This window comes from Chryseobacterium balustinum (assembly GCF_900168205.1).
Classification (GTDB): Bacteria; Bacteroidota; Bacteroidia; order Flavobacteriales; family Weeksellaceae; genus Chryseobacterium; species Chryseobacterium balustinum.
This window is the reverse complement of sequence record NZ_FUZE01000024.1, coordinates 1-57,671: the sequence shown is the minus strand read 5'-3', so window position 1 is coordinate 57,671 and position 57,671 is coordinate 1. Positions and strand designations below refer to the sequence as shown.

General features: G+C 33.2%; 55 protein-coding genes and 1 riboswitch. Of the genes, 34 read left to right on the top strand and 21 right to left on the bottom strand.

What is annotated here, in order from left to right; genetic code table 11:
- Positions 1 to 97 precede the first annotated feature (97 nt).
- Positions 98 to 2,551: a DUF5686 family protein gene (locus tag B5X64_RS19200; protein WP_079466781.1), complete on the top strand. Its 2,454-nt coding sequence runs from the start codon at positions 98 to 100 to the stop codon at positions 2,549 to 2,551.
- A 76-nt stretch (positions 2,552 to 2,627) separates the two neighbouring features.
- Here the strand turns inward: B5X64_RS19200 and folP are convergent, their stop codons facing one another.
- Complete coding sequence (folP, locus tag B5X64_RS19195; protein WP_079466780.1) at positions 2,628 to 3,476, bottom strand: dihydropteroate synthase; 849 nt, start codon at positions 3,474 to 3,476, stop codon at positions 2,628 to 2,630.
- Positions 3,477 to 3,588: 112 nt separating this feature from the next.
- On the opposite strand from folP, the gene B5X64_RS19190 reads away from it, so the two are divergent.
- The 9 genes from B5X64_RS19190 to B5X64_RS19150 all read left to right on the top strand — a co-directional run bounded on the left by B5X64_RS19190 (position 3,589) and on the right by B5X64_RS19150 (position 13,199).
- The gene (locus B5X64_RS19190; RefSeq protein WP_079466779.1) at positions 3,589 to 4,155 is read left to right on the top strand and encodes a DUF1599 domain-containing protein; all 567 of its coding nucleotides are present in this window, start codon (positions 3,589 to 3,591) and stop codon (positions 4,153 to 4,155) included.
- Position 4,156: 1 nt separating this feature from the next.
- Positions 4,157 to 5,266: a BT_3928 family protein gene (locus B5X64_RS19185; protein WP_079466778.1), complete on the top strand. Its 1,110-nt coding sequence runs from the start codon at positions 4,157 to 4,159 to the stop codon at positions 5,264 to 5,266.
- Between the two features lie 107 nt (positions 5,267 to 5,373).
- Positions 5,374 to 5,724 carry a hypothetical protein gene (locus B5X64_RS19180; RefSeq protein WP_079466777.1) on the top strand — a complete coding sequence of 117 codons (351 nt, stop codon included), beginning with the start codon at positions 5,374 to 5,376 and terminating at the stop codon, positions 5,722 to 5,724.
- A 25-nt stretch (positions 5,725 to 5,749) separates the two neighbouring features.
- Positions 5,750 to 7,882 carry a S9 family peptidase gene (locus B5X64_RS19175; RefSeq protein ID WP_079466776.1) on the top strand — a complete coding sequence of 711 codons (2,133 nt, stop codon included), beginning with the start codon at positions 5,750 to 5,752 and terminating at the stop codon, positions 7,880 to 7,882.
- A 254-nt stretch (positions 7,883 to 8,136) separates the two neighbouring features.
- Positions 8,137 to 8,895: a triose-phosphate isomerase gene (gene tpiA / locus B5X64_RS19170; protein ID WP_079466775.1), complete on the top strand. Its 759-nt coding sequence runs from the start codon at positions 8,137 to 8,139 to the stop codon at positions 8,893 to 8,895.
- Positions 8,896 to 8,927: 32 nt separating this feature from the next.
- The gene (locus B5X64_RS19165; protein ID WP_079466774.1) at positions 8,928 to 9,221 is read left to right on the top strand and encodes a hypothetical protein; all 294 of its coding nucleotides are present in this window, start codon (positions 8,928 to 8,930) and stop codon (positions 9,219 to 9,221) included.
- A gap of 111 nt (positions 9,222 to 9,332) precedes the next feature.
- A riboswitch (cobalamin riboswitch) is annotated at positions 9,333 to 9,520 on the top strand.
- A 105-nt stretch (positions 9,521 to 9,625) separates the two neighbouring features.
- Entirely contained in the window at positions 9,626 to 10,897 is a 1,272-nt protein-coding gene (locus tag B5X64_RS19160; protein WP_079466773.1) for a YncE family protein, read from the top strand.
- 8 nt (positions 10,898 to 10,905) lie between these two features.
- Positions 10,906 to 12,027: a T9SS type A sorting domain-containing protein gene (locus tag B5X64_RS19155; protein ID WP_079466772.1), complete on the top strand. Its 1,122-nt coding sequence runs from the start codon at positions 10,906 to 10,908 to the stop codon at positions 12,025 to 12,027.
- Between the two features lie 53 nt (positions 12,028 to 12,080).
- A complete protein-coding gene (locus tag B5X64_RS19150; RefSeq protein WP_079466771.1) occupies positions 12,081 to 13,199 on the top strand; it encodes a T9SS type A sorting domain-containing protein in 1,119 nt (372 codons plus the stop codon).
- Between the two features lie 73 nt (positions 13,200 to 13,272).
- On the opposite strand, the gene clpP is transcribed toward B5X64_RS19150, so the two are convergent.
- Positions 13,273 to 13,959, bottom strand: coding sequence for an ATP-dependent Clp endopeptidase proteolytic subunit ClpP (gene clpP, locus B5X64_RS19145; protein ID WP_079466770.1), 687 nt, complete (start codon positions 13,957 to 13,959; stop codon positions 13,273 to 13,275).
- Positions 13,960 to 14,198: 239 nt separating this feature from the next.
- Entirely contained in the window at positions 14,199 to 16,184 is a 1,986-nt protein-coding gene (gene dnaG, locus B5X64_RS19140) for a DNA primase (RefSeq protein ID WP_079466769.1), read from the bottom strand.
- 316 nt (positions 16,185 to 16,500) lie between these two features.
- Here dnaG and B5X64_RS23075 point away from each other — a divergent pair, with 316 nt between their 5' ends.
- From B5X64_RS23075 to B5X64_RS19085, 11 genes are all read left to right on the top strand, one after another.
- Positions 16,501 to 19,989, top strand: a complete 3,489-nt coding sequence (locus B5X64_RS23075) for a GEVED domain-containing protein (RefSeq protein ID WP_228419026.1) — start codon at positions 16,501 to 16,503, stop codon at positions 19,987 to 19,989.
- Positions 19,990 to 20,090: 101 nt separating this feature from the next.
- Positions 20,091 to 20,498 carry a tRNA (adenosine(37)-N6)-threonylcarbamoyltransferase complex ATPase subunit type 1 TsaE gene (gene tsaE, locus B5X64_RS19130; RefSeq protein ID WP_079466768.1) on the top strand — a complete coding sequence of 136 codons (408 nt, stop codon included), beginning with the start codon at positions 20,091 to 20,093 and terminating at the stop codon, positions 20,496 to 20,498.
- Between the two features lie 67 nt (positions 20,499 to 20,565).
- The gene (locus B5X64_RS19125; protein ID WP_079466767.1) at positions 20,566 to 21,759 is read left to right on the top strand and encodes an alanine dehydrogenase; all 1,194 of its coding nucleotides are present in this window, start codon (positions 20,566 to 20,568) and stop codon (positions 21,757 to 21,759) included.
- A 75-nt stretch (positions 21,760 to 21,834) separates the two neighbouring features.
- On the top strand, positions 21,835 to 22,206 hold the full coding sequence (locus tag B5X64_RS19120) for a hypothetical protein (protein ID WP_079466766.1): 372 nt from the start codon (positions 21,835 to 21,837) through the stop codon (positions 22,204 to 22,206).
- An 86-nt stretch (positions 22,207 to 22,292) separates the two neighbouring features.
- Positions 22,293 to 23,063 carry a histidine kinase gene (locus tag B5X64_RS19115; RefSeq protein WP_079466765.1) on the top strand — a complete coding sequence of 257 codons (771 nt, stop codon included), beginning with the start codon at positions 22,293 to 22,295 and terminating at the stop codon, positions 23,061 to 23,063.
- Positions 23,041 to 23,751, top strand: a complete 711-nt coding sequence (locus B5X64_RS19110; protein ID WP_079466764.1) for a LytR/AlgR family response regulator transcription factor — start codon at positions 23,041 to 23,043, stop codon at positions 23,749 to 23,751. The genes B5X64_RS19115 and B5X64_RS19110 overlap by 23 nt, the downstream gene beginning before the upstream one ends.
- A gap of 110 nt (positions 23,752 to 23,861) precedes the next feature.
- Positions 23,862 to 24,251 carry a hypothetical protein gene (locus tag B5X64_RS19105; RefSeq protein ID WP_079466763.1) on the top strand — a complete coding sequence of 130 codons (390 nt, stop codon included), beginning with the start codon at positions 23,862 to 23,864 and terminating at the stop codon, positions 24,249 to 24,251.
- Positions 24,252 to 24,341: 90 nt separating this feature from the next.
- Complete coding sequence (gene bla-A, locus B5X64_RS19100) at positions 24,342 to 25,214, top strand: CGA/CIA family class A beta-lactamase (RefSeq protein ID WP_079466762.1); 873 nt, start codon at positions 24,342 to 24,344, stop codon at positions 25,212 to 25,214.
- 30 nt (positions 25,215 to 25,244) lie between these two features.
- The gene (locus B5X64_RS19095; protein WP_079466761.1) at positions 25,245 to 25,661 is read left to right on the top strand and encodes a hypothetical protein; all 417 of its coding nucleotides are present in this window, start codon (positions 25,245 to 25,247) and stop codon (positions 25,659 to 25,661) included.
- On the top strand, positions 25,661 to 26,551 hold the full coding sequence (locus B5X64_RS19090) for a 3-hydroxybutyryl-CoA dehydrogenase (protein ID WP_185120021.1): 891 nt from the start codon (positions 25,661 to 25,663) through the stop codon (positions 26,549 to 26,551). Before B5X64_RS19095 ends, B5X64_RS19090 begins: the two co-directional genes overlap by 1 nt.
- 157 nt (positions 26,552 to 26,708) lie before the next feature.
- Positions 26,709 to 26,948, top strand: coding sequence for a hypothetical protein (locus B5X64_RS19085; RefSeq protein ID WP_002977986.1), 240 nt, complete (start codon positions 26,709 to 26,711; stop codon positions 26,946 to 26,948).
- A gap of 51 nt (positions 26,949 to 26,999) precedes the next feature.
- Here the strand turns inward: B5X64_RS19085 and B5X64_RS19080 are convergent, their stop codons facing one another.
- The 3 genes from B5X64_RS19080 to pheT form a co-directional block, all read right to left on the bottom strand.
- On the bottom strand, positions 27,000 to 27,410 hold the full coding sequence (locus B5X64_RS19080; protein ID WP_074231693.1) for an META domain-containing protein: 411 nt from the start codon (positions 27,408 to 27,410) through the stop codon (positions 27,000 to 27,002).
- An 85-nt stretch (positions 27,411 to 27,495) separates the two neighbouring features.
- Complete coding sequence (locus B5X64_RS19075; RefSeq protein ID WP_079466759.1) at positions 27,496 to 28,575, bottom strand: hypothetical protein; 1,080 nt, start codon at positions 28,573 to 28,575, stop codon at positions 27,496 to 27,498.
- 70 nt (positions 28,576 to 28,645) lie between these two features.
- A complete protein-coding gene (gene pheT / locus B5X64_RS19070) occupies positions 28,646 to 31,048 on the bottom strand; it encodes a phenylalanine--tRNA ligase subunit beta (protein ID WP_079466758.1) in 2,403 nt (800 codons plus the stop codon).
- A 281-nt stretch (positions 31,049 to 31,329) separates the two neighbouring features.
- Here pheT and B5X64_RS19065 point away from each other — a divergent pair, with 281 nt between their 5' ends.
- The 5 genes from B5X64_RS19065 (at position 31,330) to B5X64_RS19045 (ending at position 34,842) form a co-directional block, all read left to right on the top strand.
- Complete coding sequence (locus tag B5X64_RS19065; RefSeq protein ID WP_079466757.1) at positions 31,330 to 31,962, top strand: NAD(P)H-dependent oxidoreductase; 633 nt, start codon at positions 31,330 to 31,332, stop codon at positions 31,960 to 31,962.
- Between the two features lie 27 nt (positions 31,963 to 31,989).
- A complete protein-coding gene (locus B5X64_RS19060) occupies positions 31,990 to 32,427 on the top strand; it encodes a MarR family winged helix-turn-helix transcriptional regulator (RefSeq protein WP_079466756.1) in 438 nt (145 codons plus the stop codon).
- The gene (locus B5X64_RS19055; protein WP_079466755.1) at positions 32,424 to 32,846 is read left to right on the top strand and encodes an organic hydroperoxide resistance protein; all 423 of its coding nucleotides are present in this window, start codon (positions 32,424 to 32,426) and stop codon (positions 32,844 to 32,846) included. Before B5X64_RS19060 ends, B5X64_RS19055 begins: the two co-directional genes overlap by 4 nt.
- A gap of 183 nt (positions 32,847 to 33,029) precedes the next feature.
- Complete coding sequence (locus B5X64_RS19050; protein WP_079466754.1) at positions 33,030 to 34,151, top strand: lactonase family protein; 1,122 nt, start codon at positions 33,030 to 33,032, stop codon at positions 34,149 to 34,151.
- A 64-nt stretch (positions 34,152 to 34,215) separates the two neighbouring features.
- Complete coding sequence (locus B5X64_RS19045) at positions 34,216 to 34,842, top strand: hypothetical protein (RefSeq protein WP_079466753.1); 627 nt, start codon at positions 34,216 to 34,218, stop codon at positions 34,840 to 34,842.
- Positions 34,843 to 34,849: 7 nt separating this feature from the next.
- Here the strand turns inward: B5X64_RS19045 and B5X64_RS19040 are convergent, their stop codons facing one another.
- The 9 genes from B5X64_RS19040 to B5X64_RS19000 form a co-directional block, all read right to left on the bottom strand.
- Entirely contained in the window at positions 34,850 to 35,479 is a 630-nt protein-coding gene (locus B5X64_RS19040; protein WP_079466752.1) for a peptide deformylase, read from the bottom strand.
- Between the two features lie 316 nt (positions 35,480 to 35,795).
- Positions 35,796 to 36,668 (bottom strand): ChaN family lipoprotein, encoded by an 873-nt coding sequence (locus B5X64_RS19035; RefSeq protein WP_079466751.1) that lies wholly within the window; start codon positions 36,666 to 36,668, stop codon positions 35,796 to 35,798.
- A 370-nt stretch (positions 36,669 to 37,038) separates the two neighbouring features.
- Positions 37,039 to 38,067 (bottom strand): hemin-degrading factor, encoded by a 1,029-nt coding sequence (locus B5X64_RS19030; protein WP_079466750.1) that lies wholly within the window; start codon positions 38,065 to 38,067, stop codon positions 37,039 to 37,041.
- 5 nt (positions 38,068 to 38,072) lie between these two features.
- Positions 38,073 to 38,723 carry a class I SAM-dependent methyltransferase gene (locus B5X64_RS19025; protein WP_079466749.1) on the bottom strand — a complete coding sequence of 217 codons (651 nt, stop codon included), beginning with the start codon at positions 38,721 to 38,723 and terminating at the stop codon, positions 38,073 to 38,075.
- A complete protein-coding gene (locus B5X64_RS19020; protein WP_079466748.1) occupies positions 38,724 to 39,494 on the bottom strand; it encodes a heme ABC transporter ATP-binding protein in 771 nt (256 codons plus the stop codon).
- Positions 39,494 to 40,534 (bottom strand): FecCD family ABC transporter permease, encoded by a 1,041-nt coding sequence (locus B5X64_RS19015; protein WP_079466747.1) that lies wholly within the window; start codon positions 40,532 to 40,534, stop codon positions 39,494 to 39,496. The genes B5X64_RS19020 and B5X64_RS19015 overlap by 1 nt, the downstream gene beginning before the upstream one ends.
- A complete protein-coding gene (locus tag B5X64_RS19010) occupies positions 40,518 to 41,396 on the bottom strand; it encodes a heme/hemin ABC transporter substrate-binding protein (RefSeq protein ID WP_079466746.1) in 879 nt (292 codons plus the stop codon). Before B5X64_RS19010 ends, B5X64_RS19015 begins: the two co-directional genes overlap by 17 nt.
- 24 nt (positions 41,397 to 41,420) lie before the next feature.
- Positions 41,421 to 42,506 carry an HmuY family protein gene (locus B5X64_RS19005; protein ID WP_123920914.1) on the bottom strand — a complete coding sequence of 362 codons (1,086 nt, stop codon included), beginning with the start codon at positions 42,504 to 42,506 and terminating at the stop codon, positions 41,421 to 41,423.
- Between the two features lie 10 nt (positions 42,507 to 42,516).
- Positions 42,517 to 44,634 carry a TonB-dependent receptor plug domain-containing protein gene (locus tag B5X64_RS19000; protein ID WP_079466744.1) on the bottom strand — a complete coding sequence of 706 codons (2,118 nt, stop codon included), beginning with the start codon at positions 44,632 to 44,634 and terminating at the stop codon, positions 42,517 to 42,519.
- Between the two features lie 255 nt (positions 44,635 to 44,889).
- Here B5X64_RS19000 and B5X64_RS18995 point away from each other — a divergent pair, with 255 nt between their 5' ends.
- Positions 44,890 to 46,185: a T9SS type A sorting domain-containing protein gene (locus tag B5X64_RS18995; RefSeq protein ID WP_079466743.1), complete on the top strand. Its 1,296-nt coding sequence runs from the start codon at positions 44,890 to 44,892 to the stop codon at positions 46,183 to 46,185.
- A gap of 199 nt (positions 46,186 to 46,384) precedes the next feature.
- Positions 46,385 to 47,659, top strand: a complete 1,275-nt coding sequence (locus B5X64_RS18990) for a T9SS type A sorting domain-containing protein (RefSeq protein ID WP_079466742.1) — start codon at positions 46,385 to 46,387, stop codon at positions 47,657 to 47,659.
- A 201-nt stretch (positions 47,660 to 47,860) separates the two neighbouring features.
- Here B5X64_RS18990 and B5X64_RS18985 read toward each other — a convergent pair whose 3' ends face one another.
- The 6 genes from B5X64_RS18985 to B5X64_RS18960 all read right to left on the bottom strand — a co-directional run bounded on the left by B5X64_RS18985 (position 47,861) and on the right by B5X64_RS18960 (position 52,595).
- Positions 47,861 to 48,151 carry a putative quinol monooxygenase gene (locus tag B5X64_RS18985; RefSeq protein ID WP_079466741.1) on the bottom strand — a complete coding sequence of 97 codons (291 nt, stop codon included), beginning with the start codon at positions 48,149 to 48,151 and terminating at the stop codon, positions 47,861 to 47,863.
- Positions 48,152 to 48,232: 81 nt separating this feature from the next.
- Positions 48,233 to 49,117 carry a sulfite exporter TauE/SafE family protein gene (locus B5X64_RS18980; protein WP_079466740.1) on the bottom strand — a complete coding sequence of 295 codons (885 nt, stop codon included), beginning with the start codon at positions 49,115 to 49,117 and terminating at the stop codon, positions 48,233 to 48,235.
- Between the two features lie 26 nt (positions 49,118 to 49,143).
- Positions 49,144 to 50,385, bottom strand: a complete 1,242-nt coding sequence (locus B5X64_RS18975) for a sulfate adenylyltransferase subunit 1 (protein WP_079466739.1) — start codon at positions 50,383 to 50,385, stop codon at positions 49,144 to 49,146.
- Between the two features lie 89 nt (positions 50,386 to 50,474).
- A complete protein-coding gene (gene cysD, locus B5X64_RS18970; protein WP_079466738.1) occupies positions 50,475 to 51,383 on the bottom strand; it encodes a sulfate adenylyltransferase subunit CysD in 909 nt (302 codons plus the stop codon).
- A gap of 25 nt (positions 51,384 to 51,408) precedes the next feature.
- Positions 51,409 to 52,101 (bottom strand): phosphoadenylyl-sulfate reductase, encoded by a 693-nt coding sequence (locus tag B5X64_RS18965; protein WP_079466737.1) that lies wholly within the window; start codon positions 52,099 to 52,101, stop codon positions 51,409 to 51,411.
- Positions 52,102 to 52,187: 86 nt separating this feature from the next.
- The gene (locus tag B5X64_RS18960) at positions 52,188 to 52,595 is read right to left on the bottom strand and encodes an RrF2 family transcriptional regulator (protein WP_066678035.1); all 408 of its coding nucleotides are present in this window, start codon (positions 52,593 to 52,595) and stop codon (positions 52,188 to 52,190) included.
- Positions 52,596 to 52,736: 141 nt separating this feature from the next.
- On the opposite strand from B5X64_RS18960, the gene B5X64_RS18955 reads away from it, so the two are divergent.
- The 6 genes from B5X64_RS18955 (at position 52,737) to B5X64_RS18925 (ending at position 57,486) form a co-directional block, all read left to right on the top strand.
- Complete coding sequence (locus B5X64_RS18955; RefSeq protein WP_079466736.1) at positions 52,737 to 53,165, top strand: DUF4268 domain-containing protein; 429 nt, start codon at positions 52,737 to 52,739, stop codon at positions 53,163 to 53,165.
- Positions 53,166 to 53,648: 483 nt separating this feature from the next.
- Positions 53,649 to 54,467, top strand: coding sequence for a DUF2314 domain-containing protein (locus B5X64_RS18945; protein ID WP_079466734.1), 819 nt, complete (start codon positions 53,649 to 53,651; stop codon positions 54,465 to 54,467).
- A gap of 23 nt (positions 54,468 to 54,490) precedes the next feature.
- Entirely contained in the window at positions 54,491 to 55,243 is a 753-nt protein-coding gene (locus tag B5X64_RS18940) for a YwqG family protein (protein WP_079466733.1), read from the top strand.
- Between the two features lie 338 nt (positions 55,244 to 55,581).
- Entirely contained in the window at positions 55,582 to 56,328 is a 747-nt protein-coding gene (locus B5X64_RS18935; protein WP_228419024.1) for a hypothetical protein, read from the top strand.
- Positions 56,315 to 56,953, top strand: coding sequence for an ABC transporter ATP-binding protein (locus B5X64_RS18930; protein ID WP_079466731.1), 639 nt, complete (start codon positions 56,315 to 56,317; stop codon positions 56,951 to 56,953). Before B5X64_RS18935 ends, B5X64_RS18930 begins: the two co-directional genes overlap by 14 nt.
- A 20-nt stretch (positions 56,954 to 56,973) precedes the next feature.
- A complete protein-coding gene (locus tag B5X64_RS18925; protein ID WP_079466730.1) occupies positions 56,974 to 57,486 on the top strand; it encodes a ClbS/DfsB family four-helix bundle protein in 513 nt (170 codons plus the stop codon).
- Positions 57,487 to 57,671: the final 185 nt, after the last annotated feature.

Genomic DNA, 57,671 nt, shown 5'->3' with positions numbered 1-57,671 from the left:
TTTGCCATAGCTGATTTGAATTGAATATTTTTCGATTTTACTTACTATCGAAAAATATTCAATATCCACCCATCAAATTAATTGTTAGAAATTTTTTATGAAAAAATTGTATATCCTGCTATTATCATTCGGATACATCAGCATTTTCTCACAGTCTAAAATTATTGTTAAAAGTTCTGCGAATAATGCGGTTATTTCTAATGCATCCGTATTCTGCAACGAAAAATTAGTAGGAAAAACAGACGCTTCCGGAATACTTAATTTTAAAACTAAATGTAAAAAAGTAGAAGTTTCTGCAAGAGGTTATTTCGAAGACGATGTAGTGGTAGACAAAGTGATGGAAGTTTTTTTAACAAAAGCTGATCCTAAAACACAAAACATCCAAACGGTAATTCTTGAAGATAAAAGCGACCCGAGAGCTTTAGAAATTCTCAAAAAAATTAATGATAATTACAAGCAGAATTCTCCATTAAGCCTAGATTCTTATTCATTTAAATCGTATGAAAAAATTTCTTTAGATTTTGATGAAGACAGTATTAATGCATATAATGCATATGTTGCCAACCGAATTGATTCATTAAAAAGCCTTCCTCAGCAACCAATGAAAGCTCAGGAAAAAAAAGATTCCCTAGAATCTGTCAATCTGATGAAATTGGTAGGTAAAAGCAAGATGTTTTTATGGGAAAGAGCATCACAAAGCCTATATTCACAAAAATACGGCGAGAAAACCAATATTTTAGATAATAAAATCGCGGGCTTAAAAGAACCTATTTATGAATTAATGGCTTTCCGTTCCAACAGGAATGTAATTCCGAAAGAAATAAAAGAAGAAAACAGAAACCTTTACCGTTTCTTCCTTACCGATTCAATAGAGATTGACGGCAGAGAAAATTATGTCATTCGTTTTCGCCAGGTCGATTACAAAGCAGCGGTTAACAAAAGAAAATTTAACGGGTATCTTTATGTAGATAAAGAAACTTATGCTTTGAAAAAAATTGAAAGCAACAGCAAAATTAAAAGTGAAGGAAGCATCACCAGTATTTGGAAACCTATTGAAAACAAATGGTTTTTGGTAAAAGAAAATTACAAAATAAAAATGGGATCCACCTCTTTCGATACCGACGATACATCAGATAAAAAGAAAACCAAAGAGGAAAAAGAAGCAGACAAAAACTACAGAAAGAAATTCGGAAGTTACGCTTTTGCCACTGCAGATTATTTTGATTTTAAAACACCCATTGAAGAAAATCCGAAAGACTTTAAGGGTTACACGATTGATGTGAAAAACTCTGACGGAAAGCTCATTGATCAATACCGTACAGAAAATTTAACGGATCGTGAAGCAACAACCTACACTAAAATTGACAGTTTAAGCAGTAAATACAAACTTGACCAAAAAGCAAAAGCATTGACAGGTTTATTGAAAGGAAAAATCAGACTGGGAATTGTTGATTTTGATTTAGCCAGGATTATTGGTTATAATAAATATGAGCATTTCCGTTTCGGAGCGGGTGCTAAACTAAACGAGAAATTCAATAAATATATTTCCCCCGATGCGTATTTCGCCTACGGAATTTACGATAAAGACTTTAAATATGGAGCCGGAGTTGACGTTCGTACAACATTAGAAAAGAATTCGTTTTTCAGAATTGAATATTTTAATGATGTAATGGCGGCCGGGCGTTTCTCAGAAAACTTGTGGAATTTCAGGATGAAAATTATGAATTCGGGAGTTGCATTAAATAATGGCGTTTTTTATGGATATGAAGGTTTTAAAGTAAGTTATGAAAACGACATTACCAATGGATTAACCGTAAATGTTTCAGCTAAAAAAACGCAGGAAGAATCTAAATTCGCCTACAATTTTAAAGGTTTAGGAAGTCAGTTTGACATTACTTCATCAACAATTACGTTAAAATATTCTCCTAATTCGAAGAATATTATGACGCCCACTGGGAAATACACTTATGAACAAAACCTTCCGGAACTATATCTGAATTACGAACAAGGATTTAAAACTCTAGATGGAGATTTTAATTTCAGCAGATTTGATGCACTTTTCGTGCACAACTTCAAAACAAAATTAGGAGTTACAGGAATCAGAGCTTACGGTGGAATTATCACCGGCGATGCACCGATTTGGAAAAATTTCACGATGAACGGATTAGGAAATGGCCACGGCGGACTGAATTTCAACCTGACTTCATACCTTGGTTTTGCCACAATGGAAGGCGGGAAATATTACAACGATAAATTTGTCGGCGCATACTTAACGCACAGATTGCCTTGGTATTTTAAAAGCTTCGGCAAGAACGTTTCAAGCTTTGATTTTATCTACAGAGGAACAATCGGTGATATGAAAAATAAGGAGTTCCATCAATTTGAGTTTCAAAAATTGGATCATTTGTATAATGAATTAGGTTTAGAATGGAATAATTTCCTATCCTCACAATTTAATTTAGGATTTTTCTACAGGGTCGGACATTACAACACCCCAAAATTTAAAGATAACTTTGCCATTCAATTTAAATTGAAATTATTAGGATTTTAAAGATGGTAAATAAGTAATATTATTTCATTAGAAAACTCTCAAGATTTATATTTTGGGAGTTTTTTTTAGGTTCAATTTAATTATTTAAAAACTCATCAACTGTTTTCTTAGCTTCACTTACATCATGCACACGAAGGATTTTCGCCCCTTGCTTCAAAACTTTTAAATGTAATTTTTGAGTTTCTTCGTTAATGTCTAACGGCAATTTACCTAAAGGTTTATAAATAAAAGATTTTCTTGAAATCCCTATTAATAAAGGATATTTTTCAAATCCTAAAAACTCGACTTCAGCAATCATTTTCATCTGATCTTCAACTGTTTTTCCAAAACCAAAACCGGGATCCAGAATAATATCTTTGATTCCGTTTTGTAATAGTTCGTTGGTTTTTTTTGTAAAATATTGATTGACATTCAACGTAATATCATCAAAATTCACTTTATCATGCATCGTTTTGTAGGAAGGATTGACGTGCATTAAAATATAGGGAAGTTTCGTTTCTGCAACTACATTAAACATTTTTTCATCAAACTGTCCGCCTGAAATATCATTTACCAGATCAATCCCTTCATTAAAACCAAATTTTACGGTTTCAGCATAAAAAGTATCCAGAGAAATTAACGCTTCGGGAAACTCTTTTTTGATTTCAGAAATTACGGTTCCAATTCTTTTAATTTCCCCATCACTACTCAGAAATTCAGCATTCGGTCTTGTAGATTGGGGACCGATATCAATAATTTCTCCTCCTTCTTTCAATATTTTTTCAGCGTGTTGCAATGCTGATTTTTCATTATTAAATTTTCCGCCGTCAGAAAAAGAATCAGGTGTAAGATTTAGAATTCCCATGATTTTGGGTGAACTTAAATCGACTAGCCTACCGTTGCAATTTAATGAATGATTATTGATGAATGATGAATGATTTCCCATTACACAAAAATACGACTTCTCGCTTCTTACTTCCAACTTATAGCCAAAAAACTGTGCCCTAATTCCTGCTACCTAAAACCTAATTTGTATCTTTGAAAGATTAAGAAAATTTATGTCAAAAACTTCAGAACAGTTCGGTAAAATCATCAATGAATGTCGTGATCTTTTCAGTAAAAAAATGCATGATTATGGTGCAGCCTGGAGAGTTTTACGCCCAAGCTCAATTACGGATCAGATTTACATTAAAGTCAACAGAATCCGTACGTTACAGATGACCGATGTAAAGATGATTGACGAAAGCGAGGAAGGAGAATTTATCGCTATCGTTAATTATTCAATTATCGGATTGATTCAGCTGGAGAAAGGGCTTTCAAATGATTTTAATGAAAATCCTGAAGAAATTTTAAATCTTTACGATAAATATTCTGCTGAAGCACAAGCTTTAATGGAAAAGAAAAATCACGATTACGGCGAAGCCTGGAGAGATATGAGAATTTCTTCCATCACCGATTTAATTTACCAAAAAGTTTTGAGAACCAAACAAATTGAAGACAATCAGGGAAAAACTTTGGTTTCTGAAGGTTTGGATGCCAATTATTTTGACATGCTTAATTATGCAGTTTTCTGTCTGATAAAATTTTCTGAACAAACAATTCCAAACGAACCAAAAACTAATTAATATGATCAAAGGTTTATTACGTTTCATTATCGCTGTTATTTTCATCGCTTCAGGTTTTGTAAAAGCTGTAGATTTGGTAGGCTTTTCCTTTAAAATGGAGGAATATTTTTCGCCATCGGTTTTCAATATGCCGTTTTTGGAGAAATTTGCCTTGCTTTTTTCAATTATCGTGGTAGTTCTTGAATTATTCTTAGGTTTTTTATTGTTATTAAAATTAAAACTGAAATTCACGCTTTCTGCGTTGATTGCACTTTGTATTTTCTTCGGATTTCTAACGTTCTATTCCGCTTATTTTAATGTAGTAACCGATTGCGGATGTTTTGGTGATGCGATTAAATTTACACCTTGGGAAAGTTTTGTGAAAGATGTTGTTCTTTTGGTCGGTTTGATTATTCTTTTTGTTTTGTATAGAAAAGAATTCAAGAAAAAAGATGCTTACGAAGCCAGCAATAAACCTGAAAATAATAAATTTAAGTCAATTGTTTTAGCAGTTTTATCTTTAGGTATGATTGTCATTATGGCAATTGGAATCATCAACGAGCCGATTATTGATTTCCGTGATTATAAAATCGGAACTGATCTGAAAGCTGAAAAAGCGAAAATCAACAAAAATCCTTCTGAGTATAAAACTGTTTATTCAATGAAAAATTCTAAAACCGGGGAAGTTTTAAAAGTAAATCAGGACGATTATGTAAACGAAACAAAATATTGGGAAGAAGGTTCACCTTGGAAAATTGAAGAAGGTAAAAATGAATCTAAACTTATTAAAGAAGGCTATAAATCTGAAATTGCAAAATTTAAAATTGAAGATCCTACAGGAATTGATTTAACCGACGAAATCATCAATGCTCCAAAAGCAATTCTTGTTTTTTCATATCATCCAAAAGAGGTTTCTCCAGAATTAATTAAAACCGTAGAAGCAAAAGTAAACGCTCAGAAAGGAGCTGTGATTTACGGTGTTTCTACCGAACAGAATACTTTTAAAACCATTAAAAATGCAATGATGGATGGAACTGCCATCAAAACAATTGCAAGAAATAATCCTTTTGTGCTGGTTTTAGAAAAAGGAAAAATTGTTGACAAAGAGCCTGCTAAATACTATGTTGACTAAAGCTGTCAATAATGGTGAATTGTCAATTGCTAACTTTGAAAACATTAAACATTAAACATTAAACATTAAACACTGAACATTAAACTTTAAACTTTAAATATAAAACAATGCATAAATCAAATAAATCTATTGCCGGTTATCATTTATTAATGATTCTTTCGTCTGTTGACGGAGAATTTGCTCCGGAAGAAGGAATGTTGGTGCAGCAATATCTTGCTGACGAATTTCCATTTAAGATCAATCTAGACGACGAACTGGAAACCATCGCATTGCTTAAGCCTGAAGAATGGAAGGCTCATTTTGAGTTTCACGGACGTTGTTTCCTTGAGGATTCTACGGAAAAAGAACGTTTAAATTTTATCAAATTTGCTAAAACTCTGATTAAAGCTGATGATAAAGTGACAGACGAAGAGCATACTTTCTACGTTCTTTTGAAAAATCTTTGGAATCTGAAGTAAAATCACCAAAAACGAAAGTATAACCATGAAAAAAATTTGCTTATCCCTATTAGTAATGAGTATGAGTACAGCTCCATTTCAGTCTCAGATATTTCCTGATCTAAAAGCTCCGATTGCTGAAAAGAAACAGCATTTGAGAAATATTCACAGCGATAAGGTGAATGATCCTTATTACTGGATGATTGATTTTTTCAAAAAAGGAAGAGATTCTACGCAGGTTGTAGAATATTTAACCGCTGAAAACTCTTACTGGGAAAGCATGATGAAAGATACAGAACCTTTTAGAGAAAAGCTTTTTCAGGAAATGAAAGCAAGAATCAAGGAAAAGGATGAGTCTGTACCTGTTTTTAGAAAAGGTTATTACTATTACACCCGAACTGAAACCGGAAAACAATACTTTAAATATTGCAGAAAAAAAGGAAACCTAAGTGCTCCTGAAGAGATCATTCTGGATGTGGATCAACTTGCAGAAGGCCATGCTTATTATTCTGCATCAGGTTTCAGCATCAGTCCTGATAATTCTAAAATGATTTACGGAGTTGATGATGTTTCAAGAAGACAGTATAAATTATTTTTAAAAGACCTTAATACCGGAAAAACAACCGATTTAGGAATTCAAAATACAACAGGTTCTGCAACGTGGGCAAATGACAACAAAACCATTTTCTACACCGGTAAAAATCCTGAAACGCTTTTAACAGAGAAAATTTTCAGGCATTCTTTAGGAACAGATCCTTCAAAAGATGTTTTAGTATACGAAGAAAAAGACAAAACCAATTATATTGGCGTAGGAAAATCGAAGAACGAAAAAGTCATTATGATTGTTTCTTCGGCGACAACATCTTCAGAAACAAGATACATCAATGCAGATGAACCCAATGCAACTTTCAAGGTTTTCCAGCCTAGAATGAAAGACGTTTTGTATGACGTTACTCCTTTAGAAGATAAGTTTTTGATCACAACCAATAAAGATGCCCTCAATTTCAAAGTGATGGAAACTCCTTTGGATAAAACAGGTGTTGAAAGCTGGAAAGATTTTATGCCACACAGAAAAGATGTTTTGATGGAAGGAATCAGTGAGTTTAAAAATTATCTGGTTTTCAGTGAAAGACAAAACGGGCTTTCGCAACTGGTTATTCTGGATAGAAGAACCAATAAAAGAGAATTTTTAAAATTTGATGAACCAACTTATACGGTTTATCCATCAGGAAATCCTGAATACAATACGGATTATTTCAGATTCGGATATACTTCGATGATTACTCCTAGTTCGCAATTTGAACAGAATTTACAAACTGGAAAAAGAACTTTATTAAAACAGCAGGAAATTTTAGGAGGCTATAATAAAACTAATTATGTTACCGAAAGACTTTTTGCCACTGCAAAAGACGGTACAAAAATTCCGATTTCCATTGTTTATAAAAAGGGATATAAGAAAGACGGCAAAAACCCACTTCTACTCTATGCTTACGGATCGTACGGAAGCTCGATGAATGCAACATTCAGCAGTACAAGACTGAGTCTTTTAGACCGAGGTTTTGCTTTTGCGATTGCGCATATTCGTGGTGGACAAGAAATGGGAAGACAATGGTATGAAGACGGAAAAATGATGAAAAAGAAAAACACATTTACCGATTTCATCGATGCCGGAGAATATTTAGTTAAGGAAAAATACACCTCACCAAAACATTTGTACGCTCAAGGAGGAAGTGCAGGTGGACTTTTGATGGGAGCTGTTGTGAATATGAAACCCGAATTATGGAATGGAGCGATTGCGCAAGTTCCGTTTGTAGATGTTGTTAACACCATGTTGGATGAAAGTATTCCTTTGACAACGAATGAGTACGATGAATGGGGAAATCCTAACAACAAAGAAGCATATAATTATATGAAATCTTACTCTCCGTATGAAAATATTGAGAGAAAAAACTATCCGAACATCCTTGTTACAACAGGATTGCATGATTCTCAGGTACAATATTTTGAACCTGCAAAATGGGTAGCCAAATTAAGAGATTTAAAAACGGACAAAAATGTTCTATTCTTAAAAACAGACATGGAATACGGTCATGGTGGTGCTTCAGGAAGATTTGATTATCTGAAAGATACTGCTTTGGAATATGCTTTCATGTTTAAACTGGAGGGAATTGATAAGTAAAACAAAGACGAGTTAAAATTATAATTAAGAATTATTTTTAACGCAACGTTCGCGAAGTATTATAATTAAAGATTATATATTTTGTTCGCAAAGGCACTTCGTTCAGCAAAGGCTAATTGCGGATATAGCTGAGTGAAACGCCGTTTGCGAGCGAAAAATATTTTCAATTTATTTAAAGAAAAACTTTGCATGTATAGCGTTTAAACAACAATTTGAAATTTTATAAAAAGAAATAAAAAGATAATATAGAAACTATGAGAAGAAAAATAGTTGCAGGAAACTGGAAAATGAACAAAAATGTCATTGATGCTCAACAATTAATGATTCAATTACTTAGCTATAAAACTAATAATACAACCAACTGCGAAGTTTGGATAGCACCGCCTTCTTTATATCTAATGATGGCAAAAGATATTTTTGAAAAAGACGAAATCGGAGTTTTTTCTCAGGATATGAGCGAATATGAAAGCGGAGCTTACACAGGTGAACTTTCTGCAGATATGCTAGAATCTATCGATGCAACAGGTTCTTTGATCGGTCACTCTGAAAGAAGACAATATCACGGTGAGAACGACGAAAGCTGCAACAAAAAAGTAAAATTGGCTTTAGATAAAGGCTTAATTCCGGTTTACTGTAATGGCGAAACTTTAGAGCAAAGAAAAGCAGGACAACATCTTGATGTTGTAAAAGCACAAACTGAAACGGCGCTTTTCACTCTTTCTGCAGAAGAAATCAAAAAAGTAGTGATTGCTTACGAACCGGTTTGGGCAATCGGAACTGGTGAAACAGCAACTCCTGAACAGGCGCAGGAAATTCATGCTCACATCAGAGGAATTATCGCTGAAAAATACGGACAAGAAGTTGCTGACGAAATTTCTATTCTTTATGGTGGTTCTGTAAAACCTGATAATGCGAAAGAAATTTTCTCTCAACCTGATATCGACGGTGGTCTTATCGGTGGCGCAGCATTGAAATTGGAAGATTTCTCAAAAATCATTGAAGGTTTTAACTAAAAAAATAAATTAAAAATTACATCAAATAAATAATGAAGAAATTTATCTTACTCTATTTTGGAATTCTTTTATTTGATGTAATTTATTCTGTTTTTTACAATTCTATTTTAACTGAAATAAAAATAGAATTTCTCAAATATCCTTTTATACTCATTAATTATCTGAGTTGTTCTCCGGCAATTTTTTTCAATAAATTATTACCATTTTACCTGCCTTTACCTACTTATCAGTTGGTTTTAATTCTTCTTGGAAACGTCTTTCTACAGACACTTCTTGTTTATACTCTGTTTTTCAAAAAGAAAAATAATCAAAAACATATCGCCTGATTGATTTTAATTAGTTAATTCACAAAACCAAAAACACTTATTTATTAATACTTAAACATAATATTGATTAATAAAAATTAATACTAAAAACAAAGTCAATTTTTAAATAATATCTTTGCAAAAGTTTAAGGTTGAACCCATGCGTTCATTAATAGGGAATCAAGTGAAAAAATAATTCTTGAGCTGTACCCGCAACTGTAAGCTATTCAACTTATTATTAAATACACCACTGAACTTCAGGTTTGGGAAGGTTATAATAAGATGCAAGCCAGGAGACCTGCCTTAAATCAATTTCAACTTTCGGGAAAAGAAGTTTATGAAATAAAAATCTTTTATAGATTTTTTCATGATTGTTTTTTTCCTGTAGTGAAGTTTCGGGAGTAAAACTTTAATATAATTATATCATGAAGAAAATCTATTTTCTTATTCTTGCGTTTGTAATTTCTTTTACAAATGCTCAAACCGAGGGAGTCTTGGTACTCAACGAAGGCGGTATCGGAAGCAGTACTGCAGAAGTATCTTTTATTGACAATCAATCGGTTGTCACCAACAATTATTTTAAACTTAAAAACAATAATGCGACATTAGGCGATACTGGTCAGGACATTAAGGTTTTTGGCGATAAGATTTTTGTAGTTTTAAATTATTCAAATACCATAAAAGTCATAAACAAATCTGATTTTTCATTGATTACAACGATTTCAACCAATCTTGCCAACCCAAGGTATATCGCTTTTAGCGGAAATAAATTCTATGTTACCAATTGGGGAAACAATACCTTGACAAACTACGTGTCAGTTTACAATCTTACAACTTACGCTCACGAAACAAACATTCCTGTAGGAGATGGTCCTGAAAAAATCTTCAGCAAAGACAACAAATTGTATGTTTTATTGAAAGGAGGTTATGGATTGAATAATTTTATGGATGTCATCAATACGACAACCAATACGGTAGAATCGCAGGTAAATGTAGGAGATTCACCAAATAGCATTTTTGAAAAAAATAATCTTTTGTATGTTATGAGCTCTGGAAATCCTTATGTTTCTACCTCTTTCGGAACATTGACGGTTTATAATACAACTACACAAACTACAGTTTCGAGCACTACATTTCCGGCAGGAGTAAAACCATTTTATATGGATACCGACGGTACGAATATTTATTACATGAATGGAGCATCAATCTACAAAACACCAATTGCTTCACCGTCTATTAACACCACTCCTATTGCTGTTACACCGATGACTGTAAATAGTTATGGTACTGCATACGGATTCAATATTGTTAATAATAAAATCTATGCAGCTGACCCTTCAGGATATGTTGCGGCGGGAAAAATTTATGCTTACGATCTGCAAGGTGCTTTATTGAATACTTTTACAGTAACTTCTTTACCAAATCAAATCATTGCTTATAATAATGCATCTCTTTCTACTATTGAAAGCACAAAAACATCAAAATTAATTATATATCCAAATCCTACAAGTGACAGATTCTTTGTACAAGGCTTAAATTCTGGAAATATTCAGGTTTATGATCTAAATGGAAGAATTGTTATCAAGGAGAAATACAATGAAAAAGGAATTAATGTAAGCGCATTATCTAAAGGCGTTTATGTCGTGAAAATTACCGATAAGAATATCAACTTCAGCGAAAAGTTAATTATTAAGTAATTTTTAAAATGAAAAAGGCATCAAGTTTTCTATTTACTTTCATCGTTGCGCTGTATATGTCACAATTTACAGCCAACGATGTAAAGTTTTTTGTAGGTACAGGTTCAGAAACGGCATATTTTGTTGCCGATTTTAAAGACGGTACCGATGACAGATCATATGTTTGGGGAGTAAAATTCAATCCAGGACAAAATATTACTGGTCCGCAAATGCTTCAGATGATAAAAACGGCAGAACCTGCATTTGATTATATATTGACTTACAGTAATGGTTTTCTTGATAAAGTATCCTTCAATAGTCATTCTGCACAGTCCGTACCCGATTATTGGAGTTTATGGGCAAATGATAACACAAACGGTTGGTCTATGGCAGGATGGATGAACAGCGGAACTATCTCAAACGGAGAATGGTATGGTGCAAGTTACGGATTTAGCAACCCTACAGCGGAAGCTCCTGCAACACCAACTCCTGCATATAGTTCTTTATGGTACAATTCGTCTCAAATCATTAATTGGATTGGAACAGGAACCAATAAAAGTTTAGTCGTTGTAGATTTCGGAACTGAGAATTCTAACGGAAATGCTAATTCTTTTGTTTTTGGAATTCAATATAACGGAACTATTACAGCAGAACAGACTTTACAATTAATTGATAATCAAAGTATTACATTTAGTTATACTTCTGCTTCGAATCAGGTTTCATCTTTATCATTAAATTCTTTTTCAGGAACAGCAAGTGGGACAAACACCTGGAAATTATATAAAGGAACCAATTTATCAAACTGGAAAAGCAATGCTAATCTTTCAACGATTACTTTAACAAATAACGATTGGTTTGGATTAAGTTTCGGTACTAGAAGGCCGTTTACTCCAACTGAAGCGAACGTAACTTTAAGTGTTTCTGATGCTGTAAAACAAAGTTTTAAAATTTATCCAAATCCAGCGAGTGATTTCCTGATTATTGAAGCTCAGGATAACATTAAAGACATCAACATTTACTCTGTTTCCGGGCAAAAAGTTTTGAATACCCAGAATAAGAAAATCAATATTCAAAGTTTTAAATCGGGAGTTTATTTGGTTGAAATTAAAACAGACAAATCTACAACCACTCATAAAATCATTAAAAAATAAATCAACATAGAGCATCTTTATGATGCTCTTTTTTTTCACTTTAAAATTCATCAATGAAAAAATCAATACTTCTTTTTTTAATTTTCATATTCCAATTTTCATTTGCTCAACTTACCGAAAATGATGTGAAATTCTGGGTAGGAACAGGTTCCAAAAAAGCTTATTTAGTTGCAGATTTTAACGATTCAGACAATCCTACTTCTTATGTTTGGGGATATAAATTCGATGCTGCTAATCTTACCATGGAAGATTTGATTAACGCGATCGACGCTGCAGACCCGAAAGTTACCGCAGAAGTACCAAGCGGTTTTTTATATAGTTTTGATTATAATCATCACACTCCAAGTACAGATGATTATTGGTCAACTTGGTCAGGAACTTCTTCAAATAACATGACCGCAAATAATGGAGTCGATACCGATCCCTTAATTGATGGTAAATGGTATGGAATGTCTTATGGATATGGTTTTACTCCGGGTACAACATTAGGACCACCTTCAACTCCAGTTCCGGCATATAATTCTGCATGGTTTAATTCTTCTCAAATTATTAATTGGATTGGGACGGGAACCAATAAAAGTTTAGTCGTTGTCGATTTCGGAACTGATAATGGTAACGGAATTGCCAATTCTTTTGTTTTTGGAATTCAATACAACGGAACAATTACTGCAGAACAGGCTTTACAGCTAATTGATACTCAAGTAAGTGAATTCAATTACACTTCAGCAGCCAACCAAATTTCTTCATTATCATTAAATAATTTTTCAGGAAATTCAACAGGAAACGATTCTTGGAAATTATACAAAGGAAAAGATCTTTCAAGCTGGAGAGGACAGAACAATCTTTCACAAATTCAACTTGTTAATAATGATTGGTTTGGATTAAGCTTCGGGACGAGAATACCGTTTACTCCAACTGTTGCCAATGTCACGTTAAGCGTTTCAGATGCTGTAAAACAAAGCTTTAAGATCTATCCAAATCCAGCGAGTGATTTCATAATGATTGAAACTCAGGATAACATTAAAGACATCAACATCTACTCTGTTTCAGGACAAAGAGTGATGAATACCCAGAATAAAAAAATTAATATTCAAAGTTTACAATCGGGTGTTTATTTTGTTGAAATTAAAACAAATCAGTCGACAACGACTCATAAAATCATCAAAAAGTAGTTTGATTTTTAATAATAAAAAAGTTCGGCGCGCCCTTTGGGCGCGCCGAACTCATATCATAACTTGAGAAAAATTATTTCTTCTCTTTAGATCTTTGTAAAACCTCATCTACCATTCCAAATTCTTTTGCTTCGGTAGAAGTCATCCAATAATCTCTGTCTGACGCTTTCTCAACCCATTCGTAAGTTTGACCAGAATGTTCAGAAATAATGTCATACAACTCTTTTTTAAGCTTCAACATCTCTCTTAAGTTGATTTCCATGTCAGAAGCAACACCTTGAGCACCACCAGAAGGCTGGTGAATCATCACTCGTGAGTGTTTCAAAGCAGAACGCTTTCCTTTTTCACCTGCAACCAATAAAACAGCTCCCATTGAAGCCGCAATACCTGTACAAATTGTAGCAACATCCGGCTTAATAATTTGCATCGTGTCATAGATCCCTAAACCTGCGTAAACGCTTCCTCCAGGAGAGTTGATGTAAATCTGAATATCTTTTGAAGGATCTGCGCTTTCTAAGAATAACAATTGAGCCGTTACAATGTTTGCCACCTGATCGTCAATTCCTGTTCCTAAGAAAATAATTCTATCCATCATCAAACGAGAGAAAACGTCCATTTGAGCAACGTTTAATCTTCTTTCTTCCATAATGTAAGGCGTAAGATTGGTAGGATTAAACATTCCCATATACTGATCGGTTACCAAACCGTTATTTCCCAAGTGTTTTGTAGAGAAATCTCTGAATTCTTTTTTAATGTCCATATTTCTATCGGTATTATTTTAAAATTTATTTAAACTGTAAATTACAACTTTTATTCCTAAAATTTTATAGGACTTTTTGTCAGTTTCGGTTGCCTTATTTAGTTTTAAGGTTGCAGATTTTTTTTATAATAAAATGAAGAGCTTATTTTTAGTTCCAGTTAACTTCTTATAATTACACATTATTAATTTAAAAAACTCAATTTTAAATTATCAACCGACAACTAAAAACTATCAACTACCTATCGCTTTCTATCAACATAAATTCCTTTGATTGGCGAATATTCAATAATATCACTCAGTCTTATGGAGGCCTGTTTTAATAAAGTAATTTTTTTAATCAACTCAAAATACTTTACTTCATCGGTACTGCTGTATTTTTCGAGTTCAGCAATCGTTTCTTTAATTAAATAGTCAATGTAACGGTATTTATGCAAAAGAACATCACCTTTAATCTGTTCTGCAACTTTGTCTCCGTAATTGGGTGGGAAAATATTTCTCGAACCCCAATTTTCCAAATCATCTAAAGGAATCAATGCATCAACTACTTTTGTGGTAATCTGCTCATCCATAAAACTGACGAAAAAACTTCCGCTTCGAAGCTCATCGTTTTGAATTCCTTCTTTTACCTGATCAATAATAATTTCGTTTCCTTTTACGAGAAACTGATATTGTTCTTCCTCAAAATGATGCAGAATTTCTTCAATGACCGTGATTTGATATTCAGTTTCATTATCATCCTTTCGTTTTAAAACAAAATCGCCAAACATCAACATATGATCGATCAACCTGTTTTCCATGAATAAAACATCGTACAGATAAGGGTCTCCTTTTTCTTCATCCAAAGGAACGATCTCCATTTTTACAGGAGCCGCACTTTCTTTTTGCTGTTGAGTGTGTTGATTATGATTTTGATTAACCTGTCTCTGAACATCAAGTTCATTAAATAAACTCTGCTCAGAAAGACCAAATTTATTGGAAACTTCCTTTAAATAAACTTCCCTTTTTAAAGCGTTTTGCACGAAACCAACCGATTTTACAATATCCCGGATTGCTTCAGCTTTTTTTATCGGATCGTTTCCGACTTCTTTTAAAAGAATTTCGGCTTTAAAATCAATAAAGTCCAGCGCTTGATTTTCGATGAACTTTTCCACATATTCCTGCGGATGTTTTCTCGCAAAAGAATCGGGGTCATCACCATCCGGAAACAGAAGAACTCTGATATTCATTCCTTCCGTCAAAAGCATATCAATACTTCTGAAACTCGCTTTAATTCCTGCATTATCACCATCAAAAAGAATCGTCACATTTTCTGTGAGTCTTTTAATAAGTTTAATTTGCTCGGTCGTTAAAGAAGTTCCGGAACTCGCCACTACATTTTCAATTCCGGACATATGAAGTGAAATCACATCCATATAACCTTCTACCAAAAGACAGATATTCTTTCTTGAAATCGCCTGTTTACTTTGGTTTAAACCATAAAGTACATTTGATTTATGATAAATTTCTGTTTCCGGAGAATTGAGATATTTAGCAGTTTTAATATTATTTCTAAGAATTCTCGCTCCAAAACCTAAAACCCTGCCCGAAAAACTATGAATCGGGAACATAACCCGTTCGCGAAAACGGTCAATTCCGTTCGGTGCATTTTCAGGAAAAATAGAAAGTCCGGATTTTTCTAAGATCTCTTTTGAATAGCCTTTTTCAAGAGCAAATTCTGTGAAAGAATTTTTCTTTTCAGGCGAAAAACCGAGCTGAAATTTTTTGATGATATCATCCTTCAGTTCACGTTCTCTAAAGTACGAAAGGCCAATCGCTCTGCCTTCATCATTTTCCCAAAGAATATTCTGGAAAAAATCATTGGCAACTTCATGTATTTTATAAAGAATATCTCTTTCAGACTGAGCATTTTTCGCTTCTTCAGAAAACTCTCGCTGATCTTCTTCAATTTCGATTCCGTATTTTTTGGCAGCATGACGAAGAGCCTCAGGATAGGTAAAGTTTTCGATTTCCATTAAAAAAGAAATCGCTGTTCCCCCTTTTCCGGTTGAGAAATCTTTCCAAATTTGCTTACTTGGAGAAACTACAAAACTCGGCGATTTTTCTTCATGAAACGGACTCAAACCTTTAAAATTTGATCCTGCTCTCTTCAACTGCACATATTCGCCCACAATCTCTTCAACGCGGATTGTGGAAAATATTTTATCGATCGACTGCTTGGAAATCATGGTGTAAAAATAAGTAAATTTAAATTGAACTTAGAAAATGAAAACCTACGATTAACAATTATAAACAAATTATTTTTGTTGGGAAACTTCTTCCATTTTTGATGCTAAAAAACATAAAAATACCGATTTAAAAATAAAATTAAAAAAATCTTACATTTTTAATAAAATTTAAGCTTTACTACCAATCACACTAAAACCTTTCAAACATTAATTAAAACATCATAAATTTTAATTTTATAATCTTGATTTAAATCATATTTTTTATTTAAATTAATTCTAAATAAAAATAATAAGTTTACAGCACGAAAATTTATGTATGATGACAAATCGATTTTTTAAGCTGTTGAAAAAAACAGTTACAAAAACAAAACTTAGCTTACTGGGATCTATAGTTTTATCCGCTTGGCAAGTGAATGCCCAAACAGTTTCCCTTTATTCTTTCTCACAAAGTGCGGGAACTTACACCACTCTATCAAACCCAAACAATATTGCTGTTGCCACAGCGAGTTCGGGAGCTGGTTTTCTGGATGAAAATGTTTATACGCTTGACAACGTTATTCCGTTTCAATTTTCGTTTAACGGAAGCACGTACAATTCTGTAAAAGTTCATGCCAACGGGTTTATCAGTTTTGGAGCAACAACTTCTAATTCTACAGACCCTATTTCTTCAGGATTGGCTTATTCAGGTGTGATTTCTCCTTTAGCAGCAGATTTATCTTCGATGTTTAATATTAATAATTTATCAAGTTCGATAGATTATTCTGTTGTAGGAACTGCTCCTAATCGTGAATTTGTAGTTCAGTGGAGTCATTTCAGACCTTACTCTGCAAATCCTACTGCAACATCTTATCATGATTGGAATTTTCAGGCAAGATTACATGAAAACGGGACGATAAAATACGTATACAGTCTTAGCTCTCAAGGAACACCGGGCGCAACAAATGCCAAAGTTGGTCTAAGAGGAACCGCAAGTAATGATTACGTGAACAGAACGGCTTCCGGAACTTCAGCAAGCAACTGGAACAACTCTACAGCGGGAACCATTTCTTCAGCAGGAATTCCAACCAATTACAGTTTCTTACCTTCACAGGGGCTAACTTTCAACTGGACTCCGCCTGCAGCTTGTGTTGCACCAACTGCCCAACCGACGAGTTTAAATTTAAGCAATACAGGAATTATTATCAACGGTAGTTTTACAGCAAGTTCACCTGCGTCAGACAAGTATCTTATTCTAAGAAATTTGGCTGGAACAACACCTAATCCTCCTGTAAACGGAACAGTTTACACAACGGGAAACAATACTTCTTTAAATAGCTATGTTGCTTATTACGGAGCAAATACAGCCTTTGAAAACAATTACAATCACGGCATCAGAGGAAATAATCAATATACCTACACAATTTATTCTGTAAGCTCAAACTGTTCTAATGGGCCGCTGTATAATGTTCAGAATCCTTTAACAGCAAATATCACAAACTGCCCAATCAGTGTAAGCGGAATTACGACATCAAGTGCTGCTACCAATTCATTCAATGTTAATTGGTCTGCTTCAGAAAACGGAACAGCAAATTCTATCAACACTGTTTTGGAAGTTGCTACAGATAATAATTTCGTAAATATGGTTGCAGGTTCTCCGTTTACTTTGCCGATTACATCTGTTTCACAGACAATAGACGGTCTACAACCAAATACTCAATATTTTATCAGAGGAAAAAATATAAGTACACAGTGCGAAAGTGCATATTCAAATACAACAAGTGTCTTTACAGCATGTCTTCCGACAAATTCTTTCTTTGAAAATTTTGACGGCGTTACAGGAAATGTTTTACCTAATTGTTGGAGTAAAATAACGGTTGGAGTAAGTTCATCCACACCAACTGTAAATGTAACCTCTACTTACGCAAACTCAGCTCCAAATGGAGTAACTTTCTACGGAGACGGTGCAGATATGACTAATCCTAACAACTTGGCTATCTTGGTAAGTCCACAATTGACCAACGTTGGAAGTGGAATCTATCGTTTAAAATTTAATGCAAAAATGTCAAGCAGTGGCGGAACATATAATATTAGAGTTGTTGCGTTAAGCTCTAATACAGCAAATGCCACGATTCAAGAAATAGCAGTAATTCCTTATTCGCAATTGACGACCAATTACAAAGAATTTATTGTAAACTTTAATAATTATTCAGGGAATGCTCAATATGTCGGAATACAGAGAATCAACGGAAGTTCATATACTTATCTTTGCGTAGATGATGTTGTTTGGGAACCTATTCCTGCTTGTCCGGATTTATCGACGATAACAGTGGATAATTCAACAATTGATGGTGCAAATATTTCTTGGACACCCGCAATAAGCGCACCTGCAAATGGATATGAATACATTGTAACCAATACAACTACTCCACCATCAAATACAAGTACGTTTACACCTGTTAATTCTAATACCGTAACAGTTACAAATTTACCGAACGGAACATACTATTTTTGGGTAAGAGGAATCTGCTCTGCGAATGAGAAAACAGCTTGGAAAATGATTCAGTTTACAACCATTCCAACTGTACCTGCACCTTGGAAAGAAGAATTTTTAACATCAAACTTACCTAATGGGTGGTCTACCGGAACCGGAACATCAGCTTTTGGAGTAGGTACAGCGAGAGGCGCAACGGGAAATGGTACTACAGCAACTAATCTTTTTAAAAATCAATATAGCAGCAGTACTACAGGGTCATTCAACACAATTGCGGTTGGACCTTTGAACGCAGCCGATTATACTTTTAGTTTTGATTATAAGCAATCAAAGTATGACAGTCCTTATGCTCCTTTAGCAACATGGGGTAATTTTGAAATACTGATTTCTACAGACTTCGGTACGACATGGACAAACTTGGCAACAGTAGACAATGAAGCCGGAACCGGAAGCTATATTACCAAAACATATTCTTTAGCTGCTTATCAGAATCAATATGTGAACATCAGAATCAATGCGAACAGAACAGCCGGAGATTATGATCTTTCTTTTGATAATTTTGAAATAAAATCACCGGGAAATGTAAATCCGTTCTGTTTACCGACTTATCAGTACAATTCGGATGGAAATATGATTACGAAAGTAACATTCAATACGATTGATAATACTTCACAAGCTACATCGGGAGTTACTCCGTCGTATGAAGATTTCACCAATATTTCTACAGATATTAATCCGGGAAATACGTACCCTATTTCTGTAAAAGGACCTTCAAGTACTTTCCCAAGTGATGTGATGGCATATATAGATTTTAATAACAATGGCATTTTTGACGATGCCGGAGAAAGTTTTTATATCGGTCAACTGGCTGCAGCAAATCCTGCGAATGCAAATACAATCACGTCAAATATTGTAATTCCTTCGACTGCTGTTTTAGGAAATACAAAAATGCGTATTGTAAAAAACACCAATATTGCAGCCTATTCAAATCCATCTGCACCAAATTCTATTTCAGGATCTTGTGCAACAGATTTACGAGCAGGTCAGGTTGAAGATTATACTGTAAATATTGTTGCGGGAAGCTTATCGACAACTGAAAACAATATTTCAAAAGGTAGAATTAGAATTTATCCGAATCCTACAACATCTGTTATTAAAATTGATTCGAATGAAAAAATAAAATCTTTCGAATTGTATAATATCTCCGGACAATTAATAAAAAAAGGAGGTAAAGTAGAAGAAATATCTTTAGAAAACAACCCTTCAGGAGTTTATATCATTAAAATCACTCTGGAAAATAACGAAGTGAGCGTTTCAAAAGTGATTAAAAAATAAAACCAAATATTCTATTATAACAACAAAGCTGGCTGAATTTTATTCAGTCAGTTTTATTTTAAGCATATCCGAAAATTTAGCACAAATAATTATCTTTGCTTATGCAATTCACTATTCATCAAATTAACGACTGGCAAAAAGTTGTTGATTCTATTTTACCGGAACTCAAACACAATATCCTTCTTTTAAAAGGGAACTTAGGAGCGGGAAAAACTACATTTACTCAATTTCTGCTTAAAAATTTAGGCAGTGAAGATGAAGTAAACTCCCCTACTTATTCGATTGTAAACGAATACAATTCGCCAAAAGGAAAAATTTACCACTTCGATTTGTATCGTTTAAAAAATATAGAAGAAGTGTATGACATCGGTATCGAAGAATATCTCGACAATGCATTTTTGTGCATTATAGAATGGCCGGAAGTGTATGAAGATGAACTTTACGGATTAAATTACCATGCGATGAACATCAATAATACAGGAGAAAGTAGAGAAATTACATTCGATTAAATATTATATCTTTGCTTATAGAAATCGATTGTATCAAAAAAAATCTGTAAGTCATAATTAAACAAAAATGAGTACTACAAATATTTTTACTCCTTTTTCAGAGGAAGAATTAATTCCGAAGGAAGAGAAGCTGGAAGTTATAAAAAAGGGAAAACAGTTTAGCATAGGAATCCCAAAAGAAACCTGTCTCAACGAAAGAAGAACATGCATAACGCCCGATGCAGTACAGGTTTTGGTAGAACACGGCCACGAAATCATCATTGAAGCCGGTGCAGGACAAGGCTCATTTTTTACAGATTTACAATATTCAGAATCGGGAGCACGAATTACTCAGGATGCCAAAGAAGCTTTTTCTCAGGATTTGGTTTTAAAAATTAATCCACCTACAGAAGAGGAAATTGATTATTTCAAGCCGAATACGTATTTAGTTTCTGCGCTTCAAATTAACTTAAGAGATAAAGAATATTTCTTAAAATTAGCTGAGAAAAAAATCAATGCAATTGCATTTGAATTTATTGCAGACGAATATAAACAATTGGCTCTGGTAAGATTAATCGGAGAAATTGCAGGTTCGGTTTCTATTTTATACGCTTCAGAATTATTAGCTTTATCAAATGGATTAATGCTGGGCGGAATCACCGGAGTAAGACCTACAGAAGTAGTCGTTTTAGGAGCCGGAATTGTTGGCGAATTTGCCACAAAAGCAGCTATTGGTCTAGGAGCAAGTGTAAAAGTTTTTGATAACTCACTTTCAAAACTGAGAAGACTTCATACTTTGGTCGACAGCAGAGTTCCTACATCGATCATCGATCCTAAAGAATTAAGCAAAAGTTTAAGAAGAGCCGACGTTGTAATCGGTGCTTTACCTAGGCTCAATATGCAGCCCATCGTTACTGAAGAAATGGTAATGAAAATGAAAAAAGGCAGCGTCATCATCGACATCGTTATCGACAACGGAAAAGCCATCGAAACTTCAGAGTTGACTACAATGGATGACCCTTACATCATCAAACACGGCGTTATTCACTGTGGGTTACCGAATCTTACTTCAAAAATGCCGAGAACAACCACAAAAGCTGTTTCCAATTTTTTCCTTTCATATATTTTAAATTATGATCTGGAAGGCGGTTTTGAAAACATGCTGATCCGCAAAAACGAAATGAAGCAAAGTTTGTATATGTACAAAGGCAGACACACCAAAAAAGTTATCTGCGACCGTTTCGGACTTACATATCACGACATCAATCTTTTAATATTCTAATAAATTTTCGCAAACAAAGAATGGATCATGATTTATCAATGATCATTCATCAATTATAGATTGTAATATCAACGTATGAAGAAAATAAAATTCTTTCTAATCGGGCTTATTCCCGGACTTATCATCGTATTTTTTGTTCTTAATGCTAAAGGCGCAAGCTGCAGCGGTTATTTACCAAACAGTCGTGTCATTGCGGAAACTCTTTCAAAAGATTTCGAGTATTCTGAAAATTTCAAAAACGAAATGAAGACTTTAAAAGTTGATGAAAAGTTTTTAAAAGACAGCATTATTACCTTAGGAAAAATAGATTTTGACCGTAGTCATGCGCAGAAAAAACCTTGCCCGGATTATGTGATCACTTATCCTGAGAAAAATCCTTCATACGAAATCACTTTTGAGAAATGTGAAGAAAAAGCAGTTCTTAATTCTTTGAAAAAGCTTAAATAAAATATTTTTTAGCCACGAATACACAAATTCTTATTGATTATTATTCGTGCATTCGTGGCAAATAAAATCTAAATATTTCTCTAAAAATGGATGGGAATTACTACATGATTCATGATTATCTGATCTTTTTTGGAGTTTTTGCTATTTTCTTTTTTTTTACGGTGAGTATTTATCTTTTCAACCAGAATCAGCGCTTAAAAAATAAAAACTTAAGGCTTTTCCAAACCAATAAACTCATAGAGCAAAAACTGAATGAATTGCAACTGGAACACATCGGAACAAAGCTTAATCCACACTTATTTAAAAATATTCTTAATTCTGTACAGTCACACGCTTATCAAACGTATATGTCACTCGACAAACTAGCCAATGTTTTAGACTATATCCTATACGAAAGCAACAACAAATTTGTAAGTCCGAAAGAAGAACTAAGCTTTGCATTAAGTCTTATTGAAATTAATAAAATCAAGGTCAATCCGCTTTTTGATTTTAGAATTAAATCTAAAATTGACAAATCTGATGCTGTTTTCGAAGAAAAAATATTTGCTCCGCTGATTACTGTTGACTTAATTGAGAATGCTTTTAAACATACCGATTTCCTGTCCCAGGATTCTTTTATTTCCATATTATTGGAGCTCGAAGACGGTATTTTTTCGATGAAAGTAAGCAATAAAGCCTCACTGAAAAATGTACTGCATAAAGATCACAGCGGTTTTGGAAGCCAGTCTTTGGATCAAAGATTAAAAATGATTTATGCTAATTTTTATTCACTTCAAAAGAGTTCAAAAAACGGTATCTTCACTGCAGAATTAACAATCAATTTAGGAGAATTCTATGATAAAATGCGTTATTCTTGATGATGAATTGTTGGCAATAAGCTACCTTAAACTTTTATGCGAACAGATTGAAAATGTAGAAGTTGTAAAAGCTTTCAACGACCCGAAAATCTTTCTCAACGAAATAAAAAATATAGACTGTAATCTCTGTATCTTAGATATTGAAATGCCGGGAATGACCGGTCTACAGGTTGCTGAATTGATTTCCGATTCAAAAAAAATCATTTTTACAACGGCTTACAAAGAATATGCTGCAGAAGCTTTTGATCTGAATGTGGTAGATTATGTAAGAAAACCGATCAAAAAAGAAAGACTGGTTCAGGCATTTGAAAAAGCGGCAGATCTTTTAAACAACAGTCAGAAAAAAGAGTTCATCGAATGGAATACCAACATTGGTAAATCCACGATTTTCACAGAGCAGATTGCCTATATTAAAACCTCAGAAATCGACAGCCGTGATAAAGACATTATTCTGAAAGACGGAACGACGATTGTCCTGAAAAATCTCAATTTCAAATCTCTTCTGGAAATGCTTCCTTCAAAAGATTTTGCGCAGGTTAACAAAAAAGAAATTATTGCTTTATCATCTGTAAAAGTTTTGTCGACCAACGAAATAATTACGACAATATCTAATGAATCTGACCAGTTTTTAAAACTTCAGATTGGCGATACTTATAAAAATTCTTTGATGGAAATGTTCGGAAAATAAAGACATTTCAAACCTTTTTGTTTTCACTGCAAAATCTCACCGCTTTATTACATCAGTTCTAAAGAAGCATTTAGTCAACTTACTTTTGTATTTTGATTAAATGATTTATCATGAAAAAACTTTTTTACGGGTGCGGAATTTTTATCTCTACCCTTTATTTTTCCCAGGAGAAAGATTCAAAATTAAATGTTTCTTTTTTAGACGGAATTGCAGTTACAGGATATGTTGATCACGGCGCTTTTCTAAACTTTACTGGTCCAAACATCAATTTCACATACAAAAACACCAAACTGATGATAGGAATGCTTCCTTCTCTGAGAATAAAACAAGATCAGTCTTCCGGAACCAAAAACAGTACAATAATGCCTACTTTAGGAATTGGTTTTGCGGTAATCTATAAAAAAATTGCATTGCAAATTCCTTTCTATTACAACACCAAAACTTCAATTGACAACGGAAGCTGGAAACCAGGTATCGGAATAGGATTCAAATTTAAATAAGTAAATTATTTTGAGTTTAAAATTGTAAAAAATCTTAAATTGCAAATCCCTTTTATTGTCTAAAAGGGATTTGTTTTTAAACAGAATATTATGAAAAAAACAGCCTTTCTTTTTCTATTGATTTCAGCATTTACTTTTGCTCAGAAATCTGTTTTAGCACAAAAGGTCGATTCAATTATTAAAGATAAAAAAGCAACTGTTGGAGTTTCTGTTTTAGGTTTTGAAGATGATTTTAAATACAATAAAAATGCAACTACAAAGCTACCGATGCTTAGTGTTTTTAAGTTTCATATTGCAGCTACAGTTCTCGATTTAGTAGATAAAGGAAAACTTTCATTAGGCCAGAAAATTTTAATAAAAAAAGGCGATTTACTAGAAAATACATGGTCGCCGATTCGGGAAAAATATCCTAACGGAAATGTAGAACTTCCGTTAAGCGAAATCATTAATTATACCGTTGCATGGAGTGATAACAATGGTTGTGATATTCTATTAAGACTCATCGGAGGTGCGCAAGTCGTTCAAAAATTTATGGATTCTAAAGGGGTGAAGGATTTTCAGATTAAACATAATGAAGAGCAAATGCACAAAGAAGCAAAATATTTGTATGAAAATTATACCACAACCAATTCTTTGAGCCAGCTTTATAAAAAATTCTACGATGGTAAAATTTTGTCTGAAAAATCTACAAAGTTTTTATACGACATCATGCTGAATACCTCTACAGGAGGAAATAAACTGAAAGAACAGCTACCTAAACAATCTATAGCCCACAAAACGGGTTCTTCAGGGAAAGATGGAGACTTAACCATCGCAGAAAATGATTCAGGAATTGTTACCTTACCAAATGGCAAGCATTATGCAGTAGTAGTATTTATTAGCAATTCTACCGAAACAGACGAGGTGAATTGTAAGATGATTTCAGACATTTCAAAAGCAGTTTGGGATTATTTTAATAAGTAAAATTTAAAGCTTAATTTTAAAACCATTAAAATGAAAAAAATAATTTTAACAATAGCAGTGTTCAGTTGTGCATTTTTCTTTGCTCAAAAAAGTGAAAATTATATTGAAATAAGCTACAACAGCATTTGTTGCGGACCGCCTTCAAGCTCTTCAGTAATGAATTATATCAACAGCTTTCAAGGCAAAAAAAACACGCTTGAAATATACCGACAGTCAGGTTTGGGAAGAGAAGGTGAATATAAATTGTTCATCGGAATTGATGCTCTTTCAAAAAGTAAAAAAGCAAAGTTTATTAAAGGGCTTGAAGCTGCGATCAATTCTCAGAATAAATCCAGAAATGAAAACAGTGACGGAATCGTGAATTTCGACAGCCGAAAAATTGTTAAAAAAGAGAAACTAAGTACATTAAATAATCTAACTATATATAAAAAAGAAAATTTAAAATGATCAAAAACATTGTCGTTATCGGAGCTGGAACCATGGGAAATGGTATTGCACATACATTCGCACAAAGCGGTTTTAGTGTAAATTTAGTAGACGTTTCTCAGGAAGCTTTAGACAAAGGATTGAAAACTATTACTACAAATCTTGACAGAATCATTGCAAAGGGAAATCTTACAGAAGAGCAAAAAGCAGAAACTTTAGGAAACATCAAAACTTTCACTCAGCTAAAAGATGCAGTAACCAACGCAGATTTGGTAGTGGAAGCTGCGACTGAAAATCAGGATTTAAAATTAAAGATTTTCGCTCAGATGGATGAGTTTGCTCCGGAAAACTGTATTTTATCTACCAATACTTCATCTATTTCTATTACTAAAATTGCTGCCGCTACCAAAAGAGCAGATAAAGTAATCGGAATGCACTTTATGAACCCGGTTCCTATTATGAAACTGGTAGAAATCATCAAAGGCTACTCTACTTCAAAAGAAACTTTTGACTCTATTTACGAAATGAGCAAAACTTTAGGAAAGGTTCCTGTAGAAGTAAATGATTACCCTGGCTTTGTTGCCAACAGAATTTTGATGCCGATGATTAACGAATCTATCGAAACTTTATACAACGGTGTTGCCGGAGTTGAGGAAATTGACACCGTAATGAAACTAGGAATGGCTCATCCAATGGGACCACTTCAATTGGCAGATTTTATCGGTCTTGATGTTTGTTTAGCAATCTTAAACGTGATGTACGATGGTTTCAAAAATCCTAAATACGCACCAAACCCATTATTGGTAAACATGGTAATGGCAGGAAAATTAGGAGTAAAATCAGGAGAAGGTTTCTATGACTATTCTGAAAGCAAAAAAGCTGAGAAAGTAGCAAAAATGTTTGCGAAATAATAAGGCAAATAAGTGCGTTGTTAGTAGTAATTTCTCTTTTAATATGAATGTATTAAAAGAAAAATTATAAACTGATTTTAACAAAAATTTAAATCTCAAAGAGAACTAATACCAATAATTTTATTATCTTTGATTCAAAGTTAAAACATTAAAAAAAATGAAATTACCAAAGTTTTTATTAGCAGACAATTCGGAATTTCCTGAAGATTTATTCGTAGTACATACAGAATATCCAAGATTCATCTTAAACGTTGAAGAGGAAGAAGTAGAATGGCTTGACGATTTGGAAGGTGACGATGAAGAAACTATGGCAGACGAAGCTACTAAAGTAGTTGAAGCAGCGTTCAAATGGTGCGACGAAGAGTTGGCTAAGTACGACGAAGAAGAGGAAGATTAAGAAAAACCACTTATAAAAAAAGGAACTCAAATTTGAGTTCCTTTTTTATTTTTATTCAGATTTGTTGAATTTTAAAAGCAACAAATTATCCTGATACAATTCTAAAGTAGTTCCTGAAACTACATACTTATTAGCTTTATTAAGCATATCCAGGAAGTTTTGCTCAACACTCATATTTGCACAAGCCATTTTTGTGGAACCCATTTGTGAAGCTTCAAATTTCCCTGATGCTGTTTCCATAGTTATACCACCAAAATATCTGTTACATCCGGCATTTCCATTAATCTTTGAACCTTCTATAACCAAAGTAGGAACCTGTCCTTTCACGTTATCCGCTAAAGTCCATTTTGTATTGGCGATTGATGGTTGCGCTTTTCCAACTTTTGATGAAGATGCGTTTTTCATTGTTCCGCAAGAAGCCAAAACGGCAACTGTGCATATACTTAAAAAAAGATTTTTCATTTTACTTTTTGATTTAATTCAAATTTACGGAAATTATTAATACTTTATTTCTAAAAAAGAGATTTATGTTAAATGTATTTTTAAGTTATTTAATTTTAATAAAATGTTTTTTAAGATTTTCGGCATCCTCATCATTCTGAAAATTCATCCCGATAAGATTGGCGTGTCCCATTTTATATTCTTTATTCGTCAATAAAAAAACTTTTTTTCTCAAAACCTGGTCTAAAGTACTCATTCCTATACTCTTCCGTCTTCTGTTTATATCTTTCACCAAAGCATTTCCTTTTTCTCCTCTTTTTTCAGGATAAAACCATTGATGTACATAGCAACAATCTGCTTTTTCAAACATTTCTTCTGCTTTATCATGAGGCCGGTCAGGCTTATCTTCATTTTTAAAAATTTGAACTATATCGAAATGCCCGCTAGAATAATTCTGGGTTCCGTTGTTTAAATCTAAAAGAAAAGCTGCATTTTCCGGAGTAATCTTTCCTTTATTTAAAGCTTTTATAATTTTGTCTGAAAAATTGACAACTTGCGGGCTGTAAAGATTAGTTGCCAATTGATGCCAAATAATAAAATAAAAATTTTGAAAAAAAACTAAGCTAGCAGAGCTTAAACCCAAATCATATTCATTGGGAAATCCTTTTTTCTGAATCAAACTTAAAAGTTTCGTACTCGCAATGCTGTCATTCTTGGTGATTTCTTTTTTATATTTTGCATAATTTCCACCGGAAAGTTTTCTATAATGCTGATCAATCGTAAATAAAGAATCAAGCTCTTTTAGGTAATGATTATCAAACTTATTTTTACATTTTAGCTTTTTGTATTGTTCAATATTGGGAAAATGAGATGAAAGAAAATTTTCTTCAAATTTATATTTCATACAGTCTAAAGACTGATAATGTTTAAAAGCATTTTCGTAATCCTTCTTGTTCAGAAGAACTTTCATATGATTATACAAATCATTCGCATGAGGTTCTTTAAAAGTTTTAAACGCCTTCTGATAATAAAAATCTGCACTGTCTAACTTGTTAGTCGCAATCTTATCTTCTGCAGAATTTACGGCTTCATAATAGCTGATTAATTTCTTATTGGTCAGTTCATTATTTTGACAATGAAAAAAAGTGTAAACAAGCAGAAAAACAAGAGCTATAAATGATTTCATATGAATGTCGTATTATCTTTAAAACAAAAAAAGCGGACAAATGTCCGCTTCCAATATATGATATTTTCTTTTACGATCTCAATTCTGCATTAAACTCTTTCTGAAAAGATTTAATTAAAGAATCCATTACGTGAGAAATTTCTTTTTCTTCCAGAGTTTTTTCTTCGTTTAACAATTCAAAACTCATTGCGTAAGACTTCTTACCTTCAGGAAGATTTTTGCCTTCATAAACATCAAAAAGATTAATGTTTTTAATGAATGGAGATTTATTCTTTTTAGCCGTCTGATACAATTCCTGATAAGAAATATTCTTGTCAATCAGTAAAGCTAAATCTCTTCTTATTTTATTGAATTTAGGAATATCTTTAAATTTCAGTTCGTTTTTAGAACGCAATTCCTGAGCAAATTCAAGCTCGATTTCTGCGTAGAAACAATCCTGATCTACATCAAAATCCTTCAACATTTGAGGAGCTACTTTTCCGATTCTTACCAAAATTTTATCTTCAGACTTGTATTCAATTGCATCTGAGAATCTTTCGTCAGACAAAGCAACTTCTTTATAATCGATTGCCAATCTTTCCAACAAAACTTTCACATACGCTTTCAGGTTGTAGAAATCTGTTGCAGATTTTGGCTGTAACCAGTTTTCGGCATCATTTCTTCCTGAAACCAAAATAGCCAACTGTTTTCTTTCTTCGTACTTCTCTCTTTTATGGTAAATTTTTCCGAATTCGAAAAATTTAATATCTTGATTTTTTCTGTTGATATTGTAAACCGCATTCTGCAAAAGTCCTTCCAATAGAGACTTTCTCATAAATGCTAAGTCTCCGCTTAAAGGATTCAGTAATTTCACAGCATCAGTTTCATCTTTTACAGAAGTTAATGAATTGTTCATTACTTCGTTGAAACCTAAACTCTGTAAAGTTCTTGCCCAAGAATTTTCTAATTCATCCTGATCATTTGCACTTAATTTTACAGGCGTAAATGAAATTTTCTGCGGGGCATCGATTTTATTGTATCCGTAGATTCTTAAAATCTCTTCGATAACGTCGATTTCTCTCGTTACATCAGCTCTGTAAGCAGGAACAGAGATTTCAAAACCATTCTGAATATCATTTAAAACCTGAATTTCCAGTGCTTTTAAAATTTCTTTTACTTTTTCTCTGTGAATTTTTGTTCCTAAAATCTGTTCGATTTTTGAAAATCTGATGATGATATAATTATCTTCAATTTTCTTAGGATATTCTTCCAATAACTCTCCTGTCAACTTTCCTTCTGCTAATTCTTCAATCAATTTGATGGCGTGAGTAATCGCAGTTCTTGTAATATTAGGATCTACTCCTCTTTCAAACCTGAAAGAAGCATCGGTATTCAACCCATGGAATTTAGCTCCTTTTCTTACCGCAACCGGATTGAAATAAGCACTTTCCAGGAAAATAGTTTTTGTCTCGCTAGAAACTCCCGAATTGGCACCACCGAAAACTCCTGCAATACACATCGGATTATCTTGTCCGTCTTTAATGATGATTTCAGAACCGTTCAATGTTCTTTCAACACCATCCAAAGTCGTGAATTTTGTACCTTCTGCAACGGTTCCTACTTTTACTTTTTTATCTGCAATTTTATCTGCATCAAAAGCATGAAGCGGCTGACCGAAACCGTGAAGAATATAATTGGTAATATCTACAATATTGTTGATCGGGCTTAATCCGATTGCTTTTAATCTGTCTTTCAGCCAAGCCGGAGAATCTGCAACTTTTACGTTTTCGATTACTGCACCGATGTATCTTGGTGTTAGCTCAGTATCTTCAACTTCAAGTGTAAAGCTGTGCGAACCTTCATTATTTAAGGCCACAGAAGATACTTTTTCAAATTCAGATTTTTGCTGGTTTGTCGAAAGGAATGCATGAAGATCTCTTGCAACCCCATAATGTGACATTGCATCGGTTCTGTTTGGCGTTAAACCAATTTCAAGAACTTCGTCATTCGTTAATTCAAAATAATCGGCAAAGTTTTTCCCAACTTCATATTTGGTTTCATCTAAAACCATAATTCCGCCGTGATCGTCGCTCAAACCTAATTCGTCTTCTGCACAGATCATTCCCTGAGAAACCTCACCTCTGATTTTTGCTTCTTTAATTTCGAAAAAGTCTCCGTCTTTAGCATAAATTTTAGTTCCCACTACTGCAACAGGAACAGTTTGTCCTTCTGCAACATTCGGAGCTCCACAAACGATATTTAAAACTTTTCCGTTTCCTACATCTACTGTGGTTTTGTTTAATTTATCAGCATTCGGATGTTTCTCACAAGTCAAAACTTTTCCTACAACAATGCCTTCAAGACTTCCCTTTACACTTTCAAACTTATCGATTCCTTCTACTTCAAGACCTATATCGGTAAGAAATTCACCAATTCTTTCGGTTTTCAGTTCTGTTTTGATGTAGTCTTTCAGCCAGTTGCTTGATATCTTCATTAGTAGAATTTTAAATATTTAATCTTCAGGTTTTGTATTCATCATTTTTAATAACCATGAAACACCTCTGAATTTTGCGTCTACAAATGTCGTGTTTTTTTAAGAAATACCGAAATTCAAAAAGGTTAAAAAAATCATATTAATGCTTATTGATGAATTAAAAACAGATTTAAGTAGGGATTAAGATTTAATAGATATCATCTAAAATAGATTTATCAAAATTAAATTGCACACAATTTAATTTCGTCATACCTTTGTACTATAATTTTAAAACAAGAAAAATGTCATTAATTGAAAATTTAAACTGGAGACATGCAGTAAAAGCTTATGATCCGGCAAAAAAGGTTTCACAAGAAGATTTAAATACAATTTTAGAAGCAGCGAGATTAGCTCCTACTTCATCAGGATTACAGCCTTTCAGAATTGTAGTCGTAGAAAATCAGGACTTAAAAAATAAAATGGTGCAAGGAGCGCTTAACCCTGAAGTGATGAGAGATTCTTCTCATGTATTGGTTTTTGCAGCTTGGGATAGTTATTCGAACGAAAAAATTGATAAAGTATATGATTATACTACAGATGAAAGAGATTTGCCGAGAGGTCGCTTTGGAAGTTATACCGATAAGATAAAAACCATGTACAATGCACAAACTCCGGAACAACATTTTGCACATACAGCGCGCCAAACTTATATTGCATTAGGTTTAGCGATGGCACAAGCTGCAGAGCTTAAAATAGATTCTACTCCTGCGGAAGGTTTTAGTAATGAAGTTGTAGATGAAATTTTAGGGCTTAAAGAATTAGGTTTGAAAAGTGTAAGTTTGCTGTATCTTGGTTACAGAGACCAGGATAACGACTGGATGGCTTCAATGAAAAAAGTCAGAATTCCTATGGAGGAATTTATCATCAAAAAATAATAATTCATCAACTTCACTTTCGTACTTATGGAAAATTCCGAATCTTTAAAATTAGAAAATCAAATTTGCTTTCCTTTATATGTGATCGCAAAAGAGATTACAGGACTTTATCGTCCGTTTCTCGATGAGCTGGATATTACCTATCCGCAATATCTCGTGATGATGGTCCTTTGGGAAAATGACGGACTTCCTGTAAATCATATTGGTGAAAAACTCTATTTAGACAGTGGTACTTTAACGCCACTTTTAAAAAGACTGGAAGCAAAAGGATTTATCATGAGAAGGCGAAAGAAAGAAGATGAAAGAGTTGTTCAGGTTTTTATCTCAGAATCCGGAAAAGAGCTTCAGAAAAGAGCTTGTGAAATTCCTTCAAAAATTTATAATAAAGTGGGAGTTTCTAAAGAAGACTGGGAAGAACTTAGCAACAGCGTAAAAAAAATATTAAGCAAAATAAACAATCAATGAAAACAATATACACCACAAAAGTTACCGCAAAAGGCGGAAGAAACGGCCATGTAAAAAGTGAAAATGGAATTCTTGATCTTGAAGTAAGAATGCCAAAAGCTTTAGGCGGAGTCAATGACGACTTTACAAATCCTGAAATGCTTTTTGCAGCTGGATATTCGGCTTGTTTCGACAGTGCTTTAAATTTAGTAATCAATAAATCTAAAATAAAAACCGGCGAAACAACCGTAACAGCTGATGTAAGCATTGGTCAGATAGAAAACGGAGGATTTGGATTAGCCGTAGAATTAGAAGTTAATATTCCTGAAGTTTCTCTTGAAGAAGCTCATGAATTGACTGAAAAAGCTCATCAGATTTGTCCTTATTCTAATGCGACAAGAAATAATATTGAGGTAAAACTTACGGTAACCAATAATTAATAGTTTACCAAAATCAAATATAAAATCTGTTTCGATTAGGAAGCAGATTTTTTTGTTTACAATTAGAATAAATTCAATTTCTACAGCAATATATTTTTTAAATAAATGATTTTTTTTATGAATTTAATTTATATTTGAATTCACAAAAACATCCCTATTTATTAATTTCATCAACTCTACTTTGTGAAAAACTTCTTCATTCTAATTATTACAATTTGTACTTGTATCAACATCTATTCTCAAAATACCTACGCTTTTTTCGGCTCTTTCAATTGGGATAAAAATACGGAAGGAATTTATGTCTATCAATTAGATACCATTAGTGGAAATTTATCAAAAGTTAGTGCATTTAAAGGTATTTCAAACCCTTCTTTTCTTACTTTATCCCCAGATGGAAAATATATTTTTGCCTGTACTGAAAGTAAAACGAAAAACGAAGGAAGCGTAAGCAGTTTTAAATTTAATCCAGAAAATAAAACGCTTACTTTTATCAACAGTCAAAAAAGTGGTGGTGAAAATCCGGTCTACCTTACGGTTCACAAGAATGGAAAATGGCTCGTGAATGGGAATTACACAGAGGGAAGTGTTTCAGTTTATCCTATTTTAGAAAATGGTAAAATCGAACCTTATGTTCAGAATTTTCAGTTTTCAGAAGGAAGTTTGGATGTTAACAGACAGGATCGGTCACACATTCACTCTACTGTTTTTTCTCCAAATTTTGATTATCTCTTTCTTCCTGATTTGGGAGCAGATAAAATCAGAACTTATCAATTTGAAAATGAAAAAGCTCAACCTTTACAAGAAGCTAAAATTTCTTTTACAAAAACAACTTTAGGAAGCGGGCCGAGACATTTTACGTTCCATCCCAACGGAAAATATGCTTATTGTATTGAAGAAATGGGAGGAGCAGTAAGTGTATATTCTTACGAAAATGGGAAGCTGAGTGATCTTCAACGAATTAATACCCATTCGGAAAAATATAAAGATAACTTTGAGAGCTCTGATGTTCATATTTCACCCGATGGAAAGTTTTTATACGCCTCAAACCGCGGAGAGGAAAATAACATTGCTATATTTTCAATTCAAAATAACGGCACATTAAAAATATTGGGCTATCAATCTGTAAAAGGAAGACACCCAAGAACATTTGCGCTTGATCCAAGTGGAAAATTTTTAATCACGGCAAATACTTTAACTAACGATGTAACTGTATTTAAACGGAATACGGAAACTGGTTTATTAAAAAAAGTCGGTAAAAAGATTAAAATTAGGAATGTCTCTTGTGTTCAGATAAGAAAATACTAATTCAACTTATAAAAGAATAATTTTCTTATTTTTGGTTTTAAAGCTTTCTTAAAACATCAAGATTATGAAATATATTTTAAGTGTTTGTTTATTTTTGTCAGCCTTCTTCTCTTACGGGCAAAACTATCCATTTGCAACAGAATTTGTCAATGGTAAAATAATCCTTAAAGATTTATCTGAACTGGATGGACAGATAAAATGGTATCCCAGCCAAAATGATAAATTACATTTCAAATCAGATGAAAAAGCAAAACCCACAAAATATACTCCCGATGATATTACAAGCTTCTCTGCTGAAAATTTGAAGTTTGTTCCTTTATATAATTTCAAAGCTTATGCAGATAATTATGCACTAGTTGGAACCCCAACAAAGATTACGGAGACATTTGGAGAAGTTGTTTCAGAAGGTAAATTCAATATTTATTTTACATCAATCAGAGGATATAATCCAATTGCAAGAACGTTAGAAGATTATCCTAATTTTGTATTTCAAGATGCTAATGATCCTGACAAAAAACTCTATGCTTATCCGTACAGAATCAGAATGAAAGAAAAGAAATACGAAAAAGCAAAAGAAGACCTTTATATTGTTTTTAAAGATCATCCAGAAATTGTTGACAAAATAAAAGCTTTCAAAAAAGAAAACGATTTTTTAGAGATCATTAAAATGATTGAAGATATCAACAAATAAAAGCAGTTTATCTTCCCACAGAATTACTTTTCTTAAAAGCATCTACTTTTAGATAAGAATCATTCTCCTCTTTTTTCTTTTTATCTGAAATTAAAATTCCAAAAAGATGATCAATTTCGTGCTGGAAAATCACCGCCGTAAAACCTTCTACCATTTCTGAGAATTTTTGCCCTTTCAAATCAACATATTCCAGTTGAATGACTTTACTTCTGTAAAACTGATCTCTAAATTCGGGAATCGATAAATCGCCTTCCGGACCAAGATTCTGTAACTCTGATCTCCAGGTAATTACAGGATTAATGAAATATTCCAACGGTTCGCCTGCTCTGTCAAAACGCTGTACCCAAATTATTTTTCTGTTAATTCCTACTTGCGGAGCGGCAATTCCTACTCCACCATCAGTTGAAAGAAGTGATTTCTCCATTCTTTTGACCAAAGTTGCCGTGTTTTTGTCAAGAGGATCAATCTCGGTAGAAAGGTTCAGTAAAGTTTTATGTTGATGAACATCTGTCGTCTGATAAATTGGTAAAGCCGAATTAATATCGCCTTGATTGATCAATGAAATTTCATTAGATGTCAATTTCTGAGCATTGATAAAACCGATAAAAAATATGAAGAGTATGGAGATTTTTTTCATTTTAAAAGAATGTTGAACAAAGATAGAAATGTTTTTAAGTTTTGGCTAAAGCCAATGGAAATATTTGCATTAAAAAAACGGGCTAAAGCCCGTTCCTATTGATATGTATTTCGTTTATTTTTTCTCACGCAGATTGAGCAAATTCAGCAGATAAAAAATCTGTGATAGTCTGTTTAATCCGTGGAATATTTTTTAACACATAAATCACTTTAGAGTTTTAATTTTAAAATGTATAAAAGAACACATTAGTTTTGAAAACCTTTGATTTTCTTTATTTCAACTTAGCTCTTTTACCTTTTTACTTGGTTCTTTAAACTTAATAAGTCTTGGTCATATCCGCCGGAATAATCAGATTAAAATCTGTTGGGATATACTCTTTCTCAGGGATTTTCAACTCATTATCTTCAGATTCAAAAACAGAAATTACTGCCATTTTAAGGTTTGGATTTTTCTGTTTGATGTACCAGTAAATCCCACCAAATTCTTTACTGTGAAAGTTTCCGTTATAATGAATGAAAGTTTTTCCTGGCTGCAGATTATTTAAAATAGATTCTGCCATCGTTGCATCTTTCGTTGCTTGAGCCGAAATAAAATTCATCACCTTCGTTCCTTCTGCATGATCGCCCATCATTTTTTTCATTTCAGGATAACCAGGCGTATCTAAAGTCACATTAATTGGCAATTGAGCGATGTAAGATTTTTCTTTTTCACTCAGTTTATTTAAAGATTCCAAACCTTCTTTTGCGGTCTGAGAAGCATATTTCCTCGGAATATTGGTCGCAATAAAATTTAGGTTTTTATCTTTTGCAAAATCAACCAAAGGTTTGTAATCTGTGGTAAAATTATTCCACAAACGAACAGAATCTTTCAGACTTTTGGGTTCAATTTTACCGGCAAGATATTTATTAAGCTGTGGCTGATTGTCTCTTTCAAACATTTCAGCACCCAAAGTAATCTGTTTATTTTTTTGATCATACAACCCTTCTGTTACTTTTAACTGAAGCCAGTGAACGATTGAATTGTTGTGCAGTTCACCAAAGAAAACAACATCGTAATCAGCAAGTTGCTTGATCAATTTTTCAGTTTTAACGGCTTTTCCTTTTTTATTATAGAATTGATAAGGTTTAAAATTCTGTGCTTTAGAAACAGAAAATACTAAAACCAATATGGCGATAAAAATATTTTTCATTTTATTAAGTTTTTAAACAAGAATATTACAAATTTATATTGACTGTACTCCAAATGTAGGTTTGTTGGTTTTTCGCAAAGACGCAAAGTATTCACCTTTATTTTGTTTTTAAGGCGCAAGAAAATCAAAGATTTTCAGCAAGTGATTTATTAATCAAATTATGCAAATATGCAGTCTTAAATTTTATCGAAGATAAAATCCTTGCGACTTAAAACGTAAATTTAAAAAATTCTTGCGTCTTTGCGTTTTCCAACATTATATCTAAATTTGGAATCAGTGTTATTGTGACAGACACTTGTGTTTAAGTTCAAACAAAAAAGACCGTTTTGAATCTTCAAACAAAACGGTCTTCATCCAATCATCTAATTATTTATTTTTCAAGATCTGCTACCAAATCTTTCCACTCTTGTAATTCTGGAATTCCCGGCTTTCTTTTTCCGAAAAACTGTACAATAAAGTCTCCTTCTTTGTTGAATACTTCGATTGCCGTAACTTCACCGTCTTCGGTCGGTTTTTTCACGATCCAAGCTTCAGTGATTTTTGTAACATCTAAATGTAAGTTGAAATCAGGATCCATTACATTAAACCATTGTTGGTGCCACATTGTTTTTTTTACTTCTCCTGTGTGGATTTGTATAATTCCTCTGTTTCCAACGAAAACCATGATCGGAAGTCGTTTTTCAGAAGCATCTTCCAAAACGTTTACAACTTTTGAAGGATCAATTTTTTTAGCATAACCTTCCGGCGCCAATCTCAAAGCCTGAGTTCTTGAAACACCGAATTTTCTGGTCATCATAAAGAAATCGTGTGTATCTTTAAGTTCTGTCCAAGCTTTTTTGAAACCTTCAGCATCAATTTCTGAATCTTCTTTTTCAGGAGCTTTTGGAGCAACTGCTTCAAATTCGAAAACTTCCTTCTGATTTTCAGCTTTAAACTGAGCTACGATAGGTTCGAAAGCTTCAACATTGCTGTCTTTCGTTAAATAAATTTTGTGAAGCGCCATCCCGTCTTTTCCAAAGAACTGGAGGCTTTTTTTGTCACCTTCAACCACTGCGAAAGCGAATTTCCAGTGATTTTGAAAGATCCTCAAATCGATATCTTCACCTACAAAAAGCTGCGCATGAGGACTGCTGAAATCACCGTTTAAGTAAATTCCTTTTCTTTCGTGAACACACTCGTCATTTCTCGTTAGAGCCATTACTTTTCCTAATTTTTCAACTTCTGTTAAGATGTTTGCAAATTCAGGTTTCAGAACAGTAACTTCTTCACCTACGTTAGTTAATAATAATTCTGCTTCGCTTACACCCAATTCTGCAGCTGCATTTCTTATTCTCATATGTGGGTTTTCTGCTTTGAGAGCTTCCCATTTTTCTTTCAGATCGTTAACTAGTGTATTCATTTTATTTATTTTTTTATGGTTAAAACTGTGTAATTTCTTTTGATCAATTCGTCTCCGGTTTTGCTTTTTATTTCTTCTTCTTTTTCAGAAATTTTCATTCTTTTAAAAAGACTTTTAGAAACCGTTTCTTCCATTTCATCCGAATTGTAAAGGGTAAAATCGAATTGAGTAAAAGGTAGAGTTTCCATGAAATCTCTCTGTCCGAAAGTAAGAACAAATGTTCCGTTCTTTTTTAAAACTCTGTAGATCTCATTTAAATATTCTACCGGATCTTCCCAGAAATAAACGGTATTTACAGTGAATATTTTGTCGAAAGTCTTATCTTCAAAAGGCAGTTTCTTTCCTTCATACAAAACAAATTCTGCCTGATCTTTAAATGTTTCATTTAATCTTTTAGCTTCAAGATGCATCGTTTCGGAAATATCAATTCCGGTGTATTTTAGATTTTGAGCTAAAGTTAAAAGACTTTTTACGTGAGCTGCATTTCCGTGACCAATTTCAAGAATGTGCTCGTCATCTTCAATTAAAAGAGTTTTGATGCTTTCCAACGTCATTCCGATATTGGTTTCATTCATCATTTCTCCAATCTGAATACCTTTTTCACCTTGCGGGTTGGCAAGATTTTGCGCTAATATTTTTAAATCTTTCTGTTCCATTTATCCAAAAATAATCATGGGGTTGTTGGTAATAGGATGATCGCAAATAGTACATGGGAAATTGTAAGCTTCGCTGATATTTTCAGCCGTAAAAACGTCTTCCGGAGTACCGTATGCAGCAACCTGTCCTGATTTCATCAATAAAATTTTATCAGCATACTGAGCGGCCAAATTCAAATCGTGCAACACAACCACTGCAGAATTTTCATGCTTTGTGAAATTTTTAATAATTTCTAAAGCTTTATACTGATGTTTTATATCTAAATTATTCAGAGGTTCATCCAAAAAAACCAATTTTTGAGTGATTTCATTATCCAATTGAGCTAAAACTCTCGATAAATGCACCCTTTGTTTTTCTCCACCCGACAAAGTGTTGTATTCTCTGTCTTTCAGATGATAAACATCGGTTTCATACATCATTTTATTCATCGCTTCGTAATCTTCCTTTTTGGGTTGAGAATCGAAATACGGGTAACGCCCCATCATCACTACATCTTTTACTTCCAAAGGAATGTCGTTTGAATTGTGTTGTGAAAATTTAGCCTTATGTTTTGATAGTTCGTCAACTTTCCAGTCTCTGATGTTTTTATCTTTAAATAGGATGTTATGATTGGTTTTTACTTCATTTGCCAAAACACTCAGTAGACTTGATTTTCCCGCTCCGTTTGGACCAACGATGGCTAAAAATTCGCCAAAGCCCAAAGAAACATCCACATCATTTAGAATATGAAATTCTTTATGTTTATAACTGATTTGCTGAGCTTTTATCATTATACTGACTTTTTAAATTTCAACAAAATAGCAATGAATATAGGTGCTCCCATCATTGCCGTTAAAATTCCGATGGGCAATTCTGATGGTTCTACTACACTTCTGCTCACTGTATCTGCTGTAAGTAATAAAACACTACCAAAAATGGCAGATAATGGCAAGATAAAACTGTAATTAGATTTAAATAAAAGCCTTAAAATATAAGGTACAATTAATCCTACAAAACCAATTGTTCCGGAAAATGCCACACAACTTCCCACCATTAATGAAACAATGATAACGATTTGTTTTTTTAATCTTTCTACATTAATTCCTAAATGCTGTGCATCTTTTTCGCCTAACATCATCGCATTTAAAGCCTTTCCTTTAGGTAAAAGGATGAAGTAAGAAATGATTAAGATTATCGCTAAAATAATATTCTTCGTCCATGTTGCCGCGGCTAAACTTCCCATATTCCAGAAGGTTAAATCTCTCAATTGCTCATCTTTTGAGATATAAATCAGAAACCCTGTGATAGAAAAACCGATCGCAGAAATGGCAACGCCCGATAAAAGCATCATAACCACATTGGTTTTCCCACCGCTTGTAGAGATTTTGTAAACCAACAACATTGCAAGAAGAGAACCAATAAAAGCCGCAATTCCGACGAGGGAAAATTGTACTGCCTCAGGAAGATATTCTCTGAAATGCCCTCCTAAAACAATTGTAATTGCCGCCATTAATGTAGCTCCTGCCGTCAATCCGATTAAATCTCCGGTTGCTAAAGGATTTCTGAATAACCCCTGCAAACTGGTTCCTGAAACCGAAAGCATACTTCCGATAATGATTGCCATCACGATCCTAGATGCTCTCACATCCCAAACAATATATTTATCACTTAAAGATAAGTCAGAATCTCCTACAATTACTTTCCATAAAACTTCAAACGCAGATTTATCACCGAAATCATAAACCCCTGTATTCAAAGACCATACTGCTATAAAAACGAGCAGTATGGTACTTAATATCATGTAAAAGTATAATTTACTTTGTGCTTTCAACTAAAAGTTTGTTTAATGAAACTGCAGCCTCGCCTAGTCTAGGACCGAAACCTGAAACTAAACCACCATCCATTGCGATAATTTTTTTGTTTTTACCCGCATTGGTTTGAGAAACACCAGGCATTTCTAAAGCACCTTTGTTTCCACCTGAACTTTCTAATCCGCTTGAGAAGAAGAACAATACATCAGGATTTGCTTTTACCACCGCTTCCGGAGTTAAAGGTTTAAAATCTTCGAAGTCATTAACTGCGTTTTCTCCTCCTGCCAAATTAATTAAAGCTGCCATTGGTGTATTTTTACCAGCAACCATCATCATATTTCCTCTTGCGTAGATGAATAATACTTTAGGCTTCTTAGCAATTGGCTGAATTTGTTTTAAATCGGCATCAATTTTATCATTTAACTTCTGATAATCTGTGTTACCTACCGCTTTTGCAACATCTGCAATTAATTTTTTGGTTCCTTCTACTGTATATTCCTGCTTAAAAGTTTCAGTTTTGATTCCTGAAGCTTTTATTTTACCCATTAATTCTGGGTTGATATCTTTATCTGAGCCTAAAATCAATGTAGGCGAAACTGCCATGATCGGTTCAATAGTAATTGACCTTACGTGACCTAAATTTTCTGAAGATTTCTTTAAAGATTCAGGATATGTACTGGTAACATCTGTTGCTACAATTTCTTTCTCGTGACCTAAAGCGGCAATAATTTCAGTAATTCCACCGTTTAAAGTTACAATTTTATTATTTGATTTTGGATTTTCTGCAACAAGTTCATTTCCGTTTTCTGTAGGCTTTTGTACTTCTTTCTGACAAGAATAGACTGCCATAAGAACAGAAGCGGCAAGGATGAATTTTTTCATTTTTATCTGATTTATTTTCTAAAATTATAAAGGTTTATACTCGAATTGAGGATGACCTCTTTCACCTTTCTCATCTGTCATATTTTTAAATCTTAGTTTAAAATAATATCCTTCTGCATCTTTTATTACATAGAAAACATTACTTTTTACCTGAGATCCGGAAGGTCCTGCTTCTCTCCAGTTACCTCCAATCACTCGTTGATCGTTATATACGAATTTAGACTGATCAATATCTGATAATTTAAAATTATTATATGCTTCAGTTCCTGTTACAGTCCCTGCTGCATTCACTTCATAAGCTCCTGCACCACCCATATTATTAATGGTAATAAAATCAGCATAGACGTAAGTTCCCATACCCTCAATAACATTAGTAAAGACTGTAAAACCAATATCCCAATTTTTCTTTTCGGGCTGAATAACTACATCATTATTATTAACCAAGCTTACGAAACTGTAATTATATGCTGAGTTTTTAGTAACATTTAATTCTTTGATATTCGTAGTTTCATCAAGTGGTGCATATCTCACTTTATAACCGTTACCTTGTCTTAAAACCTGTATCTTCATCCATCCTCTTGATTCTGAGCCTGTATTAACAGAACCAGCAGCTACATTCCCTGTAAAAACTTTTACCCCCATATTAACAAGATAGATCCCATTCTCCGAGGCATTCGCTTTTACTTCTTCAATCGCAGTATATCCTGAAGGTATATTACCTTTTACATCATCAATGTATTTTATATTGGCAGCGCTATATGGACCGACTACAACCTGACTTGTTAAAGTTGCTACACTTGCCGCTGTCACTTGTTTGATATCTGTTGCGTTAGGAACTTTAGCTGCAGCCATCGCTACTGATGAATTCAAAATTACTTTAAACTCATTACCTGAATAAAAAGCGAGATCCCAGTCTCCTCTTTTTGTAGAAACCATAGAGTTCGTCCCGAAGTCAAACCAAACTTGATTAGGTTGAGTAGCACCACCAACTTTGGCATCTACAGTAAATCCGTCAGTTTTTGGCACTACAATTGGATCATCATTATCGTTAATACACGACTGTGTAATAAATGTTCCTCCAATTAAAAGATAAAACAATATTTTTTTCATTTTTAAAATTTTAGAAATTATAGCCAATTCTTACAAAATAGCTTCGGCCGTAGAAAAGATTAGAACTTGAATCGGCAGCATCATGAACATTTCCAGAAATAGTAGTATCTCTAACCGATGATACATCGAAAATATTTTTCACACCAGCGCTTACCTCAAAATGATCTTTAAAGAATGGCTGAGTAACCGTAAAATTCATCATGCTAAAATCGTTTCGCTCACCAATGATATATTGAGAAGACGTAAGGTCTGACATCAAAGTAGGTATTTGAGTTTTCCCAGTATATTTATAGAATAAAGATAATGTAGTATTTGTTTTAGGAACAATATAATTAGCGGCAACATTCGCCTCAAAAGTGTAGAAGAAATCATCAGGTGAAAAAAGTCCGTCCTGATTCAAAACTCTTGAAATTCCATAATACGCAGCATTTGTTGATAAGCTAAACTGACCTTTTTGAGCTCTGAAATTGGCTTCAAACAAATAGCTTTCAAAACGATCAATATTAATATATTTAAATTTTAAAGGATTACTGCTAACCTGCGCCATTTCAATCCTGTCTTTTACTTTCAGATAAGTAGCACTGGCTCCTATTCCCAGGTTCCACCCTGAATCTGTGGATATTTTTTTATCAGCATTTAAAGAAACTGTCATTCCTTTTTCCGGACTCAAATCTGGATTCCCCTGAATATCATGATTACTATCTACCTGGTAGGTATATAATTCATCAAAATTTGGAAATCTGTTGGCACTCCCTACAACAAGACGAACATTATCATTATCTGTTACTTTTGCTCTGGCTGTTAATGAATAATTATGCTGTGTATCGAATTTATCACTTAAAGCTAAACGGTAACCTGGACGAATTGAAAGCCAATTAGCCGCATCCCATTCGACTGACATGAAATTAGCATAATTAAAAATTTTTCTTTTTACATCATTTATTCCCCCAAAATTACCTGCTATATTACCTGCAAAGCCGGTTGTGTGATCCAACTCATATCCAATTTGAAAATCAATTTTATCATTATCAAGAAAATTACTAAAAACTCCTCTTGAATACAGTACATCAGATTTATTATAAGACTGATATTCATTTAAATTACCTCTTACCTGTCTATTTGGAATATCATAGACAAAATCTCTGTATTTTCTATCCTGAGTTTGATATGAAAAATCTCCTGTATAATTAATTGCTCCAAGTTTTGCTTGTACATTTAGCTGATGAACGTATCGTGTAGTTTTATAATCTCTATCAGTAGAGATAAATGTTCTGTTACCTTCTCCTAAATACAGCTCTTTAACGATTGGATTGTAATAATTAAGTTTCTCATTTAAAAATCCAAATTTGTAAAAGATTGATGTTTTATTCTTCGAATAACGTATAACCCCGTCAACATTTAAAATATCTTTCGGCTGCCAAGCATAACCTCTTTTGTCATCTTGCTCAAAATACTTATACCCCTCATAATTACCTTTGAAACCTTGAAAATCATTGTGGTTTATATTAGCTCCTATATACCAATTATCACTGATATTATAACCAATATTTAAATTTTGAATGTGTCTTCCTTCTCCATTTTTAGACCAATCATACTCTTTACCTACCGTTTCTTCTTGTAGAAATGCGTTTAATGTTAATTTTTTATGACTGTTTTTTTTAGTAATAATATTGATAACACCCGCAACAGCATTACTTCCATAATCTACTCCCATTGAGCCTCTTACAACTTCAATTCTTTCAACATTGTTTACATTCAATTTTGTAAGATCAATATTATTTCCTAAGCCAACATCCCCTACAACAGGTATATTATCTATGAGAATTTTTGTGTATTCACCACCAAGTCCCATCAGGTTTGCTGTGGAATTTCCTGAATTTCGGTCTGATGTAATGAGAATATTTAAGCTTTGATTAAGAACTTCCGCAACATTTGTGGCCGCCATATTCTTAATTTGTTCCGCATTAATAACCTCAACCTTATATATAGATTTATTAATAGATTGCTGCATATATTGCCCGGTGATAACAACTTCTTCTATTTTTTTCTGATTTAGAGAATCTTTTTCCTGTGCATTTATCCAACAAACAGTAGACAACATCACAATTGAAAGTACCTTCTTCTTCATAAACTCAAAATTTTCGACAAATATAGTGCTTTATTTAGAATAAGTAAAAATAATTAAAGTTTTATAAAGTGATATTTTTAATATTAATAATGATAACTGAATTTTGAAAATGATAACTTATTTTTAAATAAAAATGCTAAGTATTTAATATAAATGGATTTGTAAAAATAAAAACAAGATAAAAATCATTGTTTTATTTAGAATAATTAAAAACTAATTCTTAATTTTGCATCATATTCAAAAATAATAGAAAAAATGAAATTAAAATTACTTTTTACAGGATTAGTTTTTTCAGCTTTCGCAGCAAACGCTCAAGTAGCAACTTTAAATGAGAATTTCAACAATTTTAATACAGGAAATACAACTTTCCCTCAAAATAGTTGGTCTGCAGTGCTTCCTCCAATGAATACTCCACCGAGTCCACCGCCACCAATGATGATTGTTTATGCAGAAGCAAGTGATGCCAGCAATAAATATGTTTCATCCTATTCAGGAGGTAATAAAGATACTCCGCAGTATTTAGTTTCGCCACAGATTGTTGCACCGGCAGGAGATAAGACACTTTCATTCAAAGCAAGAAGAAGTTCACAAAATGTTGCTGGAGTAATTGTTCAAGTTGGTTTGGCATCAAACCCTACAGATATGACAACTTTCGTTGCAGTAGGAGCGCCAGTTACACTTTCTGAAAATACTTATCAGACCATCACAAGAGTGATCCCAAGCTCATCTTCATCTTATATTGTTTTTAAAACGGTAAATGCAGTAGCCCTTACACCGCATACTGCAACAGATTTTGATGATATTGTTTATGACACAACTCCGGTCGGCACAATCAACGAAAACTTTAACTCTTTTGTAGCAGCTACTACTACTGGTCTACCGCAGAATGGGTGGAATAAAGTTATAGCAAACTCAGCGATCAATGTATATGTAGCACCTAATAATGGAAGTAATACAGCTCAATTTTATGCAGCAAATTCGCCAGGAACACCTTCATATTTAGTTGCTCCAAAAATTGTTGCACCAAACGGAACTAAAAAAATTCAATTTACGGTAGGTGCATCATCCAATTCTGGTGGTAGCTCTACCATCGAAGCAGGTATGGTATCAAACCTAACAGATATGACAACATTTACTTCTTTAGGTGCACCAGCAACTATCGCTGTGGGTTCTTCTCCACAAACATTTACTCTAGATGTACCAACTTCTACGAAACAATATATTGTATGGAAATTTACGGGAGCGGCAGCACATTCCGCAGCTTATGTAGATGATGTAACTTATGATGTACTTGCTTCTTTGGGAACATCAGATGTAAAAACGAATACAAACGCTTTCAAATTTGTGATTAATGCAAATAATGAAATTCAATTTGTAGGTAAATCAAATGTAAGATCTGTAAAAGTTTATTCAGCATCAGGAAATTTAGTTGCACAAGGAGCTGCTAACAACAATAGATTTGATGTTTCTTCTTTAGCTACTGGAGTTTATGTCTTCACATCTGAAGATGATAACAAAACAGTTTCTCATTCAAAATTCATTAAGAAATAATTGATTTTCAAATATATTCTAAAAAAGTTGATTACAATTTGTAGTCAACTTTTTTTTATTAATAGTATGAATAACAATCGATTATCAATAAATTTCATCTAAAAAAAAGCTAAAACATGATATTTATCTTGTTTTTATTTAGAATTATTAAAAATAATTCTATAGTTTTGTAGAACAATTCTAAATAAGGAATAAGGTTATGAAAACAAAACTATTATTGGGGTCTCTTTTTGCACTAACAGTTCAGCAAACTATCTTGGCACAAGTTGACGCAAACGGATATACTACAGTAAATATGTCTATGGGTGCAAGTTATCAAAATCGTGTATTTTTTGATTTAAGCACAAATAATACAGTTACACAACCTGCCAATACATGGGATGTTGCTTTTTACAGAAATGCTACTTACGGATACGGAACAAGAATAAATGATGCACTTAACATAAAAGTATATGAAGCTTCTAATAATCTTTCCAACTGGGATAATATCAATATAGCAAATCTTTCTTCATGGGGAGCGCCATTATATAACCCTGATCAAACAACTGCATTAGAAGACGGAGCTTTTGAACAAGGCTCTGCGCCTACAGGATGGGGACAGTATAACGGAGGCAATCATCACGTTGAGGGAAAAATTATTTTTGTGATTCAATATCCTGATAATTCTTACATCAAATTTGCGATTGAAGATTATTATGGAGGTTATACCTTTAAATATTCTAAATGGAATGCGACTACTTCTACATGGGGAACTACCGAAACAAGAACGTTAGCAAATGGTACTGATGATGCTTATTTCAATTATTTTTCTTTTACAACGGGCGCAAAAGTAGAAAATATGGAACCTCCAAAAGTTAATTGGGATTTGATGTTCACAAGATACTATACTTTTTACATGAACTATATGATGTATCAAATGTCTGGAGTTCTTCAAAGTCCGACTGTGAGCATTGCCAAAGTACAACCAGAAACTCAAGCAACTGCTACAGCTACAATTCCGGTTTCAACAGCATTTTCTAATAATATTACAACGATAGGTCATTCTTGGAAACCAACTTCTGGTTTTTATAACGATGTAGTGTATTATATTAAACAAGGTTCAGAGTACTACAGAATGTATTTTATTTCTAATGAAGGAACTGCTACTGGGAATATGTATTTCAAATACAAAAATATTACCTCAACTTTAGGTATTACGGAAGTTAGCAAAAAAGCAAGTTTTGGAATCTATCCAAACCCGACTACAGCTGATAAAAAAGTGACTGTTTTATTTGATGTAAAAGAAAAAGCAAACAACAAAGGAAGTGTTGAAGTTTATGATTTAACCGGTAAAAGAGTTTATAATGCTGAACTTAGCAATCAAACTGGTTTCTACAAGCAAGATCTTAATCTATCTCATCTTGCATCCGGAAATTACCTCGTAAAAATTACTTACGGCGGAAAAACGGAAACCAAAAAACTTATTGTAAAATAAGAAACATGAAGAAGTGAATTTGCTTCGAAGTGAATTGTTAATAGTCAATTTTAAATTCACCATTGACAGTGAAGCTAATTGACCATTCACCACAAAATTAATACTTTCTATTTTTTCTAATAAAAAGGCAGTTTCAAGAATGATGAAACTGCCTTTTGACTTTTCTAGCAATTAGCAATTAGCAATTAGCAATTAGCAAAATTAATAGATCTTAAAACCCTTATAAACCTGTGTGGTTTCTTCCAGTATTTTAGAAGCATTTTTTCTGAAATCCATTAGATGATCTGTTCCGTTGTGCTGGTTGTGATGCTCTACACTTTCCCATAATTCGATCAGGAAAAAAGTCCCTTTGTTATCTTTGTCTTCAATTAGATCATATTGCAGACATCCATCTTCTTTTCTGGTCTCTCTTACCAAGGTCTGAAACAGCTCTACAGCATCCATTAAGTTGTTTTCTTTAAATTTGAAAAGGGCAACGATATGTAAATTCATGTATTATTTTTAGGCAGTAAATGTAAATTATTTTTGATTTTAATTGAATTCAAATTATCCTAAATTTTTCACAAAAAAATTCTAAAAAACCGATTTATAAATTGTAATCGAGCTCATCACAATCACTAAAGTTCCGATGATAATAAACATATTTTTTACAGGAAGCTTTGCGGTAAGCATTGCCGAAAATGGTGCAGTAATAATTCCACCAATTAAAAGCCCTAAAATAATATTCCAATGTTGAATTCCTAAGGTTAAAAAGAAAGTTACTGCTGCAGTAACGGTCAAAATAAATTTTGCCACCGTAGAACTTCCAACGGCAAATCTTGGTGTGAAACTGTTTTTAATTAAAGTTCCGGTTACTAAAGGACCCCATCCTCCACCGGCAAAAGAGTCGATGAAACCACCAATCACTCCCAATCGGGTAAGATTTGTTTTTTTCTTTAAAGCTTTATTCTGTTTAGGTTTAAAAGCATTCGATAAAATCTGGATTCCAAGATACAAAGTGTAAAAAGAAATCACCGTTTTTGTAATTTTCGAATAATATTCACCGAGATAAGTCAACGAAACGGCTCCAATAATTGCTCCGATAATCGCAGGAATCGCGAGCTTTTTCACCAGGCTTTTACTCACATTTTTCAGTTTAATGTGACTTATACTTCCCGCGGCTGTTGTAAAACTTTCAGCAGAATGTATACTTGCACTTACTGCATGCGGAGGAATTCCCAGAAATAAAAGTGTTGTGGTACAAATTACACCATATCCCATTCCCATTGATCCGGCGACAATTTCAGCAAAAACTCCTACCAAAAGCATCCAGTAAAAAATGTAATTGTCTTTGGCAAGAATAATTTCAAGTTCATCCAAATATCCTAAGCTGTACATCGACAGAAATGTGATTGCCAAAACTGCAATTGTAATCAATAGCAGATTGAGCCTGAACTGAACTTTTTGTGAAATTACCATATCATCAAGTATTTTAAATAAAAAAATTATAAGATCATCACCGCTCCAACGGTAGAATTGCTGGTTTCATCAATCAAAATGGCATTTCCGGTTGACTTGCTTTCTTCAAAACTGTCAAAAACCAAAGGCGATGCTGTTCTCAATCTTACTTTTACTACTTCATTAAGTTTAATGCTTTCGGTAATTGGAGTTTGTTCTAAAGTATTAACATCAATTTTATATTCAATTTCTTTGATGATGGCTTTCAGAGTCTTGCTTTTATGTTGGATAAAATATTTGTTTCCTTCGTTCAGTTCTTTTTTATCGAGCCAGCAAACTACAGCTTCCAACTCATTTTCAACTTTCGGCTGTTGATTGGTTTTTACTAAAAAATCTCCACGGCTGATGTCGATATCATCTTCCACATGAATCACGGCAGGCTGATTGGTAAATACTAAATCTACTTCCTGACCTCCTGTCTCAATTTTGGAAATTTTAATCTGAATATTTTGAGGAAGCACCGTAATTTCATCTCCTTTTCTGTAAATTCCTGAAATCACCTCTCCTGCATAACCTCTGTAATCATGCAGCTCATCAGTTTGTGGACGAATGACGTATTGCACCTGAAATCTCGGATTTTCTTTTTCCTGATTTTCATTGATTTCCACATTTTCCAGGAAATCTAGAAGTGTTGAACCTTGATACCAATCCGTTTTCTCAGATTTTGAAACAATATTATCACCATTAAAAGCCGAAATCGGAAAATAATTAACGTTTTCCAGCTTCAGTTTTTTGGCAACCAATTCATACTGCGCTTTTATATCATTAAAAATTTCTTCAGAATAGTCTACCAAATCCATTTTATTGATGGCAACCACGACATTTTTCATCTTTAATAATGAAGCAATGATAGAATGTCTTCTGGTTTGTTCAATGACGCCTTGTCTCGCGTCAATCAAAATCACAATCAATTGTGAATTGGAAGCTCCTGTAATCATATTTCTGGTGTACTGAATATGTCCCGGTGCATCCGCAATGATAAATTTTCTTTTTGGAGTCGAAAAATATCGATACGCCACATCAATGGTAATTCCCTGCTCTCTTTCGGCTCTTAATCCGTCAGTCAAAATCGCAAGGTCTACTCCGTTTTCGTTTTTATTTTTTGATTGTTTTTCCAGCGCTTCAAGCTGGTCGATCAATATATTTTTGCTGTCGTAGAGAAGTCTTCCGATCAACGTACTTTTGCCGTCGTCTACACTTCCTGCTGTTATAAATCTTAATATGTCCATAAGTTTATTTATTAATGATAATTGATCAATGATAAATCATCTGAGCTTTCGCTTAAAAATCATTTATCAACTATCGTTTATCATTTATATTAAAAATAACCTCCTTTTTTTCTGTCTTCCATTGCGGCTTCCGTTACTTTGTCGTCAATTCGGGTTTCACCACGTTCTGAAATTCGGGAAGCAGTAATTTCATTCACAACCTGATCCAAAGTTTCGGCAGCGCTTTCAACTGCAGCAGTACAAGTCATATCTCCTACCGTTCTGTAGCGCACTTTTTTATTTTGAATCTGATCATTCTCATCAATCTGAATGAAGTCTGATACCGCAATTAATTGTCCGTCATACTCAATCACATCACGATCGTGCGCAAAATAAATCGAAGGCAGCTGAATATTTTCTTTTTTGATATAATTCCAAACATCGAGTTCTGTCCAGTTTGAAATCGGGAAAACTCTTACATTTTCGCCTTTGTTGATTCTTCCGTTATAGATATTCCATAATTCCGGGCGTTGAAGTTTCGGATCCCATTGCCCGAATTCGTCACGAACAGAAAAAAACCTTTCTTTTGCTCTGGCTTTTTCTTCATCTCTTCTTGCTCCGCCAATACAGGCATCAAACTCAAATTCTTCAATGGTATCTAATAAAGTATGCGTCTGTAACCAATTTCTGGAAGCAAATTTCCCTTTTGGTTCGGTTAAATTTTTAGCTTTAATGGTATCTTCTACTTTTCTTACGATCAGTTCTGCACCAAGACTTTCGGCAAAATAATCTCTGAACTGCAATGCTTCAGGAAAATTGTGCCCCGTATCGATATGTACAAAAGGAAAAGGAATTTTCATCGGAGCAAAAGCCTTTTTCGCCAGATGAACCAATGTAATAGAATCTTTTCCACCGCTGAAAAGCAATGCAGGTTTCTCGAACTGAGCTGCAATTTCGCGCATGATATAAATGCTTTCGGCTTCCAGTTGTTCGAGATAATTTAGTTTGTAGTCACTCATTATTATTTGAAAGATTAAATTAAAATTAATGTGAATGCAGACCGCATTCTTTTTGTGAAGTTTCCCACCACCATCTTCCGGCTCTTGGGTTTTCGCCTTCTTCGATGGCTCTTGTGCAAGGTTGACAACCTACACTGATGAAACCTTTTTTATGTAAAGACAATTCCTGAACTTTATGTTGCTCTAAGTATTGTAAAACATCCTGATAAGTCCAGTTAATCAATGGATTGTATTTGTATAATTTCCGGTCTTCATCCCATTCCAGAATAGGTATATTTTCCCGGTTTTCAGATTGTTCAGAGCGTAAACCTGTAATCCACACTTTAGCGTTTTCCAAAGCCCGGTTCAATGGTTTTACCTTTCTTATAAAACAACATTCTTTCCTGTTCTCAACGGAATGATAAAAGCCGTTAACACCTTTTTCCATCAAATATTTTTCAACGTCGGAAGATTCGGGGAAATAAACTTCAGTTTTCTTTTGATAACGCGAATTATTTTTTGAAAGCAAATCGTAATGCTCATAGAAAAGTCTTCCTGTATCTAAGGTGAAAACTTTTATCGGTAAATTATTTTTGAAAATAGCATCTGTAATAACCTGATCTTCCTGACCAAGCGAGGTTGAGAAAACAATTCCTTCTGAGAATTTAGAGGAAACAAATTGTAATCCGTCCTCCAAAGTAAGCTGCTGCAAAGTATCTATATCCTCTTTTGAAAACATAATTTTCTGTTTGATACCAGCAAATATCCAACAAAAATATTATCCTACCAAATAAGTAGACTTATAAAATCGAAATTATGATTTAATTAATCTATTAAATCAAAAAGTGTTTTTTCTTCTAAAATTTTAAGTGAAGCATCTCTCACTTCAATTAAAACATCGTGTAAACTGCAGTGATCTTCGTTACAATCTGCACATTTTTCGTAAAAATTAAGACTTACACAAGGAAGCATAGCAATAGGACCATTCACCAGACGAATGATTTTTGCCAGTGTTACATTTTGGGGATTTTCTTTAAAAAAATAGCCACCACCTTTTCCTTTTTTACTGTCGAGGATGTCTGCTTTTTTAAGCTCTAGCAGAATATTTTCAAGAAATTTCAGCGGAATTTTCTTGTTTTCTGCAATTTCAGAAATAAGAACGGGGCCTTCATTTCTCTTTTCTACAAGATATGAAAGTGCCTTAAAAGCATATTGAGATTTTTTTGACAGCATTACAGCAAAAATAGGAAAAAAAATATTGAAGAGCCAAGGCAAAAGCTAAAAGTAAAAATGGTGACTCAAAAAACATTTTTTTTCATTTGTTTCTTTCTACTTTTTACTTGGCTCTTTTCACTTTTTACCTAAATTTGTCTCATGTTCAGTAAAGAAGAAGCACAGCAATTAAAAAAAGAATTTTGGACGGCTTTCGGAAAATCATTTCCGAGAAAATGGCTTTTATATAATACTAAGATCAAGGATTTTTCATTTAAATTTTATGCCGACAAGAAAAAAGCAGAAGTTTCTTTAGATATTGAAATGAAAGATGAAGTTTTCAGAGATGCTTATTACAATAAAATCTGGTCGCTTGAAGACATCCTAAAAGATTTTATTGGTGATTTTCACAAAGAAGAATTTTATACTTTAGAAAACGGAAAAGTTATCAGCAGAATTTGGGTAGAAAAAGAAGGAGTTTCTGTGTTCAATAAAAATACATGGCGGGAAGCTTTTGAGTTTTTTGTCGAAAAAATGGATGGCTTTGAAAGGTTTTATTATGAGTATGAGGATTTTATAAAGGATGTTTAAAATTTTGTTTGAGATTTTTTTAAGCCTTATTTAGAAGACGAAATTAAAAAAGATAACATTAATAAAAATCTTTTTGTTGATGTTGAAGAATTCAATGCCTCAAAAAGTAATTTACAGGCTCCTGCCATTTACGAGCTTGGTGGAATTGGCAGACTAAGTATGAATCAAACTTATGATGACATAAAAAATCTTGATAAAAGAAGGAAATTTGTAGGCTTGCCGCCTCTATATTCTGAGCATTTAGTTTACCAAACACACCTTTTCCGAAGGATATCATTATAATTCTGAAAATCTGCTGAAAGATCTGGAAAATTTATAGTTATTAAATTTTTATTAAAACATAATTCAAATTAAACTTCTGTTTAAATATTTTCCGTATTTTAGTTATACCAAATATATCATTACGTATTTATTCATAAAGCTTTTCAGTAGAATACGCTATGATATTAATTAAAAATAAAATCACAAAATTTTTATAATACAATGGAAAATAACTCGTTTATTTTTACGGACGGAAGAGACCCAAAAATGATTGAAGCGTATAAAAAAGCGCAGGAAACCTTTAAATATTTCTGGAGAGAGCAGTCTTGGGAATACAGAAGAATCATCCCAGGATTGAATCTTGCCTGTGTAAAAGCTTCATTTTCAGAAATAGATCCCGATGGAAAAAAAATCGTAGAACATATGTGGATCAATGACATCAATTTTGATGGCGATACGGTTAGTGGATATCTCATCAACGAACCCAATGATTTGACCACCATACAACCCGGAGATTATTTCGAAATTCCTTTAAACGAAATCAGCGATTGGCTTTTTGCCATCACTCCAACTCAAAAAAAAGCAAAAGGTTTTTCAAAATTATTTTCTTCATCTTCAGAGAGTATTCCCAAAGCTTATGGCGGATTTACCATTCAGAAAATGCGTAGAGATATGTCTGAGTCTGAAAGAAGAGATCATGATGAAGCGTGGCAACTCGATTTTGGAGATTTTAATGAGATTGAAGTCGTTAACGAACAAAAAGAAAAGCCTGAAAACCTTATCGAACATCCGATGAGCAAAAATATGAAACAAGATTTTGTGAAATTTTTGGAAGAATATCCAAACGAATTAACCAATATTGATGAAAACGGATTTACAATTCTTCACCGAGAAACAATTGCAGGAAATTTAAGTTCTGTAGAAGTTCTGCTCGAGGCAGGAGCTGATAAAAGTTTAAAAACAAATAAAGGAAAATCTGCTTTAGATTATGCTAAGCAGCTCAATTGGGAGCATCTAATTCCTGCTTTCGAACAAAACTAATAACTTCTCAAACCAATAACAAAATGATACCAGAGTTTCTTAATGAGTTTAAAACTCAACTTGAAAAATATAAACTTGAAACGATAAAAATTTCTGCTACCCCTCTTGAAAACGAAGAATCTCTTCAAGTTTTTGAAAGTAAATTTTTAGGGAAACCTTATCTCCCAAAAGATATGGAATACCCTAAAGACAAAGAAAATAAACCGATGGTTCTTTGGGCGCAAATCAATTTTGCTGATTTTCCGGTTCTTGATGGTTATCCCAATCAAGGAATACTTCAGTTTTTCGTATCTCCAGAATGGTTTGATATGGATGATTACAAAGTTGTTTTTCATGATACTATCAGTGAAGAATTTAAAACAGATTTTTCTTTTTTAACAGAAGAAGCCTATGAAGAATCGCCTATTTATCGTGAACATAAGCTTGATTTTAGTAAAGAAATTGAATATGGAAGTTCTGCAGATTTTCGATTTGACATGAATTTTAATAATCAAGATTTTTGGAATTTTCAAGAAACCCTTACCGATAATGAAAAAGAAGAAGTAAATGGAATCATTGATGGAACAGGTCATAAAATAGGAGGTTATGCCTATTTTACCCAAGCAGATGTAAGAGATTACGACCAAAATCTGAAACAAGATTTACTTTTATTGCAAATTGATACCGATGATGAAATTATGTTTGGAGATTCTGGTGTTGCCAATTTCTTTATTAACCCAGAAGATTTGAAAAACAAACGATTTGAAAAAGCTTGGTTTAATTGGGACTGTTGCTAAGAAAAAATAAATTTTAAGAGAAACTTTCGGGTTTCTCTTTTTTTGTTTTAAAACTTAAATTTTCCTTATTGGGTGATATTTAAAATCGATTTTTATATCTTTGAAAGCTTATAAAATGGTTTAATTCGCTAATTTTAAATTATTCAGATTGTTTTAATGTTAAAATAATTTCATTGCATAAAATTTATCAGCATTTTCACTTTAGATTTAATCAGAGTTTTAGGATTTTTAATTTTAATCCCAAAGTCAGTTTACCTATTTTTTTGGTTTTTGGAGCATTGATGATTGTCAAGTTTCCGCAAACTTTTTTTTATCCGCTCCTCTATTTTTCAATCGTATTGATCTTTCATATCAACAGGAAAGATATTCCGTTTCTTAAAAAAACATTTATTGGCAACTGGAGACTCATTATTTTCCTGGAATCTGCGTTTATTTACGCGCTTTTTCTGATGGCAAATATCAATTATAAGATTGAAAAATTTGGTTTACTGGCGTTTGCGGCAATCATTTCATTTTGCTTTTTACAGCCTAAATCTAAACCGTTCCCTACTCTGCAATGGAATTTCATTTCCAATAATCTTTTTGAATGGAAAAGCTACATGCGCAAAAATACATGGATGTTTATTCTTACCTACCTCATTCTCCTACTTTCTGCTTATAACCAAGCGAGTTTAATCTTATGCGGAGTTTTTCTTTTAGATTATCTCTCCCATGTCTACGAAAATAATGAGAACAAAGAAATGCTTGAGGTTTATTTTAAGAAGATTAGTTTGAAAGAAAAAATTCATAAGAATGTTGTCTTTTTTAATGCGCTTCTTTTGCCAACTTATATTGGTTATTTAGTTTTAAACTTTAATGAAAGCTTATATCTTCTGTACTATATTTTCTTTATGAATTGTTATTTTTTATTAATTCTCACCAGAAAATACAAGCTTTATCATCATCACGAAAAAGCCAATTATTTCAGTATTGCAGTGTTTATAGAATATTTTGTGTACAGTATGTTGATTATTCCTGCATTCATTATGATCCGCTTAAATATAAAAGAAGCACAACAAAACATCAGCAAATATGTTGGAAATTAAAAATATATCGGTCAGTTTTAAAGATAAAAATGTTCTTCAGAATTTGAATCTCGAAATTGAAGAAGGCATTATTTTAGGTATTCTTGGAAAAAACGGAGCCGGAAAAACGACATTGTTTGAATCTTTATATCAAAGCCAAAAATACAATGGTGAAATTTTGTGGCAAAACCAAAAACTTCTTCGTAAAAATATCTCTTATCTTGAAACGGAAAATTATTTCTACCCTTACATTACAGGAAGAGAATATCTTTCTTATTTCTCAAAAGATAGACTGCCAAAAACGATAGAGCTTGCCGAAAAATTTCAACTTCCGTTAGATAAATTTGTACAATATTATTCGAGTGGAATGAAAAAGAAACTGGCTTTAATCGGAATGTTGATGCTCGATAAACCTATTAATATTTTAGACGAACCGTTTAACGGAGTCGATTTTGAAGGCGTTCATTTATTGTATGACATCATCCGTGAATTGAAGCAAAGCAATAAAATGGTGATTATCAGTTCGCATATTATAGAAACACTTTTTCATACTTGTGACCGAATCGTTACTTTAGAAAACGGGCTCATCAGCAATATTTTTGAAAAATCTGAATTTGAAAAACTGAATCATTTTAAATTTGTTTAAATACTCATAACTTTCAATAAATGGCAATTCCATGCAATAAAGAAGAATTAATCATTGCGATTGAATCGAATTATAAAAAACTGAAGGCAGAACTAGACTCAATTCCTAAAGACTTGAGCGATGTAAAAACTTTGGAAGGTCATTCTAAAGGAAATTTAATGTCGGTAAATAATCTTTTGGCTTATCTGGTTGGTTGGGGCGAATTGGTTTTAAAATGGAATTCAAAAAAAGAATTGAATGAAATGGTTGATTTTCCCGAAACCGGATTCAAATGGAATGAACTTGGGAAGCTCGCACAGAAATTCTATCAAGATTACCACAATGAAGATTTCAGTCAGTTGAAATTAAAACTTAGTTCCACTGTAGAAAAAATTCTTCTTCTAATCAATTCAAAATCAAATGATCAGCTTTACGGAATCAGTTGGTACGAAAAATATACTTTAGGAAGAATGATTCAGCTTAATACTTCTTCGCCTTATGCGAATGCGAGATTGAGATTGAGGAAATGGAAGAAAGAACAAGGTTTTAAATAATTCTCTCGCAGATTTTGGGAATTAAGCAGATTTAAAGATATCGGTAAATTTCAGAAATCAAATAAATTTATAAAGCCTAAGTAAATTAAACGTCAGTTCGATTTCTATGACATTTGCAAGTTGTTTTCATACACAGAATTGTTTTTAATTAAAGCATAAACTCTGTGTATGATTTTATTTCTAAT

What these genes read in the sequence shown, in the direction of transcription:
- B5X64_RS19200 (WP_079466781.1), top strand. Translation starts at nt 98, where the DNA reads ATGAAAAAATTGTATATCCTGCTATTATCATTCGGATACATCAGCATT.
- folP (WP_079466780.1), bottom strand. Translation starts at nt 3,476, where the DNA reads ATGGGAAATCATTCATCATTCATCAATAATCATTCATTAAATTGCAAC.
- B5X64_RS19190 (WP_079466779.1), top strand. Translation starts at nt 3,589, where the DNA reads ATGTCAAAAACTTCAGAACAGTTCGGTAAAATCATCAATGAATGTCGT.
- B5X64_RS19185 (WP_079466778.1), top strand. Translation starts at nt 4,157, where the DNA reads ATGATCAAAGGTTTATTACGTTTCATTATCGCTGTTATTTTCATCGCT.
- B5X64_RS19180 (WP_079466777.1), top strand. Translation starts at nt 5,374, where the DNA reads ATGCATAAATCAAATAAATCTATTGCCGGTTATCATTTATTAATGATT.
- B5X64_RS19175 (WP_079466776.1), top strand. Translation starts at nt 5,750, where the DNA reads ATGAAAAAAATTTGCTTATCCCTATTAGTAATGAGTATGAGTACAGCT.
- tpiA (WP_079466775.1), top strand. Translation starts at nt 8,137, where the DNA reads ATGAGAAGAAAAATAGTTGCAGGAAACTGGAAAATGAACAAAAATGTC.
- B5X64_RS19165 (WP_079466774.1), top strand. Translation starts at nt 8,928, where the DNA reads ATGAAGAAATTTATCTTACTCTATTTTGGAATTCTTTTATTTGATGTA.
- B5X64_RS19160 (WP_079466773.1), top strand. Translation starts at nt 9,626, where the DNA reads ATGAAGAAAATCTATTTTCTTATTCTTGCGTTTGTAATTTCTTTTACA.
- B5X64_RS19155 (WP_079466772.1), top strand. Translation starts at nt 10,906, where the DNA reads ATGAAAAAGGCATCAAGTTTTCTATTTACTTTCATCGTTGCGCTGTAT.
- B5X64_RS19150 (WP_079466771.1), top strand. Translation starts at nt 12,081, where the DNA reads ATGAAAAAATCAATACTTCTTTTTTTAATTTTCATATTCCAATTTTCA.
- clpP (WP_079466770.1), bottom strand. Translation starts at nt 13,959, where the DNA reads ATGGACATTAAAAAAGAATTCAGAGATTTCTCTACAAAACACTTGGGA.
- dnaG (WP_079466769.1), bottom strand. Translation starts at nt 16,184, where the DNA reads ATGATTTCCAAGCAGTCGATCGATAAAATATTTTCCACAATCCGCGTT.
- B5X64_RS23075 (WP_228419026.1), top strand. Translation starts at nt 16,501, where the DNA reads ATGATGACAAATCGATTTTTTAAGCTGTTGAAAAAAACAGTTACAAAA.
- tsaE (WP_079466768.1), top strand. Translation starts at nt 20,091, where the DNA reads ATGCAATTCACTATTCATCAAATTAACGACTGGCAAAAAGTTGTTGAT.
- B5X64_RS19125 (WP_079466767.1), top strand. Translation starts at nt 20,566, where the DNA reads ATGAGTACTACAAATATTTTTACTCCTTTTTCAGAGGAAGAATTAATT.
- B5X64_RS19120 (WP_079466766.1), top strand. Translation starts at nt 21,835, where the DNA reads ATGAAGAAAATAAAATTCTTTCTAATCGGGCTTATTCCCGGACTTATC.
- B5X64_RS19115 (WP_079466765.1), top strand. Translation starts at nt 22,293, where the DNA reads ATGGATGGGAATTACTACATGATTCATGATTATCTGATCTTTTTTGGA.
- B5X64_RS19110 (WP_079466764.1), top strand. Translation starts at nt 23,041, where the DNA reads ATGATAAAATGCGTTATTCTTGATGATGAATTGTTGGCAATAAGCTAC.
- B5X64_RS19105 (WP_079466763.1), top strand. Translation starts at nt 23,862, where the DNA reads ATGAAAAAACTTTTTTACGGGTGCGGAATTTTTATCTCTACCCTTTAT.
- bla-A (WP_079466762.1), top strand. Translation starts at nt 24,342, where the DNA reads ATGAAAAAAACAGCCTTTCTTTTTCTATTGATTTCAGCATTTACTTTT.
- B5X64_RS19095 (WP_079466761.1), top strand. Translation starts at nt 25,245, where the DNA reads ATGAAAAAAATAATTTTAACAATAGCAGTGTTCAGTTGTGCATTTTTC.
- B5X64_RS19085 (WP_002977986.1), top strand. Translation starts at nt 26,709, where the DNA reads ATGAAATTACCAAAGTTTTTATTAGCAGACAATTCGGAATTTCCTGAA.
- B5X64_RS19080 (WP_074231693.1), bottom strand. Translation starts at nt 27,410, where the DNA reads ATGAAAAATCTTTTTTTAAGTATATGCACAGTTGCCGTTTTGGCTTCT.
- B5X64_RS19075 (WP_079466759.1), bottom strand. Translation starts at nt 28,575, where the DNA reads ATGAAATCATTTATAGCTCTTGTTTTTCTGCTTGTTTACACTTTTTTT.
- pheT (WP_079466758.1), bottom strand. Translation starts at nt 31,048, where the DNA reads ATGAAGATATCAAGCAACTGGCTGAAAGACTACATCAAAACAGAACTG.
- B5X64_RS19065 (WP_079466757.1), top strand. Translation starts at nt 31,330, where the DNA reads ATGTCATTAATTGAAAATTTAAACTGGAGACATGCAGTAAAAGCTTAT.
- B5X64_RS19060 (WP_079466756.1), top strand. Translation starts at nt 31,990, where the DNA reads ATGGAAAATTCCGAATCTTTAAAATTAGAAAATCAAATTTGCTTTCCT.
- B5X64_RS19055 (WP_079466755.1), top strand. Translation starts at nt 32,424, where the DNA reads ATGAAAACAATATACACCACAAAAGTTACCGCAAAAGGCGGAAGAAAC.
- B5X64_RS19045 (WP_079466753.1), top strand. Translation starts at nt 34,216, where the DNA reads ATGAAATATATTTTAAGTGTTTGTTTATTTTTGTCAGCCTTCTTCTCT.
- B5X64_RS19040 (WP_079466752.1), bottom strand. Translation starts at nt 35,479, where the DNA reads ATGAAAAAAATCTCCATACTCTTCATATTTTTTATCGGTTTTATCAAT.
- B5X64_RS19035 (WP_079466751.1), bottom strand. Translation starts at nt 36,668, where the DNA reads ATGAAAAATATTTTTATCGCCATATTGGTTTTAGTATTTTCTGTTTCT.
- B5X64_RS19030 (WP_079466750.1), bottom strand. Translation starts at nt 38,067, where the DNA reads ATGAATACACTAGTTAACGATCTGAAAGAAAAATGGGAAGCTCTCAAA.
- B5X64_RS19025 (WP_079466749.1), bottom strand. Translation starts at nt 38,723, where the DNA reads ATGGAACAGAAAGATTTAAAAATATTAGCGCAAAATCTTGCCAACCCG.
- B5X64_RS19020 (WP_079466748.1), bottom strand. Translation starts at nt 39,494, where the DNA reads ATGATAAAAGCTCAGCAAATCAGTTATAAACATAAAGAATTTCATATT.
- B5X64_RS19010 (WP_079466746.1), bottom strand. Translation starts at nt 41,396, where the DNA reads ATGAAAAAATTCATCCTTGCCGCTTCTGTTCTTATGGCAGTCTATTCT.
- B5X64_RS19005 (WP_123920914.1), bottom strand. Translation starts at nt 42,506, where the DNA reads ATGAAAAAAATATTGTTTTATCTTTTAATTGGAGGAACATTTATTACA.
- B5X64_RS19000 (WP_079466744.1), bottom strand. Translation starts at nt 44,634, where the DNA reads ATGAAGAAGAAGGTACTTTCAATTGTGATGTTGTCTACTGTTTGTTGG.
- B5X64_RS18995 (WP_079466743.1), top strand. Translation starts at nt 44,890, where the DNA reads ATGAAATTAAAATTACTTTTTACAGGATTAGTTTTTTCAGCTTTCGCA.
- B5X64_RS18990 (WP_079466742.1), top strand. Translation starts at nt 46,385, where the DNA reads ATGAAAACAAAACTATTATTGGGGTCTCTTTTTGCACTAACAGTTCAG.
- B5X64_RS18985 (WP_079466741.1), bottom strand. Translation starts at nt 48,151, where the DNA reads ATGAATTTACATATCGTTGCCCTTTTCAAATTTAAAGAAAACAACTTA.
- B5X64_RS18980 (WP_079466740.1), bottom strand. Translation starts at nt 49,117, where the DNA reads ATGGTAATTTCACAAAAAGTTCAGTTCAGGCTCAATCTGCTATTGATT.
- B5X64_RS18975 (WP_079466739.1), bottom strand. Translation starts at nt 50,385, where the DNA reads ATGGACATATTAAGATTTATAACAGCAGGAAGTGTAGACGACGGCAAA.
- cysD (WP_079466738.1), bottom strand. Translation starts at nt 51,383, where the DNA reads ATGAGTGACTACAAACTAAATTATCTCGAACAACTGGAAGCCGAAAGC.
- B5X64_RS18965 (WP_079466737.1), bottom strand. Translation starts at nt 52,101, where the DNA reads ATGTTTTCAAAAGAGGATATAGATACTTTGCAGCAGCTTACTTTGGAG.
- B5X64_RS18960 (WP_066678035.1), bottom strand. Translation starts at nt 52,595, where the DNA reads ATGCTGTCAAAAAAATCTCAATATGCTTTTAAGGCACTTTCATATCTT.
- B5X64_RS18955 (WP_079466736.1), top strand. Translation starts at nt 52,737, where the DNA reads ATGTTCAGTAAAGAAGAAGCACAGCAATTAAAAAAAGAATTTTGGACG.
- B5X64_RS18945 (WP_079466734.1), top strand. Translation starts at nt 53,649, where the DNA reads ATGGAAAATAACTCGTTTATTTTTACGGACGGAAGAGACCCAAAAATG.
- B5X64_RS18940 (WP_079466733.1), top strand. Translation starts at nt 54,491, where the DNA reads ATGATACCAGAGTTTCTTAATGAGTTTAAAACTCAACTTGAAAAATAT.
- B5X64_RS18930 (WP_079466731.1), top strand. Translation starts at nt 56,315, where the DNA reads ATGTTGGAAATTAAAAATATATCGGTCAGTTTTAAAGATAAAAATGTT.
- B5X64_RS18925 (WP_079466730.1), top strand. Translation starts at nt 56,974, where the DNA reads ATGGCAATTCCATGCAATAAAGAAGAATTAATCATTGCGATTGAATCG.